Annotated in this window: 55 protein-coding genes and 1 pseudogene (2 of these 56 running past the window's edge); 31 read left to right on the forward strand and 25 right to left on the reverse strand. The window is 69.5% G+C overall.

Annotated elements, in window-relative coordinates:
* On the forward strand, positions 1-1673 hold the 3' portion of the coding sequence (locus tag ACZ7M2_RS34065) for a molybdopterin-dependent oxidoreductase (protein WP_471598578.1). 1060 nt of this gene lie to the left of the window's left edge; only the last 1673 of its 2733 coding nucleotides appear in the window; the start codon falls outside the window, past its left edge; the stop codon is at positions 1671-1673.
* A gap of 17 nt (positions 1674-1690) precedes the next feature.
* On the opposite strand, the gene ACZ7M2_RS34070 is transcribed toward ACZ7M2_RS34065, so the two are convergent.
* Together ACZ7M2_RS34070 and ACZ7M2_RS34075 are read right to left on the reverse strand one after the other, a co-directional pair.
* Entirely contained in the window at positions 1691-2662 is a 972-nt protein-coding gene (locus tag ACZ7M2_RS34070; protein ID WP_471598579.1) for an XdhC family protein, read from the reverse strand.
* Between the two features lie 85 nt (positions 2663-2747).
* Positions 2748-2867: a helix-turn-helix domain-containing protein gene (locus ACZ7M2_RS34075; protein WP_471598580.1), complete on the reverse strand. Its 120-nt coding sequence runs from the start codon at positions 2865-2867 to the stop codon at positions 2748-2750.
* Between the two features lie 111 nt (positions 2868-2978).
* On the opposite strand from ACZ7M2_RS34075, the gene ACZ7M2_RS34080 reads away from it, so the two are divergent.
* A complete protein-coding gene (locus tag ACZ7M2_RS34080) occupies positions 2979-3290 on the forward strand; it encodes a hypothetical protein (protein ID WP_471598581.1) in 312 nt (103 codons plus the stop codon).
* 92 nt (positions 3291-3382) lie between these two features.
* On the opposite strand, the gene ACZ7M2_RS34085 is transcribed toward ACZ7M2_RS34080, so the two are convergent.
* Positions 3383-4639, reverse strand: coding sequence for a serine hydrolase domain-containing protein (locus ACZ7M2_RS34085; RefSeq protein ID WP_471598582.1), 1257 nt, complete (start codon positions 4637-4639; stop codon positions 3383-3385).
* A gap of 231 nt (positions 4640-4870) precedes the next feature.
* On the opposite strand from ACZ7M2_RS34085, the gene ACZ7M2_RS34090 reads away from it, so the two are divergent.
* The 4 genes from ACZ7M2_RS34090 to ACZ7M2_RS34105 all read left to right on the forward strand — a co-directional run bounded on the left by ACZ7M2_RS34090 (position 4871) and on the right by ACZ7M2_RS34105 (position 7916).
* Positions 4871-5449, forward strand: coding sequence for a carboxymuconolactone decarboxylase family protein (locus tag ACZ7M2_RS34090; protein ID WP_471598583.1), 579 nt, complete (start codon positions 4871-4873; stop codon positions 5447-5449).
* Entirely contained in the window at positions 5446-6297 is an 852-nt protein-coding gene (gene sigJ / locus ACZ7M2_RS34095; protein WP_471598584.1) for an RNA polymerase sigma factor SigJ, read from the forward strand. Before ACZ7M2_RS34090 ends, sigJ begins: the two co-directional genes overlap by 4 nt.
* 260 nt (positions 6298-6557) lie before the next feature.
* Complete coding sequence (locus ACZ7M2_RS34100) at positions 6558-7535, forward strand: cytochrome c oxidase assembly protein (RefSeq protein ID WP_471598585.1); 978 nt, start codon at positions 6558-6560, stop codon at positions 7533-7535.
* 51 nt (positions 7536-7586) lie between these two features.
* Positions 7587-7916 carry an antibiotic biosynthesis monooxygenase family protein gene (locus ACZ7M2_RS34105; protein WP_067381387.1) on the forward strand — a complete coding sequence of 110 codons (330 nt, stop codon included), beginning with the start codon at positions 7587-7589 and terminating at the stop codon, positions 7914-7916.
* A gap of 242 nt (positions 7917-8158) precedes the next feature.
* On the opposite strand, the gene ACZ7M2_RS34110 is transcribed toward ACZ7M2_RS34105, so the two are convergent.
* Positions 8159-8719 carry a CGNR zinc finger domain-containing protein gene (locus ACZ7M2_RS34110; protein ID WP_471598586.1) on the reverse strand — a complete coding sequence of 187 codons (561 nt, stop codon included), beginning with the start codon at positions 8717-8719 and terminating at the stop codon, positions 8159-8161.
* Between the two features lie 197 nt (positions 8720-8916).
* On the opposite strand from ACZ7M2_RS34110, the gene ACZ7M2_RS34115 reads away from it, so the two are divergent.
* A complete protein-coding gene (locus ACZ7M2_RS34115) occupies positions 8917-9777 on the forward strand; it encodes a DUF427 domain-containing protein (RefSeq protein WP_471598587.1) in 861 nt (286 codons plus the stop codon).
* Positions 9778-9866: 89 nt separating this feature from the next.
* On the opposite strand, the gene ACZ7M2_RS34120 is transcribed toward ACZ7M2_RS34115, so the two are convergent.
* On the reverse strand, positions 9867-10043 hold the full coding sequence (locus tag ACZ7M2_RS34120; protein ID WP_159064543.1) for a hypothetical protein: 177 nt from the start codon (positions 10041-10043) through the stop codon (positions 9867-9869).
* A gap of 156 nt (positions 10044-10199) precedes the next feature.
* Between ACZ7M2_RS34120 and ACZ7M2_RS34125 the strand changes: the two genes are divergently transcribed.
* The 3 genes from ACZ7M2_RS34125 (at position 10200) to ACZ7M2_RS34135 (ending at position 14449) form a co-directional block, all read left to right on the forward strand.
* Positions 10200-11924: an MOSC domain-containing protein gene (locus ACZ7M2_RS34125; protein WP_471598588.1), complete on the forward strand. Its 1725-nt coding sequence runs from the start codon at positions 10200-10202 to the stop codon at positions 11922-11924.
* Positions 11925-12054: 130 nt separating this feature from the next.
* On the forward strand, positions 12055-12924 hold the full coding sequence (locus ACZ7M2_RS34130; RefSeq protein WP_471598589.1) for an alpha/beta fold hydrolase: 870 nt from the start codon (positions 12055-12057) through the stop codon (positions 12922-12924).
* A gap of 343 nt (positions 12925-13267) precedes the next feature.
* The gene (locus tag ACZ7M2_RS34135; protein ID WP_352050082.1) at positions 13268-14449 is read left to right on the forward strand and encodes an amidase domain-containing protein; all 1182 of its coding nucleotides are present in this window, start codon (positions 13268-13270) and stop codon (positions 14447-14449) included.
* A gap of 96 nt (positions 14450-14545) precedes the next feature.
* Here the strand turns inward: ACZ7M2_RS34135 and ACZ7M2_RS34140 are convergent, their stop codons facing one another.
* The 3 genes from ACZ7M2_RS34140 to ACZ7M2_RS34150 form a co-directional block, all read right to left on the reverse strand.
* A complete protein-coding gene (locus ACZ7M2_RS34140) occupies positions 14546-14779 on the reverse strand; it encodes a hypothetical protein (protein WP_352050081.1) in 234 nt (77 codons plus the stop codon).
* Between the two features lie 343 nt (positions 14780-15122).
* Complete coding sequence (locus tag ACZ7M2_RS34145) at positions 15123-15434, reverse strand: hypothetical protein (protein ID WP_179858423.1); 312 nt, start codon at positions 15432-15434, stop codon at positions 15123-15125.
* Positions 15431-15616 (reverse strand): hypothetical protein, encoded by a 186-nt coding sequence (locus ACZ7M2_RS34150; protein ID WP_060896809.1) that lies wholly within the window; start codon positions 15614-15616, stop codon positions 15431-15433. Before ACZ7M2_RS34150 ends, ACZ7M2_RS34145 begins: the two co-directional genes overlap by 4 nt.
* A gap of 148 nt (positions 15617-15764) precedes the next feature.
* Between ACZ7M2_RS34150 and ACZ7M2_RS34155 the strand changes: the two genes are divergently transcribed.
* On the forward strand, positions 15765-16139 hold the full coding sequence (locus tag ACZ7M2_RS34155) for a GNAT family N-acetyltransferase (RefSeq protein ID WP_471598590.1): 375 nt from the start codon (positions 15765-15767) through the stop codon (positions 16137-16139).
* Positions 16140-16160: 21 nt separating this feature from the next.
* Here ACZ7M2_RS34155 and ACZ7M2_RS34160 read toward each other — a convergent pair whose 3' ends face one another.
* Positions 16161-16550, reverse strand: a complete 390-nt coding sequence (locus ACZ7M2_RS34160; protein WP_471598591.1) for a VOC family protein — start codon at positions 16548-16550, stop codon at positions 16161-16163.
* A 425-nt stretch (positions 16551-16975) separates the two neighbouring features.
* Between ACZ7M2_RS34160 and ACZ7M2_RS34165 the strand changes: the two genes are divergently transcribed.
* Positions 16976-17464, forward strand: coding sequence for a hypothetical protein (locus ACZ7M2_RS34165; protein ID WP_471598592.1), 489 nt, complete (start codon positions 16976-16978; stop codon positions 17462-17464).
* A gap of 286 nt (positions 17465-17750) precedes the next feature.
* On the opposite strand, the gene ACZ7M2_RS34170 is transcribed toward ACZ7M2_RS34165, so the two are convergent.
* The gene (locus ACZ7M2_RS34170) at positions 17751-18425 is read right to left on the reverse strand and encodes an NUDIX hydrolase (protein WP_471598593.1); all 675 of its coding nucleotides are present in this window, start codon (positions 18423-18425) and stop codon (positions 17751-17753) included.
* Positions 18394-18951, reverse strand: coding sequence for a DinB family protein (locus tag ACZ7M2_RS34175; protein WP_471598594.1), 558 nt, complete (start codon positions 18949-18951; stop codon positions 18394-18396). The genes ACZ7M2_RS34170 and ACZ7M2_RS34175 overlap by 32 nt, the downstream gene beginning before the upstream one ends.
* A 213-nt stretch (positions 18952-19164) precedes the next feature.
* Here ACZ7M2_RS34175 and ACZ7M2_RS34180 point away from each other — a divergent pair, with 213 nt between their 5' ends.
* On the forward strand, positions 19165-19587 hold the full coding sequence (locus ACZ7M2_RS34180; RefSeq protein ID WP_471598595.1) for a hypothetical protein: 423 nt from the start codon (positions 19165-19167) through the stop codon (positions 19585-19587).
* Positions 19588-19627: 40 nt separating this feature from the next.
* Here the strand turns inward: ACZ7M2_RS34180 and ACZ7M2_RS34185 are convergent, their stop codons facing one another.
* The 4 genes from ACZ7M2_RS34185 to kstD form a co-directional block, all read right to left on the reverse strand.
* The gene (locus tag ACZ7M2_RS34185; RefSeq protein ID WP_471598596.1) at positions 19628-20221 is read right to left on the reverse strand and encodes a DinB family protein; all 594 of its coding nucleotides are present in this window, start codon (positions 20219-20221) and stop codon (positions 19628-19630) included.
* Positions 20222-20324: 103 nt separating this feature from the next.
* Complete coding sequence (locus tag ACZ7M2_RS34190; protein ID WP_471598597.1) at positions 20325-22010, reverse strand: alkaline phosphatase family protein; 1686 nt, start codon at positions 22008-22010, stop codon at positions 20325-20327.
* A 176-nt stretch (positions 22011-22186) separates the two neighbouring features.
* Positions 22187-22705: a GNAT family N-acetyltransferase gene (locus ACZ7M2_RS34195; RefSeq protein WP_471598598.1), complete on the reverse strand. Its 519-nt coding sequence runs from the start codon at positions 22703-22705 to the stop codon at positions 22187-22189.
* Positions 22706-22767: 62 nt separating this feature from the next.
* Positions 22768-24591, reverse strand: a complete 1824-nt coding sequence (kstD, locus tag ACZ7M2_RS34200; protein WP_471598599.1) for a 3-oxosteroid 1-dehydrogenase — start codon at positions 24589-24591, stop codon at positions 22768-22770.
* Between the two features lie 168 nt (positions 24592-24759).
* On the opposite strand from kstD, the gene ACZ7M2_RS34205 reads away from it, so the two are divergent.
* Both ACZ7M2_RS34205 and ACZ7M2_RS34210 read left to right on the forward strand, forming a co-directional pair.
* Positions 24760-25395 carry a choice-of-anchor P family protein gene (locus ACZ7M2_RS34205; protein ID WP_471598600.1) on the forward strand — a complete coding sequence of 212 codons (636 nt, stop codon included), beginning with the start codon at positions 24760-24762 and terminating at the stop codon, positions 25393-25395.
* Positions 25388-25723: a hypothetical protein gene (locus ACZ7M2_RS34210; RefSeq protein ID WP_471598601.1), complete on the forward strand. Its 336-nt coding sequence runs from the start codon at positions 25388-25390 to the stop codon at positions 25721-25723. Before ACZ7M2_RS34205 ends, ACZ7M2_RS34210 begins: the two co-directional genes overlap by 8 nt.
* Before the next feature lie 10 nt (positions 25724-25733).
* Here ACZ7M2_RS34210 and ACZ7M2_RS34215 read toward each other — a convergent pair.
* Positions 25734-26156, reverse strand: a pseudogene (locus tag ACZ7M2_RS34215) (LacI family transcriptional regulator); the annotation flags it as partial.
* A gap of 298 nt (positions 26157-26454) precedes the next feature.
* Between ACZ7M2_RS34215 and ACZ7M2_RS34220 the strand changes: the two are divergent.
* The 3 genes from ACZ7M2_RS34220 to ACZ7M2_RS34230 all read left to right on the forward strand — a co-directional run bounded on the left by ACZ7M2_RS34220 (position 26455) and on the right by ACZ7M2_RS34230 (position 29975).
* Positions 26455-27330: a carbohydrate kinase family protein gene (locus tag ACZ7M2_RS34220; protein WP_471598651.1), complete on the forward strand. Its 876-nt coding sequence runs from the start codon at positions 26455-26457 to the stop codon at positions 27328-27330.
* Between the two features lie 453 nt (positions 27331-27783).
* Positions 27784-29685 (forward strand): AMP-dependent synthetase/ligase, encoded by a 1902-nt coding sequence (locus ACZ7M2_RS34225; RefSeq protein WP_471598602.1) that lies wholly within the window; start codon positions 27784-27786, stop codon positions 29683-29685.
* 113 nt (positions 29686-29798) lie between these two features.
* On the forward strand, positions 29799-29975 hold the full coding sequence (locus ACZ7M2_RS34230; RefSeq protein ID WP_471598603.1) for a hypothetical protein: 177 nt from the start codon (positions 29799-29801) through the stop codon (positions 29973-29975).
* A 204-nt stretch (positions 29976-30179) separates the two neighbouring features.
* On the opposite strand, the gene ACZ7M2_RS34235 is transcribed toward ACZ7M2_RS34230, so the two are convergent.
* Both ACZ7M2_RS34235 and ACZ7M2_RS34240 read right to left on the reverse strand, forming a co-directional pair.
* On the reverse strand, positions 30180-32048 hold the full coding sequence (locus ACZ7M2_RS34235; protein ID WP_471598604.1) for a sensor histidine kinase: 1869 nt from the start codon (positions 32046-32048) through the stop codon (positions 30180-30182).
* Positions 32045-32737, reverse strand: a complete 693-nt coding sequence (locus ACZ7M2_RS34240) for a response regulator transcription factor (RefSeq protein WP_471598605.1) — start codon at positions 32735-32737, stop codon at positions 32045-32047. Before ACZ7M2_RS34240 ends, ACZ7M2_RS34235 begins: the two co-directional genes overlap by 4 nt.
* Before the next feature lie 250 nt (positions 32738-32987).
* On the opposite strand from ACZ7M2_RS34240, the gene ACZ7M2_RS34245 reads away from it, so the two are divergent.
* Positions 32988-35981, forward strand: a complete 2994-nt coding sequence (locus ACZ7M2_RS34245) for a glycosyl hydrolase (RefSeq protein WP_471598606.1) — start codon at positions 32988-32990, stop codon at positions 35979-35981.
* A gap of 16 nt (positions 35982-35997) precedes the next feature.
* On the opposite strand, the gene ACZ7M2_RS34250 is transcribed toward ACZ7M2_RS34245, so the two are convergent.
* Positions 35998-36768, reverse strand: a complete 771-nt coding sequence (locus ACZ7M2_RS34250; RefSeq protein ID WP_471598607.1) for a leucine-rich repeat domain-containing protein — start codon at positions 36766-36768, stop codon at positions 35998-36000.
* A 197-nt stretch (positions 36769-36965) separates the two neighbouring features.
* Between ACZ7M2_RS34250 and ACZ7M2_RS34255 the strand changes: the two genes are divergently transcribed.
* From ACZ7M2_RS34255 to ACZ7M2_RS34285, 7 genes are all read left to right on the forward strand, one after another.
* Positions 36966-37502, forward strand: coding sequence for a CbrC family protein (locus ACZ7M2_RS34255; protein WP_471598608.1), 537 nt, complete (start codon positions 36966-36968; stop codon positions 37500-37502).
* A gap of 163 nt (positions 37503-37665) precedes the next feature.
* Positions 37666-38322 (forward strand): RNA polymerase sigma factor, encoded by a 657-nt coding sequence (locus tag ACZ7M2_RS34260; RefSeq protein ID WP_471598609.1) that lies wholly within the window; start codon positions 37666-37668, stop codon positions 38320-38322.
* A complete protein-coding gene (locus ACZ7M2_RS34265) occupies positions 38315-39256 on the forward strand; it encodes a CU044_5270 family protein (RefSeq protein WP_471598610.1) in 942 nt (313 codons plus the stop codon). Before ACZ7M2_RS34260 ends, ACZ7M2_RS34265 begins: the two co-directional genes overlap by 8 nt.
* Before the next feature lie 215 nt (positions 39257-39471).
* Entirely contained in the window at positions 39472-40320 is an 849-nt protein-coding gene (locus ACZ7M2_RS34270) for a class I SAM-dependent methyltransferase (RefSeq protein ID WP_471598652.1), read from the forward strand.
* A 64-nt stretch (positions 40321-40384) separates the two neighbouring features.
* The gene (locus ACZ7M2_RS34275; protein ID WP_471598657.1) at positions 40385-40603 is read left to right on the forward strand and encodes a hypothetical protein; all 219 of its coding nucleotides are present in this window, start codon (positions 40385-40387) and stop codon (positions 40601-40603) included.
* Entirely contained in the window at positions 40581-40877 is a 297-nt protein-coding gene (locus ACZ7M2_RS34280) for a hypothetical protein (protein ID WP_471598653.1), read from the forward strand. The genes ACZ7M2_RS34275 and ACZ7M2_RS34280 overlap by 23 nt, the downstream gene beginning before the upstream one ends.
* A 16-nt stretch (positions 40878-40893) precedes the next feature.
* Positions 40894-41457 carry a cysteine hydrolase family protein gene (locus ACZ7M2_RS34285; protein ID WP_471598611.1) on the forward strand — a complete coding sequence of 188 codons (564 nt, stop codon included), beginning with the start codon at positions 40894-40896 and terminating at the stop codon, positions 41455-41457.
* A 75-nt stretch (positions 41458-41532) separates the two neighbouring features.
* Here ACZ7M2_RS34285 and ACZ7M2_RS34290 read toward each other — a convergent pair whose 3' ends face one another.
* A complete protein-coding gene (locus ACZ7M2_RS34290) occupies positions 41533-42525 on the reverse strand; it encodes a LacI family DNA-binding transcriptional regulator (protein ID WP_060896767.1) in 993 nt (330 codons plus the stop codon).
* A gap of 283 nt (positions 42526-42808) precedes the next feature.
* On the opposite strand from ACZ7M2_RS34290, the gene ACZ7M2_RS34295 reads away from it, so the two are divergent.
* The 5 genes from ACZ7M2_RS34295 to ACZ7M2_RS34315 all read left to right on the forward strand — a co-directional run bounded on the left by ACZ7M2_RS34295 (position 42809) and on the right by ACZ7M2_RS34315 (position 50475).
* Positions 42809-43732, forward strand: coding sequence for a carbohydrate ABC transporter permease (locus ACZ7M2_RS34295; protein ID WP_067381317.1), 924 nt, complete (start codon positions 42809-42811; stop codon positions 43730-43732).
* A gap of 4 nt (positions 43733-43736) precedes the next feature.
* Entirely contained in the window at positions 43737-44690 is a 954-nt protein-coding gene (locus tag ACZ7M2_RS34300) for a carbohydrate ABC transporter permease (protein WP_471598612.1), read from the forward strand.
* A 100-nt stretch (positions 44691-44790) separates the two neighbouring features.
* Entirely contained in the window at positions 44791-46131 is a 1341-nt protein-coding gene (locus tag ACZ7M2_RS34305) for an ABC transporter substrate-binding protein (RefSeq protein WP_471598613.1), read from the forward strand.
* A gap of 108 nt (positions 46132-46239) precedes the next feature.
* Positions 46240-48300 carry a beta-galactosidase gene (locus ACZ7M2_RS34310; RefSeq protein ID WP_471598614.1) on the forward strand — a complete coding sequence of 687 codons (2061 nt, stop codon included), beginning with the start codon at positions 46240-46242 and terminating at the stop codon, positions 48298-48300.
* 108 nt (positions 48301-48408) lie between these two features.
* A complete protein-coding gene (locus ACZ7M2_RS34315) occupies positions 48409-50475 on the forward strand; it encodes an RICIN domain-containing protein (RefSeq protein ID WP_471598615.1) in 2067 nt (688 codons plus the stop codon).
* An 89-nt stretch (positions 50476-50564) separates the two neighbouring features.
* Here ACZ7M2_RS34315 and ACZ7M2_RS34320 read toward each other — a convergent pair whose 3' ends face one another.
* From ACZ7M2_RS34320 to ACZ7M2_RS34340, 5 genes are all read right to left on the reverse strand, one after another.
* The gene (locus ACZ7M2_RS34320) at positions 50565-51212 is read right to left on the reverse strand and encodes a response regulator transcription factor (RefSeq protein ID WP_352050057.1); all 648 of its coding nucleotides are present in this window, start codon (positions 51210-51212) and stop codon (positions 50565-50567) included.
* Positions 51209-52474: a sensor histidine kinase gene (locus ACZ7M2_RS34325; RefSeq protein WP_471598616.1), complete on the reverse strand. Its 1266-nt coding sequence runs from the start codon at positions 52472-52474 to the stop codon at positions 51209-51211. Before ACZ7M2_RS34325 ends, ACZ7M2_RS34320 begins: the two co-directional genes overlap by 4 nt.
* Before the next feature lie 138 nt (positions 52475-52612).
* On the reverse strand, positions 52613-53764 hold the full coding sequence (locus ACZ7M2_RS34330) for an ABC transporter substrate-binding protein (protein WP_471598617.1): 1152 nt from the start codon (positions 53762-53764) through the stop codon (positions 52613-52615).
* A gap of 196 nt (positions 53765-53960) precedes the next feature.
* Positions 53961-54590, reverse strand: coding sequence for a DUF6629 family protein (locus ACZ7M2_RS34335; RefSeq protein ID WP_471598618.1), 630 nt, complete (start codon positions 54588-54590; stop codon positions 53961-53963).
* 291 nt (positions 54591-54881) lie between these two features.
* Positions 54882-56451, reverse strand: partial view of an ATP-binding cassette domain-containing protein gene (locus tag ACZ7M2_RS34340; RefSeq protein WP_471598619.1) — the 3' portion only. 821 nt of this gene lie beyond the right edge of the window; the window shows 1570 of its 2391 coding nt (coding positions 822-2391); its start codon lies beyond the right edge, outside the window; it ends in the stop codon at positions 54882-54884.

A 56451-nucleotide genomic window follows, 5' to 3' on the forward strand; every position in this document is an offset into this window, starting at 1 on the left:
ACGGAGCCGTCGCCTGGTTCGACGAGGACGGCCGGCTGAACGTACGCACCAGTTCGCAGACCCCGTTCCTGACGCGGCGCGCCCTGTGCGCGTTGTACGACCTCCCTGCGGAGCAGGTGCGGGTGGTCGCGGGCCGGGTCGGCGGTGGTTTCGGCGGCAAGCAGGAGATGCTCGTCGAGGACATCGTGGCCCTCGCGGTGCTGCGGCTGCGCCGCCCGGTGAAGCTGGAGTACACGCGGGCCGAGCAGTTCTACGGGGCGACCACCCGGCACCCGTTCACGATCCGTGTGAAGGCGGGAGCCCGCCGCGACGGCACCCTGACCGCGCTGCAACTACGAGTCGTCTCCAACACGGGCGCGTACGGAAATCACGGTCCCGCGGTGATGTTCCACAGCGTCGGCGAGTCGATGGCGGTCTATCGCGCCCCGCACAAGAAGGTCGACGCCTTCTCGGTCTACACCCACACCGTCCCGGCCGGCGCCTTCCGCGGCTACGGACTCGGGCAGGTCATGTTCGCGGTCGAGTCGGCCCTCGACGAACTCGCCCGCCGAGTGGGCCTGGACCCGCTGGAGTTCAAGGCGAAGAACATCATCAGACCCGGGGAGCCGATGATCACCGCCGGCGGCGAGGAGGAGGACCTGCACATCGCCAGCTACGGTCTCGACCAGTGCATCGGCATCGTCCGCCGTGCCCAGGAAGAGCCTGTGTCCGAGCCCGTCCCGGACGGCTGGCTGCTCGGCGAGGGCGCCGCGCTCGCGATGATCGCGACGGGTCCGCCGGGTGGCCACATCGCCGATGCCAGGGCCGCGCTGCTGCCCGACGGCACCTTCGACCTGGCCGTCGGCACGGCCGAGTTCGGCAATGGCACCACCACGGTGCACCGCCAGATCGCGGCCGGTGAACTCGCCACCACCGTCGAGCGCATCACCGTCCGCCAGTCCGACACGGACGTCGTCAAGCACGACACCGGCGCCTTCGCCTCCACCGGCGTGGTGGTCGCGGGCAAGGCCACCCTGCGCGCCTCCCGTGCCCTCGCGGACATGCTGCTGGACTTCGCCGCCGCCACCCTGCGCGTCCCGCGCGCGGACTGCCGGCTCGTGGAGGAGGCGGTGGCGCATCCGGGCGGCCGCCTGGCCTTGAAGGAGCTGTACGAGGCGGCCAAGGCGGTCGGTGTCACCTGTGCCGCCGACGGGCACTTCGGTGGCACCCCGCGCTCGGTCGCCTTCAACGCGCAGTGGTTCCGGCTCGCGGTCGATCCCGGCACCGGCGAGATCCGCATCCTGCGCAGTGTGCATGCCGCCGACGCGGGCAAGGTGATGAATCCCATGCAGTGCCGCGGCCAGGTGGAGGGCGGTGTGGCCCAGGCGCTGGGCGCCACGCTCTTCGAGAACGTGCGCGTCGACGCCCGCGGCGAGGTCGAGACGGCCGCCTTCCGCCGCTACCGCCTCCCTCAGTACGCCGACATCCCGCGCACGGAGGTCCACTTCATGGAGACCGCCGACGCCATCGGTCCCCTCGGCGCCAAGTCGATGAGCGAGAGCCCCTTCAACCCGGTCGCCCCGGCCTTCGCCAACGCCCTGCGCGACGCGACGAGCCTGCGCTTCACCGAACTCCCGCTCACTCGCGACCGGGTGTGGCTGGCCCTCGACGCGGCGGGGGTGACCAGCCCATGAGCCCGCGGACCTGGCCCCTACGGTCGGTCCAGTGCGGCGAGAACCTCGGCGCAGATGGCCAAGGCCGTCTCCGCCGGGGTGCGGGCGCCGATGTCGAGTCCGATCGGGCCGTGGATGCGGCGCAGTTGCTCCTCGGTGAGCCCCGCCTCGGTGAGGGCTTCGGCGCGGCGGGCCTGGGTACGACGTGAGCCGAGCGCGCCGACGTAGGGGATGCCGGCCGTCAACGCGGTGTGCAGGGCGGGGATGTCGAGGTCAGGCTCGTGACTGAGCACGATCAGGCAGGCCGCGGCCGGACGGTCGGCCAGCAGTGTGCGGGCATCACCGGCGGCGTACGCGACCGTGGCCTGCCAGCCCAGCACCTGTGCCTGGGTGGTGAGGAGTTCGGCGAGTTCGCCGCCGCCGACGATGACCAGGTGAGGGACGGCCGGGCAGGCCTCGATGAGGACGAGTCCGGTGTCGGCGAGGCGGGTCTCGCGGCCGGCACGGTGGCGGGCGAGCAGCTGCCTGGCCTGCTCGGCGGCCTGAGCGACGGCCGCCGGATCATCACTCTGCAACCCCGGAGTGACGGCGCCCGGAGTGACGACGTCGCTGACGGCCTGGGTCCGCTCCTCGTCGATCCGGGTGATCAGCGCGGCGTCGGCGCCCTCGCTCAGCAGGTCCCACCAGCGCGCGGGAACGGTATGCAGCGGCTGCAGCAGGATCTCGGCCTGTCCGCCGCAGGTCAGCCGCGCCTCTTTGACCTCGTCGTCGTGTACGGCCACCTCGCACACCCGCGCGGTGTGCCCGGGCGGGAGGGCCGCGGCCTCTGCGGCCAGGTGGTCGTCGAACGCACCGCGGTACAAGGTGCCCTGACGGTTTCCGTCCTCGTCGATGAGGAGCGCGTCGGCTGGGTGCCGGGGCCCGAAGCCCTGCTCGGTGATCGGCCGGGCCAGTACCGCCGGGCGCCCCTGAGCCGCCCATCGCCGTGCCGTGTCCGCCAGCTCACGCATGATCGCGGCCCTCCTCGTTCCTGGCTGTCGGCACCGGGAAACCATCGAGTCACCGGGAGACGACCTGGTCGGCGCGGCGCTGTCATCACCATTCTAATGAGCCCTGCCACGGCTCGGTGATCAGTTCTCGCTCGGTGACCACCCGTCCCGCCCGGGCGGCGAGGTGGTGCAGGAGATCGAACTCGCGGGGTGTGAGATCCAGCATGACACCGGCCAGGCTCGCCTCGCGTGCGCCCGGGTCGATGCGCAGATCACCGGCGACGGTCGTGGCCGCGCTCGCTCAGGGCACGGATCAGCGGTGTACGGAGTCGTCCGCATGCCTTCCCGCACTGTTCTTGCCGTGGCCGGCTGGGCGACCGCCGCCGTGGCCGCCACGCTCACGGGCCTGGCCGCCGTACAGGTCATCGGCGATGGGATCACCTCCTCCACCGACGGCGGGGTGCTCACCCCGGAGCAGGTCGAGCGGCAACTCGCCGCGGCGACGGCTTCACCATTCGGCGTCGAACGCGCCGACGCGGGGCCCGACGAACACGCCGAAGTGAGGTTCGAGGGCACCGCAGGCAAGGTCGAACTCCGCGTGCGCTGCGTGAGCGGCCGACCCAGCGGGTCGTGGAAACAGGACGACTGATCTGACGACCAGCGCCGACGGCCGTCGAGCTGACGGTGCATCACTTCGATGGGGTCGGTCGGCGTGGTGCCGTTGCGCGGCGCCCGCCGTGCCTACCGTCCGGCGGCGCACAGCGCGTGGTCGATCAGGGTGCCGGTGGCCCGGTTGAGCGTAGGCAGGTCCGGCATCCCGGAGGTGGTGGTGACGGAGATGGTGACCGCACGCCGCCCGTCCGAGCTGACTGCGGGGCGGGTGTAGGTGCCGAACCCGTCGCCCTCATGCATGTAGTAGTGGCCGCCGCAGGACAGCGGAATCTCGCGCAGGCCCAGGCCGTAGGTGCCCTGGGGCAGCTCCGCGACATCGTCCGGGTCGTCGGTGCGCTGTACGGTCTGCCGCATCTCCCGCCACTGTTCGGCCGGCAGCAGGCGGCCGTCGGCCAGCGCACGGAAGAAGGTGTTGAGGTCCGCGGTGGTACTCACCACTCCGGAGTCGGCGGTGTGCAGGTAGCTGTTCGTGGTGACGTCGAGCCTTTTGCCGTCGGTGCCGGTCAGATAGGTGCTCACGTACGGCGTGGGCAGGAACGGGTCGAGACCGGGCACCGAGGTCTGACGCAGGCCCAGTCCGGCGATGATGCGGTGCTCGACCAACTCCCTCCAACCGGTGCCGCTTGCCTTCTCGGCGATCATCCCGGCCAGCAGGTAGTTGGTGTTGGAGTAGGCCCAGCGGGTGCGGCCGGCCTCCGGCACGAACAGCGGCTTGTGGGCCACGGCCGACACCACCAGGTCGTGAGCGGAGGTGTCGTTGTAACGGTTCTCGTCGAAGTGCTCGCGGAGCTTCTGCTGCATGGCCGGGTCGTCCATGTAGTCGAACAGCCCGCTGGTCTGGCGGAGCATGTCGCGCACGGTGATCCGGGACCCGTCGTTGCCGTTGCCGGAGACCACGCCGGGCAGCCAGTGCTCGACGGTGTCGTCCAGCGAGAGCTGCTTCTCGGCGGCGAGTTGCAGCACCACGGTGGCCACGAACGCCTTGGTGGTGGAGGCCGTCCGGAAGTGCGAGCCCCACGGCACGGGGACACGGGAACCGGCCGACACGGTGCCGAGACGGGCCTGCACCCGTCCTCCGGGCAGGCCGTCGACCCTGGCCAGCACATTCACGTCCCCGCCACCCGCTTCCCGTACGGCGGCCACGTCGCGGTCGAGCTCGGCCCGGGTGTATTCGGCGCGTGCGTCGCGGTGCCCGGGGGCCGCGGAGGCCGCCTCCGGCAGCAGCACGGCGGCGACCAGCGCGGCTGCCGCGAGGGCGGCGGCTGACGTCTTTTTCTTACCGGCCTTGGTTGTTGTGCGCTTCGTACCGGCCTCAAGAGAACGCATGGTTCGAACCTCCGGTTCGGGCTGGTGGACCACCGTCTGCTGACGCCTACCAGCCAACCGGATCCCGAACCCAGGCCCCATGGCCCTACCACCCGGCCCAAGGGTGGTGCCCAGCCCCGCCCGTGGTGGGGAAAACCCGAAGCCGGGCCTTCAGCCCCGTTGTCACATGCCTGGGTCCGGCGGTGTCTTCATGACGAACGGCCCGACAGGCACACGTACAAGGAGAACACCATGACGCTGCGCATCCCGAAGGCCGAGCTCCCCGCCGAGCTCCGCGAAATCATGATCAAGCAACTCGGTACCGTGCCCGAGCCCGTCGAGGTGCTGTGGAACAACCCCGAACTCGCCCGAGACAACCAGGAGTTCTCGGCCAAGGTGGGCACGTGGGACGCGGCCGACGCGAGCCTCAAGACGTTCGCGCACATGGCCGTCGCGGCACAGGTCGGCTGCAGTTGGTGCCTCGACATCAACTACTTCCACGCGCTGAACCAGCACCTGGACCTGGCGAAGGCGAGCCAGGTGCCGCGCTGGCGGCAGTCGGAGGTGTTCACGCCGCTGGAGCGGGACGTGATGGAGTACGCCGAGGCCATGACGAACACACCGACGACCGTCACCGACGAGTTGTCCGCGGGGCTGCTCGACCGGCTCGGCCCGGCGGCGATGGTCGAACTCACCGTGTTCATCGGCTTCGCCAACCTGGCCACCAGGTGCAACACGGCGCACGGGATCACGTCGCAGGGCTACTCCGACGCCTGCGAGATTCCGCTGGCCGCGCGTCCGCAGAACCTCGGCGTAGCGTCGACGGCATGACCGAAGACCCGTTCGTCGTCCATCGCAGCCTCCTGTTCACGGTCGCCTACGAGATGCTCGGCTCGTCGGCCGACGCCGAGGACGTGCTCCAGGAGTCCTGGCTCCGGTGGGCCGACGTCGACCGCACACAGGTGCGTGACCCGCGTGCCTACCTCGTACGAACCGTCACACGGCAGGCGCTCAACCGTCTGCGGACCTTGTCGCGCAGCCGCGAGGAGTACGTCGGCGAGTGGCTGCCCGAGCCGCTGCTGACCAGCCCCGACGTCGCCGAGGACATCGAGCTCGCGGAGAACGTGTCGATCGCGATGCTGACCGTGCTCGAAACGCTCGGGCCGACGGAGCGCGCGGTGTTCGTGCTCCGCGAGGTCTTCGAGGTGCCGTACGGCGAGATCGCCGAGGCCGTCGGGAAGTCCGCGGCAACGGTGCGCCAGATCGCGCGGCGAGCACGCGAGCATGTGGCGGCCCGGCGGCCGCGGGTACCGGTGAGCCGGTCGGAGCAGCAGGCCGTGGTGGAGCGGTTCCTCGCCGCGCTGCGCACCGGCCGGTTGCAGGAACTGCTGGACGTCATGGCACCGGACGTGGTTCTGATCGCCGACGGCGGCGGGCTTGCGGGCGCCGCTCCGGCTCCGGTCCACGGGGCCGCGGTGGTGGCGAGCATGCTCGCTCTCCCGGGCCGGGTGGTGTCGGCGGTGTGGCTCAACGGCGCGCCTGCGGGCCGGATCGAGATCGACGGCCGAGTGGCCGCGGTGAGCCTCGTGGTGGAAGACGGGAAAGTCACCCGGATCCACGCGATCGCGAACCCGCGGAAACTGACACGACTCGATGAACCGGCCGAACTCGCCAGGTAGGCCCGCCCGCCGCTGCCTCTGGCGACGTGTGTGTTCCGGACGGTCCGGACCGTCCGGAACACACACGAGCGCACAGTGGTCGGACGACGAGGCACGTCGACGTGCGTCGACGCAGGTCGAAACATGTCCGTCGCGCTAGGTATGAGCCGGGTATGAGCTCGGTGTGACCGCGGGCGAGTCCGGTGCGTGCGCGAAGGAGGCCGGTCGTGCGCGGCATAGAGTGCCTCGGCAGATCTGGCATGCCGTGGAGGTAGAACGCGATGGGGAATCCACCACAGCTCACCGTGGGGCGACTCCTCACCTCATGGCAACTGGACGTGCCCGCGCTGCTGGTGGTCGTCATCCTGGGCGCGCTGTACGGCTGGGGTGTGCTGTGTCTGAAGCGCCGGTGCGAGCACTGGCCCCTGCCGCGCGTCGGCGCCTTCGCGCTGCTCGGCCTGGGCACCCTCATCGTGGCCACAATGTCCGCGCTGGCGGTGTACGACCACGTGCTGTTCTGGCCGGCCGCCGTCCAGAACGTCCTCCTCGACCTGATCGCACCGCTCGGGCTGGCCCTGGGCGATCCGCTGCGGCTGGCCCTCGGTTCCCTGCCCGAGCGTGCCGCCGGGCGTCTGCAGCGGGCGCTGACCGGACGGCTGGTACGCCTGCTCACCTTCCCGCTGGTCAGCACGGCTCTGGTGCTCGCGACGGAACTGACGGTGTACTTCACGCCGTACTTCGAGACAGCCCTGCGCGACGGCTGGCTGCACGAGGTGATGTATCTGCACCTGCTGCTCGCCGGCAGCCTGTTCGTCATGCCGATGCTCACCCGCGAGGCGGCGCTGCCGAGGTGGTGTACCCATCCGGTCCGGGCGGCACTGGTGTTCCTCGACGGGATCATCGACGCCGTACCGGGCATCGTCGTGATGACCCACGGCACGCTCATCGCCGGGGCCTGGTACCTGCGTCACGCGCCGTCCTGGGCGCCGGATGTGCTCCATGACCAGCAGCTGGGCGGTGGCGCGATGATCAGCATCGCCGAGTTGGTGGCGCTGCCCTTCCTCCTCGCGATCCTGGTGCAGTGGGCCCGTACCGAACGCGCCGAGACCGTCGTACTGGACCGCCGTCTGGAGGCGGAGTTGGTCCCGGCGACGCCCGCGCCGGGAGCGGCACAGACATCGGAACTCGTACGTCCCTGGTGGGAGACCGAGAACAGCGAGGTCGCCCAGCGCATCCGCCATCAACGGCCGGGACGTTGACACACGCGATGCCGGTCGGCTCCCAGGAGCGCCGTGCGGCAGGATGGGGCCATGAGCGTAGTCAAGATCAACGTACTGACCGTCCCGGCCGAGCAGCGGGAGACGCTGGAGAAGCGCTTCGCCTCGCGTGCCCATGCCGTGGAGAACTCCGACGGATTCGAATGGTTCGAACTCCTCCGGCCCGTCGAAGGCACCGACAGCTACCTCGTGTACACGCGGTGGCGTGACGAGGAGTCCTTCCAGGCCTGGATGGAGGGCCCCATGAAGGCGGCCCACCAGGGCGGTGACGCGGCGAGCGGGGAGCGGCCCAAGCCGGCGGCCAGCGGGTCCACGCTGTGGTCCTTCGAGGTCGTGCAGCAGGCGGCGCCGACCAGCGCATAAGCCGACCAGCGCACAACTGGACGCCGGGGGCAGGCCGTCGGCGGGCCGGTCGTGGCCGGAAGGCCGTGGCCCGGCGTCGCCCCCGCCGTGCGGCGGGTTCGGGGTTACGGGGCGAGAAGTTCACGGCGTGGGCACGCGGCGGCATCCGGCCGGTGCGTGTCCGCTGGGCTCGTCGTCCCTCCTGTCGGGTCTTGTACGTCCGTGCCGGCCGTGCCCGCCCCTCGCGGCGGCCGCTCCGCGTGTCAGATGCCGCCGACTCCGTCGGTGTGGGTCCGTTCGTAGTGGCGGGCGACCCGTGCGCGGTTGCCGCAGATGTTGCTGGTGCACCACTTGCGCCGCTTGTTCTCGGCCAGGAAGAGCATCGAGCAGGCCGGGTTGGCGCAGCGGCGCAGGAGCCCGAGCCGCTCGTTGTCGGCGAGGAGCCCGATGGCCTCCGCGGCGATGGCGGCCAGCGCAGCGTTCCCGCCGTGTTCGGTGTGCCAGCGTTCCTCGCCCCTGACGCCGTCGGCCGTCACGACCAGACGAGGACTCACGGGAGCCGCCGCCGCGGCGGCGTTGATGTCGTCCACCGACGTGGGCCGCGCCGCGCGGCCCTCCAGGTGACTGTCCAGGACGTCGCGAACCGCCGCACGCAGCCGGCGCACGGCCGCGGCGTCGGGCACAGGCCCGGGCGGCAGGCTTCCGGACTGCAGTGCCCACCAGGCCGCCGAGGCCTCCGGGGTCCCGATGAGGTCCGCGGCCGGTTCGGTCACAGTCATCAGCGTGTCGGCCAGGTCCAGTGCGACAAGCGGTTCACCACCCATGGGGAACCCCGCCGCCTGAAACCCATCTATACCCACTCGAATGCCCACAGCTCCATGTTACCCATTAGCCACATCAATGGAAGCCGCGAGCCAGTCGGGATAAGTCGAAGCTTGACACCGGCCAGCACGTCCCCTTGCAGCAGTCGCGTAATGGTTTTACGGTGCTTGTACTCATTAGTCGCAGAAGGGAACCGGTCATGGGACTGTCATGGCAGCAAGGGCCGCTCTCCTCCACAGCGCTCGGCAGGTTCCTCACCCCTGAGCCGTTGCCGGAGCGGCTGCTCTTCGCGGAGCGGCTCCGCCGCCGGATGAGGGTGAGGTTCGGCGGGGAATGGATCGCGGACAGCGAGGACGTCGTACTGCTGCACGAGCCGGGGCGCTACCCCGTCGCCTACTTCCCGCTCTCATCGCTTCGTTCCGGTGTTCTCGAGGCGAGCGGCCGCACCACCCAGCACCGCGAGCTCGGCGAGACGTCCTGGTTCACCGTGGGCGTCGGTGACCGCCGCACCGAGCGTGCGGCGTGGCAGTTCACGGGGCTCCCCTCGTACGCCGACGAGCTGGAGGGACGTGTCGCCTTCGCCTGGAGGGCCATGGACGCCTTCTACGAGGAGGACGAACGGATCCTCGGGCACGCGGCGGACGCCTATCACCGCATCGACATCCGCGACACCTCCCGCACCCTTGAGGTGCGCTCGGGGGACACGGTGATCGCGCGGACCAGCCGTCCGGTGGTGCTCTACGAGTCCGGGTTCGCACCGCGGTGGTACGTGCCGCGCGAGGACATCCAGGAGAAGGAACTGACGCCGGTGGAGGGCCGGACGTTCTGCCCCTACAAGGGGCTGGCCGACTACTACGACATCGGCGAGGCCAAGAAGGCGGCGTGGTCGTACCGCGAGGCCTACCGCGAGGTCGGGCGCGTCGACGACCTGATCTCGTTCGAGCCCGACAAGGTCGAGGTCTACCTGGACGGTGAGCGACTGCACCTCGAACCGGGCCAGCAGGTGGTGCCTCACGGGGTGGACCGCAGCCTGGGGACCGACGAGGTCCTCTCCCACTGACAGGCCGCGTCTACGGGCCCCGAGCGTCGCCTCACGGCGAAGGTCGCCCCCTCACCGTGAGGCGTGATGTGCCGACGGGACGGACAGGCTCATTCCTCGCGTTCGTACTCCGCCCGGGCACGTTCGGCGTCGAGATCTTCCTGTGCGGCACGGTAGATGTCACCGGCCAGCTTGCGGGCGGCCTGAGGATCGGAAGTCGAGGAGACCGTCCGGATCCGGTCAGCCCATTTGTCCATGTCTTGCGGGGTTTCAGGATTCTTGCTCACACTACTTTTGTACCTTTTTATAGGCTTCTTCGCCTCCCGCGCCGGAGGAAAACGTGCGCATGACCCACGAAGCCGGGTTCCGATCGGCCGAATCACTGAGCGGCATGCCGAGGCGACCGACTTCGCCGTGCGGCGGCGCCGCACCGGGAGGACGAGATGGCGACTCTGCTCTCCGTCAACGTGGGACAGCCGAAGGACGTGCGCTGGCGCGACAGGATGGTACACACGGGAGCGTGGAAGCATCCCGTCGACGGCCCCCGGATGGTGCGCCGCCTCAATATCGACGGTGACGGCCAGGGTGATCTCCAGGGCCACGGCGGGGAGCAGCGGGCCGTCCTCGTCTATCAGACGCAGTCCTACGCGTACTGGCGCAAGGTCCTCGAGCGCGACGATCTGGAGTTCGGCCAGTTCGGGGAGAACTTCACCGTCGATGGTCTGGCGGACGACGAGGTATGCATCGGCGACCGGTACCGCATCGGCGAAGCCGAGTTCGAGGTCACCCAGCCGCGCGTGACCTGCTATCGCGTCGGTATGCGCCTCAACGAACCGCGCATGGCCTCCCTGCTCGTCGCCCACCACCGCCCCGGCTTCTACCTCCGCGTCATCGCCGAGGGCCGGGTCCGGGCCGGAGACCCGATCACCCGGACCCGCACCGGCCGGGGCGCCCTCAGCGTCGCCGACACCGATGCCCTGCTCTATCTTCGGGACCCCGACCCGGCCAAACTGCGTGCCGCCTTGACCATCGAGGCGCTCAGCCCCGGATGGCAGCAGTCCTTCCAGGAGATGAATGACCGACTCGACCAGCCGCCCGCACCCGCCGCGCCGGGCTGGAGGGGCTTCAAGCGGCTGCGCGTGACCCAGGTCGTACCGGAGACCCCCAGGGTGTCCTCGTTCGTCCTGCGCCCCACCGACTCGCAGGCGCTGCCCCCGGCCGCGCCCGGCCAGTACCTGACCGTGCGGATCCCCGAAGAGGGCCGGCCCGGCCTGGTGCGCTCCTATTCACTGTCCTCCGCCCCCGGTGCCGCCGAGTACCGGATCAGCGTCAAACGCGAAGACCGCGGCAAGGTCAGCACCTACCTCCACACCCATCTGCACGCGGGCGACGTCATCGAAGCGGCAGCCCCTCGCGGGACGTTCGTACTGGCCGATGACCACACGCCCGTGGCACTGTTCTCGGCGGGCATCGGCGTCACGCCTGTTCTGGCGATGCTGCACCAACTGGCCCTCGAACACAGCTCCCGCGCCGTGTGGTGGGTGCACACCGCGCGCGATCCGGGACAGCAACCCTTCGCGGAAGAGGCCCGGCGGCTCCTGGCCCGCCTGCCGCACGCCCGCGCCTTCATCTACTACACCGCTCCGGATCTCGAGATCGCCGTGGGGCCGGGCATCACTCACGGGCGCATGACCAGCGACGGAATCCGGGAGCTCGGCATCCCTGCGGATGCGCACGCCTATCTGTGCGGCCCCGAGGGCTTCATGTCGACGGTGACATCCGCGCTCCAGCGGGCGGGGCTGAGCAGTTCGAACATCCACACCGAAGTCTTCGGGGCACTCGCGGCCATCAACCCCGGCATCACCCAGACGGGTTCCGGACCCCCTCACCAGCCACCCGGCCCCCGGGGCACAGGGCCCTTGGTGACCTTCGCCCGCAGCGGTCTGTCCACCGGCTGGTCGGAACGGTACGCGACGCTGCTGGAGCTGGCGGAGGCATGCGAGGTCCCCACGCGCTGGTCCTGCCGTACAGGGGTGTGCCATACCTGCGCCACTCCCCTGCTCACCGGTCAGGTCGAGTACACGACGCAGCCTCTGGAGGATCCCGCCTCGGGTGAAGTGCTGCCGTGTTGCAGCATCCCGACCGCTGACGTCCTGCTGGATCTGTGAGCCCCACGGCGGGGACTCCAGGATTTCGGGGCTGCCGCCTCAACATATCTAACCATCAAAGATGACTTGACAGGTTAGGTCCTCCATGCTGGACTGCGACTAACCGTTCAAAGCGACCTTGGAGGTTGACATGAGCAGCGTCGTGCATCACCGCACCGCCACCGTCAACGGCATGGATGTCTTCTACCGAGAGGCCGGAGACCCGCGGTCACCGGCACTCGTGCTGCTGCACGGCTTCCCGACGAGCTCGCACATGTTCCGGAACCTCATCCCGGCACTCGCCGACACCTACCGCGTCATCGCGCCCGACATGATCGGATTCGGACAGTCGGCCATGCCGACGGTCGACGAGTTCGACTACACCTTCGACACTCTGACCGACGTGACCGACGGTCTGCTGGAACAGCTCGGCGTCGACCAGTTCGCGGTCTACGCGCAGGACTACGGAGCGCCCCTCGCCTGGCGGCTCGCCACGCGGTCTCCGCAGCGCATCACCGCGATCATCACGCAGAACGGCAACGGCTACACCGACGGATTCGTCAAGGCCTTCTGGGACGGGCTGTTCGCCTACGCCGAGAACCCGACGCCCGAGAACGAAGCCCCCCTCCGCGGGGCCCTGACCCTCGAACTGACCCGATGGCAATACTTGAACGGGGTCGCGGATCCGAGCCTCGTCAGCCCGGACAGCTGGACCATCGACCAGGCGCTGCTCGACCGCCCCGGCAACGACGCCATCCAGCTCGCACTGTTCCGGAACTATCCGACCAACGTCGCGCTCTACCCCCAGTTGCAGCAGTACTTCCGCGACAGCCAGGTGCCGCTACTGGCCGTATGGGGGGCCAACGACGAAATCTTCGGCCCGGACGGAGCCCGCGCCTTCCAACGCGACCTGCCCGACGCCGAGATCCATCTCCTTGAATCCGGGCACTTCGCCCTGGAGAGTCACCTGGAGGAAATCGCCGGGTACGTCCGCGACTTCCTCGCACGCGTCACCTCCTGAGACGCACAGCCCGCGCGTCCCCGCCGTCGCTAACAGCCCTTCGCCGTACGGCACATCGCGGAGGTCGGCGAACGGAACGCGGAGCCGGAGACCACCGGGTCGAAGTGGCGACGGGGCGCTGCCCTCACGGCGCAGCGATTTAGCCGACTTCGCCCCGGTGTGGATGAGCGGTATCAGGACGAAAACGCGCGGCGCGACGTCGGGGCAGGCAGGGGGGCGACGGCCCCCTCGACGGATCGCGTGTTGCGGTTGGGCCACTTCGGCAACCCCCTTCACAGGAGCCACACATGCCGTGCGAGGATGCGGCTCCCGGTATCGAGTACCGGCGTAGAGGGGAACATCATTGAGATCAAGGAAACTGAGCCGTAAGCGGCGACGGGCGACCATAGTCACGGCAGCGGCCGCCTCGGTCGTCGCCGGCGCCGCGCTGCTGCCCAACTGGACCGCGGGCGCGTCGACTGTCGCCGACCCTGCCGTGGATCCGTCGACCAAAGCCACCTTCCAACGACTGGCGGACGCGGTCTTCACCGACCGTACGGACGCCCTGGTGGACAGCGGCAAGACCAGTCGGAACACGTCACTGTCGTCGCGGTTCTCCGGCGACGTGCGGGTGTCCTCCACGCTTTCGAGCGAGGAGAAGTCCGCACTGTCGCAACTGCGGGGCCGCAAATCGCGTCTGGAGTCGCTCGGCGAGAAGTACAGCTCGGCCAACACGAGCGTCTCGCTGGACCGTACGCGCCTGAAGGGCCGTCACGCCACGGTCAACGTCACCGAGACGACGACGCTGACCTACGAGAAGGTCAAGGGCAACGAGCCGAAGACCACCGGCTTCCAGGCGCACCACGAGCTGACGTTCAAGGCCGATCGCAAGGGCGACTGGCAGTTGACCGGCATCCGTGACACCGACGACGGCGTCGCGGTCAACCAGGTCGCCGCCACCACGTTCGTCGCCGCGCCGAAGACGGCTGCCGACGACGCTCCGCCCACGGCGACCCGCTCCGTCACCACGTTGCCCGCGCCGGCCAAGCCGAAGAACTTCTCGGCCTCCGGCTACGACTACAAGGCGATGGCGGCGTACGCGGCCAAGTACTGGAACAACTACAACTCGGCCTACCCGAACTTCAACGGGCAGGGTGCCGGCGGCGACTGCACCAACTTCGTCAGCCAGTCCCTGAAAGCAGGCGGCTGGAAGCACGTCCCCGGCTACACGGACGACTTCCACAAGTGGTTCGGCAACTCCGACATCCAGTCGGACTCGTTCGTCGGCGTCAACGAGTTCTCGTGGTTCGCCCTGTCCTCCAAGCGGGTCACCAGCCTCGCCAACGTCTACCAGCTGGACGTGGGTGACGTCCTGCAGATGGACTTCAACAAGGACGGGTCCAAGGACCACAGCATGATCGTCACCTACCGCAGCCCGCAGGGCGTGCCGTACGTGACGTACCACTCCACCAACACCTACAACAGGTCGGTGGCGAGCATCATCGCGTCGTACCCGAACGCGGCGTACTACGCCTACCGCACCTGAGCGGTCCCCTTCCGGGGCGGGAGCCGGTCCGAGTGTCCAGCTCCCGCCCCTTCCGGGTCTCCCTTGCGACGGTGACTTTCGGCCGCTCCCGATCACTCACGGGAACAGTGCGATCCCGACGAGGATCAGCAGGATGATGCCGGCGACGAGCGCAACGGTCGCCCACGTCCCCCGCCGCTTCAGCGGCGTCGAGGGCGATCCTCCACGGGGCCGGTCCTCCGGCAGTGCGGCGTCGGCCGGGCGCCCGCTCCTGTAGAACTCTTCGTCGGTCGGATAGACGTTGCGCGGATCATCGAGAGCGCGCGGATCGATCTCGTGTGGACTGGTCATGAGCACTCCTTGCGCGGCGCTCATCAGGGCCGGGGTTCCCGGCGGACGCCAGGGCCTGCGCCAGAGGCGATGGCTCCCATTTCCCAGGCGCGCAGTCCTTCAGGAAGACGCCGCACAGGCAATCCGCCCTGCTCACCGCGCACCATCTGATCGTATACCCGAGCAGGGCCGTCCATGAGGTCCAGCGGAAGCACGGGGGGCTGGGGCCGCCGCGTGTTCCAGGAGAGGGGTGAGGTTGGTGCCGGTGCCATTGATCGCTGGCGAGCCGACATGGAGGCCTGGACCGCGCACCTGGACGCGCGGGGCGTGACTGGCCAGGTCCGCTACCCCGGAAGGGTTTCGGTCACAGGTCGAGGACCGCCCGGAGTGCGTTGTCGATGAGCGCTTGCTGCTCGGGCCCGATGTTGCCGAGCAGGGTGGCCGTCTCGAAACGCGCCGCGGAAAGCTGGAGGAGATTGACGGCGACGACCGAGGCGTCGACCGGGGTGGTCAGGCGCACGCTCATCGCCGTGTCGGGGTGCACTGCCGGGGCGTGCAGCACGAGGGCGACCACGGCGCCGTACGCATCGGCCAGCCCGTCAAGGCTGACGACGAGGACCGTGCGGTTTCCCTTGCCGGTGTCGACGTCCCAGACATCGCCCTTCTGGATCGTCACAGGGCGTCGCCCTCGCCGCCCAGATCGAGGGGCTCGATCCGGGCGAGCCGACGGGCGGCGTCCAGCGTCATCTGCCGACGCACGGCTCGCAGGATGTAGTCGTTCAGGGAGGGGGCGCCGGCTGCGGCATCGCGCAGCGCCTTGTCCATGGCGTCGGGAATCCGCAGAGTGATGGCAGTCATGACACCAAATGTAGTGGCATCACTGCCGTCATGCGACGGCGAGTCGGGACTGCGTGCTTTCGCGCTGGAGGTATCGGCCGTACCGCAGCTCAGTGCGGGCCCACGGAATCCGATGGTGCGAAGCGGCTCCGGGGTCAAGAATCGCCGGATGCATGAAGTGACACTGTCCGACGGGGTCATCACTCTGTCCCCGCTTCGCCCAGACGATGTGGAGGCGCACCTCGCGGGGACGATCGACCTGCGTTTCGAAGGGGAGGGTTTGACTCCCGGCCAGGTGAATGTCGCGTACGGCCTCTATCCGTCCTGGAGGGGGTGCGGCCCGGCGACCCGCGCCGTCCTGTTGGTGTCCCAGTACGCGGCCATCGAGGGCGGGGAGGAGGCGCTGATCCAGGTGGAGGCGGAGAATCCCGGATCCGCCACGGTGGCGCGGCGGGCAGGGTTCATCCCCGACCAGCAGATACGCACGAAGGACGGCACACGGTACGACCGGTACACCCGAGAGTTGCGGGTCGATACCCGGTGACGAGTCGCTGACCGGTTGGGCTCACGGAGCAGCGGCGACCACTTCTATGGCGTTGCCATCGGGATCCCGGAGGACGGCGATGCGCACTCCGGGACCCACGTCCATGGGACCGTGCTGCACATGTCCGCCGTGGGCCACACCGCGTTCGATGATCCCGTCGAGATCATCGACGTACATGGTCAGATAGCGCACGCCGGTCAAGTGAAAGAAAGCCTCGGCCGGTTCGGCGGAGGCAGGCCGCCGCGAAGGAACCATCACCTTGATCTGCGTGCCGGGTGCCTCGAGCCGGTGTACGACTCCAGAGCCAGATCTGACCGCCGGGAGCCGTTCCAGTTCGAAAACGGCGGCGAAGAACTCCACCAAGGCTTCATCGGCGCTGACCAGCCCGACTTCGACCCGCTGCAAGGTCACGGCACCCCCGGGTAGCTGCCCACATCGGTCGTTCTGCATCTGACCGTACAGGTGAGAGAATTACACTCCACTATACGAGAACCGCATTACCCGCGCGAGTGCGGTGACGTCGCCTAGTCTCGTCACTGAAGACCGCCCCGGCCTTGTCCTGACTGCCGTTGCCCGACGTACTCGAGGTACTGCCGCGCGACCTTGTCAAGAGTGGGTCGGTCGGTGCGGCGATGCCGCCCGCGGTCTCCTGACTCCACCGACCGACCGGCCCCACCAGTCCTGAACCCGCTGCGTGCGTACTGCGGGTTTTCGTCGACGTTGCCTCCGTCGAAGGAACGTGCGGTCGACTTCTGCCGGAGAATCGTGGTTCCCCGCCCGAGAAATCCGGCCCGCCGTTCCGCGGATCCAGCACCCTGTGGGGGCGTCTACAGGGTGTGCTGACCTTCGAGTTGGCGGGACGCCGCACGCTGGTGGGCAACGTCCACCTCACCGCGAACAAGGACGGCGACTGGTCGGTGGGCAACCGCCACCACCGCTTCCAGCGGAGGCAGTTGGCCGTGTTCCATCAGGCCCTGCAGAAAGCTCGCCGGGGCGATACGGAACCGGTGACCGTCGACAGTGATCTGAACATGTCGAACAGCAGCCCCCTTTACCCACGGGTGGTGGACGCAGGAGCGTGGCGGGACCCTTTCCGCGCGGTCGGTCGCCCCACGTTCCATACCGAGCTGCTGCCGCCGGGCGCCTCGGCGCACCGCGTCGACTATCTACTGGTCGCGGGCGATGCCGAACGGTACCCGGTGACCGAACCCCACCTGCTGTTCACAGACCCGGTACAGCTCGGCCGTGGGACAAGGTCGTTCCTCTCCGACCATGCGGCGCTGTCCGCGCGCATCGCCCTCCCGACCGCACCGACGGCGTCGTAGTGCCGCGTACGGGGACCTGTGCGGTCGAGCTGCGGCCCCGAATACGTGACGGCTGATGAGCGACAGCGACTACTACACCGCATACGCGCCACGACATCCGCTCGCGGTGCCCGTACTGCCCGTGTGCCTCGCGGTAGTGCTGTACTCGGTGTGGCTCGCGACGGTCGCCGTAGTCGTCATGGCAACCCTGTCACCACAACCGCACGCCGCTCAGACCTGCGGTCCCTGCCACGGGCTGTTGGCGGATCAGAGGAGCCGACGCCGGCACAGGCCGAGTTGGGAGCGGTCAGCGTGAGCGTTCCATGCGCCGTGGGAGCGTAGGGCGCCGTGCCAAGGAGCCGCGTGGACCCGCCTCTTCCGCCAGGTACCGATCGAACGCCTCGCGGGCGTCGGGGACGAACGTCGTGTCGTACATCGCAGCGCGCAGCTCTACCGGGGTGAGCCAGTCGTGCCAGGCGACTTCCGAGGCATCCGGTATAACCGGCTGGTTGAGGACCGCCTCGTGCAGGCCGAGCCAGTACGAACTGATGACACCCCGGCAAAGGTACTTGAAGAGGAACCGCGTCGGGGTGTGCACCCCTAGTTCTTCGGCGAGTTCGCGAGAGGCTGCTGCCGGATAGGTCTCGCCCACGCCCACGGCACCGCCGACCAGCCAGTTGTACTGGCCTGGGAAGCGGGAAACGTGATCCGGGCGCCGGTGGACGAGGATCCGACCGTCAGGGTCGCGGCAGACGGTGGTGGCAACCCGGTGCAGCCACCGTCGACGGATGGCCTCGCCTCGGTCCACCACTCCCACGGTGTGGTCCTGCTCGTCCACGCGCTCCACCATCTCCCCCACGGCGGACACGCTGCCACACACCCACTGGGCTGACGACACGCTCGGCGCAACGGCCGACTCGGTGTGTGGATCAAGCCCCGAAATCACCTCCTCAGACGCCGATCGCCCCATCGATGCGTTCACGGAGGAGATCGGCGTGTCCGTTGTGACGGGCGTATTCCTCGATCATGTGGATGAGCACCCAGCGCAGCGACACCGTCCCACGCCATGCGTCCTCGCCCGCGATGTCGAGGTGGGGCGCTTCCCCGGTGAAGGCGTCAGCGAACGCGACCTCGGCGCGCCATGCCTGCCACGCTACGGTCACAAGGTCAGGATCGGGAACCGCGCCGTCGAAGTCACCGTCCGGTTCCACCGGCGACGAGAAGCGTGGTGGCGCGTCCTGACCGGCGAGAACCTGGCGGAACCATCGGCGCTCCACGTCGGCGAGATGGCGTACGAGTCCGAGCAGCGAGAGCGTGGAGGGCTCGACGGAACGTCGGGCCAACTCCCCCTCCAGACCAGCGCACTTCAGCTCCAGTGTCGTCCGCTGAGCCCGGAGAAATCCGATGAGCATGGCTCGCTCCTCACCGGTCGAGGGAGCTTCGAGCCGGGGATCGTCGTCGTCTCCGACGAACATGGCGGCCCGCCTCCGTGGATTGGTCGTACTCATGCGGTCTCTCCTTCGGGGTCCGTCGCTGGGAGGGAGCACGCGTGACTCCGTGCAAGTGGTGCATCCTCCGACAGCGTCGTAGCGTCGATAGAGGAGCCGACCGCCGCAAGAAGGGGCGGACCGGGCGCCGGGCCTGCTGGTCGAAAGAGATTGCGACTGGGAGCGAACATGCCAAGACGCACAGTGAGGGCAGCGGTGACGTTCTGTGCCGCTGTGTCGCTCGCAGCAATCACGGGAACAGCTTCCTCCGACCCGTCTCCGTCACCGGCGTCCACGCCCACCGTGCAGTCGGCGGCGGGACGGCCCGTGATGGTCGACTGCTTCTGGCACGCGCAGGTGCGCCCCACCAATTTCATTCTCGCGTGCGGTGACGGCAACAGCCGCCTCACCTCGCTCCGCTGGTCTCAGTGGCACCAGGACTCCGCGGTGGCCGAGGGCTTCAACGTGGTGAACGACTGCAGGCCGGACTGCGCCGGGGGCAAATTCCACTCGTACCCGGTGATCGTGCGGCTCAACGCCCCGCAGCCTTGGAAGAAGCACCCTGATCTGTCGCACTACACCCAGCTGAGCCTCGTCTACACCAAGGGGAAGCCGGACGGATTCGGGCAATGGCTCGACCTTCCCCTGTGGAACTGACTTCCGAGATCAAGGCGCGTTCCGGCTCAGCGGGGCGGCGTCAGTCGCGGCCGGCTTCCCGCGCCACGCGCTCCAGTCGGCTGCGATGGCTGTCCCACCATGACCGATCGCCCGAGGGCATGGCGTCGTTCCCTTCCCACATCCCGGCAGCCCCGTCGATGGACTCCCGGAGAATGTCGGCATGGCCCGCGTGCCGGTGGGTGTCGGCGATCACGCGCACCAGGACCTGGTGCAGCGTCACCTCTCTGCGGTCCTCGGGCCACCACGCCACACGACCCATCGCGTCAAGCGCGAAGGTCTCGATCGTGGTGTCCGAGTGCTTCCATGCCTGTCGGTAGAGTCCGACGATGTGTTCGCGCGACTCATCGGCGTCGGCCCACATGTCCGCGTTGGGTTCGGCGTCGGCCGTGAACCAGAGCGGCGGCTCTTCGAAGAACGGCCGCTCGAAGGTGTCGCCGAAGTACCCCAGCTCCACTCCGGTGACGTGCTTGACCAGCCCCAACAGATTCGTTCCGGTCGGCGTCAGCGGACGGCGGACGTCGTACTCCGACAGCCCGTCGAGCTTCCACAGCAGGGCGTCGCGGGCGGCTTGCAGGGAGCGGAGAAGATCCGCCTTCGCATTCGACTCGATCATGTCCACAGTCTCGCAGCCACCACTGACAGTCCCATGGGCCCGGAGCCCGGTGACGGGACCGTCGTCATGGCGGCGGTCCCGTCGGTGGAGCGTCGGGGTGGCGTCAGCGCACCGGCAGGGTCGCGGTGTGCTCGACGCGTACGGCGTCCAGGGCCCGGGGGTCGAGGCCGAGCAGTCGCAGGATCGTCGGGGCGATCTGCGTGGTCTCCACCGGGCCGCTGACGCGCACGCCGTGCGGAGTGGCGGCGCCCGAGACGACGAGCGGGACGTCGAGGTCGTCGGCGTGGGCGCCGCCGTGCTCGGCGATCTTGCTCTTGCCGCCGGTGTAGACGACGCCGTACTGGGCGATGCCGAACAGGTCCGGCACGCGCGAGTCGCCCGCCTCGACGTGGAAGTACCGCGCGGCCTCCGCACCGGCGTACAAGTCCTTCAGGCCGCTCGCGGTGAAGGGCTTGGCCTTGCCGGCGATGTCGTTGCCGGTGCCGGACTGGGCGAGCAGGTACGCCTTGGCGAAGGCGGTGGCGGCCTGCGAGCGGTCGTTGAGCCAGATGAGCATGGCGTCGTCGTCGACGGAGTGGGCGACCAGGTCACCGGCGCCCGGGTGGGCCTTCTTCCATGCGGCGTTGAGGCCGTCGAGCAGGGGGCCGTCGTCGATACGGGTCAGGGCCTTGGGGTCGGTCGGTGACTGGCCGTGCTTGGAGGAGAGGATGACGGTCGTGTTGCCGTCCAGGTGCTGCTTGCGCAGTTCGGTGAGGAACGCTCCCACCTCCTGGTCCACGAAGACCAGGTTCTTGGCCAGCAGCGGACCGGGGACACCCTTCGCCGCGTAGCCGCCCGTCAGCCCCTCGGAGGCGGGCAGCTTCTGGGCGGTCGAGACGGACTGGAAGTTCATGCCGAAGACCGCCGGGGTGCCGGTCCTGTGGGTGCGGCCGTGGTCGTAGCCGTCGATCTCGTTGAGGACGGCCTTCACCTTGTATCCGTCGTACTGCTCCGTCGCCGCGTTGTCCTTCGTCCAGTCCGTGCCTGCCGGGTAGCCGATCGCCTGGCTGTTGATCTCGGGGGCGAAAAGGTCTTGGACGCCGTTGCCGGAGGGGCCGTTGAGGATCTCGTAGGCGACATGCTTGTCGGACCAGGCGGTCCGCAGCCCGGCCTTTCTGACCACGTTGAAGACCGTGTTCACCTTCAGATACGAGTGCGGGTACACCGGCTTGCAGGTCTTGGGGTCGACCGGCAGCTTCGACGGGTCGATGAGGCCGCGGGCGGCACCCGTCATCTTGAGGATGCTGTCGGGCAGGCCTGCGAGCCCCTGGCCGGCGTCGATGGAGTCCTTGTTGCGGTCGAGGTCCTCGGTGAAGTCGACCTCGGCGCCGGGCTTGGCGCCCGCGCAGTGGGTCGTTCCGGCCGGGAGGAGTGCGGAGCTGTAGCCGTCGTCGTAGTAGATGCCCGTGGTGCCCGGGTTCCCGCCGGTGAGCTGGCCGACCAGGCCGGGGAACGAGTCGGAGGGGTCGGTGGTCCTCGCGTGCGTGTACTCGACCCCACCGGTGGCGAGCCGCGCGAGCGCGGACCTCGGGTGACGTGCGACGTACCACGCCAGGTCGGCCTGGTGCAGGCCGTCGATCGACAACAGCAGGACATGGCGCGCGACATGCGCGGGCGAGTGCGCGGAGGTGGATGTGGCGTCGGGTGTGGCGGTGGTGGATGTGGCGGCGGTCGCGGTGGCGGTGAGGCCGCCGACGGCTGCGAGCGCGGCGACGGCCGCGGTGACGGGACGGGCAGGACGTCGGAACACGGGTCGTTCTCCTCTGGCAGTGCGGAGCATGTGAAACCTGCGAACCATGCACCGACATAGGAGACGCACAACATGTACGGAAGCGGACTCGCGTGTCCCGTCATGCCCAAGAAACGCCACTGCGCACGCAAAGGCTGCCTGGCACCCGAGTGCCCGTGGGATCCCGCGAGTTCCGCTCAGGCGGCGGCGTCGGCTCCCAGGGCGCGTTCCATGCAGACCAACTGCTCCCGCTCGTCCCATGACTCGGCCACGGTGAAACCGAGCCTTTCGTAGAGGGCGATGGCTCCCGACCGCCACTTCCACACCGACAGCCGCACCGTGCTGACTCCGCTTTCCCTGGCGTGTGCCAGAGCCGCTCCGACCAGATCGGACGCGATGCCGCGGCCCCGGAAGGCCGGGTCCGTCCAGAGCCTCTTGGCCTCCGACCGCCCGGCGACAGGGGCGGTCACCACCAGGCAGCCCACCGCGGTCTCCCCGCTCAGCGCCACCAGCACGACATCGTCGACGAACGCGGCCCGCGAGCCCAGGACTTCCGCGCGGTAGCGGTCCGGCAGCCCGTTGACATCGGTAACGGCCTCGCCCTTCTCGGCCTGGGTCTGCAGATGGTAGGCCGCCAACAACGCGGCCAACCCCTCGTCGACGGGACCGCCATGACCTGGCCGACGGACGACGACCGTCTCGCTTTGATCAGTCATGACCCCAGCATCACACGACCACGGTCGGGCACTCCGCGCTCTGTTGGAGCCCTGCACATCCGTCAGGCGCCCGCGCCGGCCGCGATGTCCAACGCCGCGATGTAGCCGAAGGTCATCGCCGGGCCGATCGTCGAACCCGCTCCCGCGTAGCTGTGGCCCATCACGGCCGCGCTGGCGTTTCCGGCGGCGTACAGGCCCGGGATGACGGATCCGTCCGGCCGCAGTACCCGCGCCCGGGCGTCCGTTCGCAGGCCGCCCTTCGTGCCCAGATCACCCGGAACGATCTTGAAGGCGTAGAAGGGGGCGAGCCACAGAGGCGCCAGGCAGGAGTTGGGGAGGATCGCGGGGTCGGTGTAGTAGTGGTCGTAGGCGCTGTCGCCGCGGTGGAAGTCGGTGTCGTTGCCGTTCAGGGCAAGGCTGTTGAAGCGGTTGACGCTGCTGCGGAGCGCGGCGGCGGGCATGCCGATCTGTGCCGCGAGGGCGTCGAGGGTCCACGCCTTGTGGGCGGCGCCGGACGTGTACCACGTATCGGGGAACGTGAAGGTGGGCAGCACGTCCTTGAAGAGGTAGCGGTTGCGGTAGTTCTGGTCGACGATCAGCCATGCCGGGATGTCGGGCGCGCCGCTGTCACGGTCGTACATGATGTGCACGACGTCGCTGTAGGGGGCCGCTTCGTTGACGAAGCGCGCGCCGGCTGCGTTGACGAGGAGCCCGCCGGGCAGGGTGCGTTCGGCGAGGCAGAAGTACGGCTGGTCGGGCAGCGGGATCGCCGGGCCCCACCATGCGTCGTCCATCAGGTCGAGCGCCGCGCCGGCCCGCTGCCCCGCCTGGATGCCGTCGCCGGTGTTCTCCTTGGCGCCGACCGTCCACTCGGTGCCGATGGGCTGTCGCTGGTACTGGTCGCGCATGGCCGCGTTGTGCTCGAAGCCGCCGGATCCGACGATCACCCCGTGCCGGGCTCTGATGAGGCCCGGGGTGCCGTTCCTGGTGACCACGGCTCCCGTGGCGGTTCCGTTCTCCAGGTACAGGTCGGAGAGCGGGGTGTTCAGCCACACCGGAACCTGGGCCGCGAGCAGTCCGGCACGCAGACCGGCCGCCAGCGACTGGCCCATGGTGAGGGGCTTCTGGCCGAGGAGGGCCGCCTGGGTGCCGCGGGCCAGGCAGGTGGCGGCGACGGCGGCACCCTTCGCGCTGACCGCGGCGAGCGTGAGCCACTTGTAGTCGGAGCTGAAGACGACCATGCCGGTCGGCACGGTCATGTACGACGGGTTCAGATGGGCGAGTTCGGCACCGAGGATGTTGCCGTCGAGCTGGTCGGGTTCGATGGAGCGGCCACCGGGCAGTCCGCCGGGGAGTTCGGGGTAGTAGTCGCTGTACCCCTCCATCCAGCGGAAGCGGAGCGGGCTGTTCGCCATGACGAAGGAGATCATGGCGGGGCCGCTGCCGAGGAAGGCCTGCCGGCGTGCGGCGGAGACGTCGGGGCCGACCACCGCCGCGAGGTAGGTGGCGGCCTTCGCCGGGGTGTCCGGTACCCCCGCGGCGAGGATGACCGGGTTGTTCGGGATCCAGACGCCCGCGCCGGAACGCGCCGCCGAACCCCCGAACGTGGGCGCCTTCTCGACGACGACGCAGCTCAGCCCCTGTTTCGCAGCCGTCAGCGCGGCGGTCATCCCCGCCGCTCCGGAGCCGATCACCACCACGTCGTACGTGCCGAGGAGAGGCAGGTCGGCCGCGTCCGCGGCACCTGGCAGACCGGCCGCGAGCGCGAGCCCGGCTCCCGTCGCCGCACCGAGCACCCGGCGACGCGACGGGCCTGGACCGGAGGATGCGGTGGAGTCCGCAGAAGAGGCTTCGGTACGTCTCACGGGGTCCGCGTTCGTGGACATGGCAGGGCGCTCCAGCCGGGCGAAGGAATGGGCGAGCGTGCTGTGCCCCGGGAAGCAACAGGTCTTCTGCATCCCGGTTCTGATGCGGACTCAGGAATGTCGCGCGGTGGTCTTGTGAAGTCAAGGGCTACGCAGGGCGGTCGGCGGCCGTTCCGTCGGTCACGGCACGTGGGCGAGCGCGACCCCTTGTCCGCCGTCCGGCCCATACGTGGGGGCGGCTCCGAGACCTCCGCGCAGTTGAAGCTCCAGTACGCGACGGGCCACGCCTACGGCCTCTCGGCGCACGTCGCTCTCATCGGCGTACCGCTCCTGGAGATCGAGCCCCAGCCCGACACCGGAACCGTCCGTACGGCGAACGCGAGCGCAACCGACACCCCATGCTCGGCCGAGTACAGTTCGCTCCTGCTGTCGGTGCGGAAGCTGTGCCCCAAGGTCACCACGACGCTCGCCCCCGGCACGGTCACGGCGACCTCGACGGTGACGCAGGCCCGCATCGGACTACCCGGTGTGCCGGTCATCGAGGCGTCCGGGCTCACCGCGACCTCCACCAGCGAATGCGGCAAGGCCACGGGCAGCACCACGCTCACCCTGAAGATCGCGGGAGTTCCGGTTACGCTGTCGGGTGATCCGAACACGGAGATCCCGCTCGTCGGAGGTGGCCGGCTCATCGTGAACGAACAGCTGCTCTCGACCGGCGCCGACTCCGGTCTCAAGGTCAACGGCGTCCACCTCGTCCTTCCCGCCGGCGGCGGTGAGGTCGTCCTGGCCTCCACCGACAGCGCGATGCACAACTGCGGTGACTGACCACCACGCCGACTGGGGCGGGCCGCAGGAATACACGGACATGTTCCTGCGGTCCGCCCGCCAGGCTGTACTGGATCTCTGCGACCGACGGGGCGGCGAGTTCGAGTCACTCACCGGCGAAGCCGTGTCCGATGCCGCAGGCAACGTGGTCGTCGCCACCGCGGTCGTGCTCTTCCGTGGCCGTCGCTGCGTCTTCCGCCGCGGGATCTGGCCGCCGAACCACCCCGCCACCACGCAAGCCGCCATCTACGCGACCGTCCTGGAGGAGCGGCTGCTGACCCGGGTCCAACCCCGCCTCGGCGACGACGCGTCGCCGGTCGACCTCTGAGAGCACGCACTCACGAGTGTCGGCTCGACGCGCAGCTCCTCCGCTCGGACTGGCCATCGTGGCGCACGCGCAGCAGCCGATCGCGTACGGCGACCGGCGAACGCGGGTGCAGGCTCCGGCGGACGTCGAGCGCTGCCTCCCAGTGCACGGTCAGGCCGGCCTTGAGCCGCTCACGCATGCCTGGGGTCACGTGGGCGTAGCCGGCCGGGACCGAGCCGTCGATGGGGTCCACGCGCACGTCCAGGAACACCTTCTCGGTGCCGAGGCCGCCCCTGCGCGTGCGGTGGGAGTGGCGCAGGCCATGCGGGGTGAGCCCTCTGACGATGGGCGGCCGGCCGGCGTCGGCCCGGCCTTAGGCGTTGCCGGCGCGGACCGGGATGCCGGGCCAGGACTCGCCGAGCAGCGGGACCGGGCGGGCCACCTGAGGTGACCGTCCGCGGTGGCCCGAGCGGAAGCGCGACTGGCACTGATCGCCTCGTCCAGGTCGGCCATATGACCGATCTCCTCTGCGCGAGCGATGCGGAGGCGGCGGTCCACCACGCGCCATGCGGCCGCCGACACCGCATCGCATCGTGCTTCCACACGTTGTGGGATGGCCCGCCATACTGGGGGCGGCGGGGAAGGAGAGGGCAGATGGATCTGTGATCCCACAGCACGCGGAAGACAACCAGACCGGCGACCACGACCACGACCCGTACAGCGCATACGACCAGTACGGGAAGTACGACGTCCTGGTGATCGGCGGCACCGGCGTGGACACCATCGTCCGCGTCGACTCCCTGCCGGTCCCGCTCGCCGACTCCGTCCATGTCGGCCCGATCGAGGAGTGGCCCGGTCACACCGGAGGGAACGTCGCCCTCGGCACACGGGCGCTGGGCCTCAAGGTCGGGTTGCTCGACTGCATCGGTGACGACTGGATCGGCGCACAGGTGCGCGAGCGGATGTCCAAGGGTGGTGTCGAATTCCTCCCGCTGATCTCCCCCGCCGGAACGCGACGCGCGGTCAACCTGGTGGACGCGTCCGGCCGTCGGATGTCCTTCTACGACGGCCGTGACCCGGCGGATCTGCGGATGCCCCGGGACTTCTACCTGCCGCGGCTGCGGCGCACCCGCCACGTCCACCTCTCCATCATGAACTTCGGGCGCTTCCTCTACGACGACATCGAGGACCTCGGCGTCCCCGTCTCCACCGATCTGCACGACTGGGACGGACTCACGGACCACCATCGGGAGTTCGCCCTCCGCTCCGATCTCGTCTTCTTCAGCGCGGCGGGCGTGGGCGGCGAAGCCCCCGCGCTGATGCGGGAGATCCTCCGCGCCGGGCGGGCACACACGGTGGTCGCCACGGCGGGCGCGGACGGCTCCTACGTCCTCACCAGAGACGGCGGCCCCGATCCACGGCACATTCCGGCAACCGTCCCGTCCGCTCCGGTGGTGGACTCCAACGGCGCGGGCGACGCGTACGTGTGCGGCTTCCTGTACGGCAGGCTCGCCGGCCGGGACGTACGGGAGTGCGCCCGGTTCGGGGCGATCGCGGGTGCCCACGCGTGTACGGCACCGGGCTCAACGGCCCTCATCTCCCGGGAGACACTCCTGAGCCACGCATGATCGGAAGCCGTCCCTGCTCGGTGGCTCGCGGACCAGTAGTGGGCGCGGATGTGAAGGCGGCGGATCCGTTCGGGTGGCACCGGGTGATCCGGTGCAAGCACCGTCGCCACGGGGAGCGCTCGGCTGCTCGTCTCCTGGGCGGCCGGATCGCAGCCGCTGTCGGGGCTGTTGCGGGCGTTGCCGCCGCCGCGAGCGACCCGTCCACGCCGTCCTGACCCTCCCGACCGGGGGTGGTCGCGCGCCACCGCACGACCACCCCCTGCCCGGCCGCGCACCGAGTGCGTCCATGACCGACTCACGAGCGTGGGAGGTCCCTGATGCGACCGTAACCTCATCGGTAGACGAACTGCTGCCTGAATCCGACACAGTCGTGGCCGGTCTGGGCTAGATTCGTGAATCCTCGGCACCGGAGCCTCTCGGTGGGGTCGCGCCGGGGAGAATTCTGGAGCGGCGATGCACGCGTTCGAAAATCCTTCACCGGCTGCGACAGTGATGCAGGGTGGACTCGCCGACAGTCTCTTCGAAACGGCTCGCCGCGAGCCGGATCTGCCGCAGATCGCACGCCGTCTCGACGACGATCCCGGCATCTGGACGACGGTGACCGCGGCCGAGCTGTGGGACGAAGTGGTCGATCTGGCCCGGGGGTTGGTCGTGTCCGGCCTGCGTCCGGGGAACCGGGTCGCCGTCATGGCACGTACACGCTACGAGTGGACCGTCCTCAGCTACGCGCTGTGGGCGGTCGGCGCCGAGGTCGTGCCGATCTACCCGACCTCGTCGCACGAGCAGGTCGCGTGGATCCTCCAGGACGCGGGCTGTGTCGCCGTGGTCGTCGAGGACGAGCAGGGGATCATGACGGTCGGCTCGGCATGCGCGTCGCTCCCGTCGCTGCGCCACGTCTGGCAGTTGGACACCGGGGCCCTGGCACAGCTGGTCGAGCGGGGCCGGGCGATCCCGACGACCACGGTGGACTCGCTGCGCCGCATCGTGCTGCCCGACTCGACCGCGGTCATCGCCTACACCTCCGGTACGACGGGGCACCCCAAGGGCTGTGCCCTCACCCACCGTAACCTCGCCAGCCCCTGCGACACCCTCCTCGCGGGCTGGGGACACACGGCTGCTCCCCCTGGTGAGCAGCCCGCCATCCTCGCCTTCCTGCCCTTCTCGCACGTGTACGGCCTCATGGTCCAAGGGCTCTGTCTGCGGGGCGGCATCCTGTTGGGGCACGAGCCCGACCTCAGTGCGGAGACACTCTCCGCGGCGCTTCTCTCCTTCCGCCCGACCTATCTCTACGCCGTCCCGTTCGTCTTCGAGAAGATCTACAAGAACTTCCTGCGTACCGCACAACGGACGGGCCGCGGAGTCCTGTTCGAGCGTGCCGTCCAGACGGCGAAGGACTTCGCCGCGGCCACCGAACGCCAACGACTGGGCACGGGCTCGGGCCCCGGCTTCGATCTGCGCCTGCAGCACACCCTCTACGAGAAGACCGTCTACCGGAAGCTGCGGGCCTCCCTGGGGGGACGAGTGTGCGGCGCGGTGTCGGGCGGCTCCCCGCTCAACCGTGAACTCGCCCTCTTCTACGCGGGCATCGGGATCTTCGTCCATGACGGGTACGGGCTCACCGAGACGAGCGGTGGCATCACGGCCAACCCTGTGGGGCGCGAGAAGTTCGGAACGGTCGGCCGCGCCCTGCCCGGTACGGACATCCGGGTGGCCGAGGACGGGGAGATTCTGGTGTGGGGGCCCTCGGTGTTCCAGGGCTACGTCAACGATCCCCCGTCCACGTACGCCGCGTTCCAGGACGGCTGGCTGGCGACGGGCGACCTCGGGCACCTCGACGCCGAGGGGTACCTGGCCATCACCGGCCGCAAGAAGGACGTCATCATCACGAGCGGCGGCAAGAGCGTGGCTCCCGCGGCCCTCGAAGAGCGGCTGCGCGTCCACCCGTTGATCCATCAGGCGGTCGTCGTGGGCGACAACCGGCCGTGTGTGGGTGCCCTCATCACCCTTGATCCCGACTTCCTCGCGCACTGGCGCGGAGCCTGGTCCAAGGGAGGCGCGTCGGCACGGGACGCACGGGAGGAGAACGAGCTGCGGGAGGAGGTCAGACGCGCCGTGGCCGCGGCCAACAGCACCGTGTCCCGCTCCGAGTCGATCCGGGTGTTCCGTGTTCTCCCCGAACCCTTCGACCAGACCAACGGCCTGCTGACCCCGTCGATGAAGCTGCGCCGGGACGCCATCTCACGGCGTTTCGCCGCCGAGATCGACGCGATGTACCAGACCTCGTCGAGGGTCCCGCGGGAGTACACGCCGAGCGAGCCCTCGATCTGGGACGATTCCGACAACGTATTCCGGTGAGGAACTCCGCACGGGCCGCTTCCCACGGTCGGAAAGCGGCCCATTTCGCGTCGACCTCGTCGACGACTTCATCGGCGCCCAGGCCACCAGCCTGATCCGCCGGAGGGGCCCTAGTGAAGGACTCCGCCTGGGACATCGGCGCGGAGCCGCGCGCGACCTGCACCATCGACGCCTCGGCACCCCCCGCCGACGGCTCTTGGAGGCTCCGCGTCATGGACAACGCCCCCGGCATCTTCACCGTCGACCCCGGCCACCTGGACGGCTGCAACCTGACTTTCCGACCCTCGTGACCTCTCTGCGCCTCTGCCACTTCCTCCGCGGCGCGGGACATAGGTGCGTCCCGCGAGCGACCGCAGGGGCGTGACACGAATTCTGGCCCCCGGCATCCTGGTGGTGTTCATGTGACCACAGTGCTCCCAGGACGCCGGGGCAACCAGATCCCTCCTGTACGGGGGAACGCGGATCCTGGTACCGCCAGCACCACCCTGCGCAGGTCACCGGACCTCGTCCGCGTCGACCGGAGGGTCAGTGGCGGGCAGCCTCAGGGTGAAGACCGAACCGGCGCCGAGTTCACTCGCCACCGCGACGCTACCTCCGTGGGCGGCAACAAGCTGGCGGACGATGGACAGGCCGAGCCCACTGCCGCCGGTGCGCCGGCTGCGGGACTTCTCGGCCCGCCAGAACCGGTCGAAGACGCTGGGCAGATCCTCCGCGGCGATACCACTGCCGGTGTCGGCCACCTCAAGGACGACCTGGCCTTCCTCCTCCCGGGCGGAGAGAGTGATCGTGCCGCCGTCCGGTGTGTGCCGGATCGCGTTGGACACCAGATTGCCGAGTGCCTGCCGCATCCGGACCGGATCCGCGTCGATCCACGCAGACCCGCTCCCCGTCGGCGCGGACGTCCCGTCCGTCCCCGTCCGCAGCCGGATGCCCGCGGCCTCCGCTCCCACCCGGTGCGCCGCGGCGACCTGTGCGAGCAGCTCGTCGGCACGGACGGCCTCGCGGTGCAGCGCGAGTGTGCCCGCATCGGCCGCCGCGAGGTCCTGGAGATCGTCGATGACCCGCTGGAGCAGTACCGCCTCCTCGTGCAGGGAGGCGAGCAGTTCCGGGTCGGGGTCGACGATGCCGTCGCGGGTCACCTCCAGCCAGCCGCGGATGTTGGTGAGCGGGGAACGCAGTTCGTGCGCGATGTCGCTGACCATCGCCTTGCGCTGGGCCTCCATCCGCTCCCGGCGCTCGGTCAGCTCGTTGAAGGCGACCGCCAGGATGCCCGTCTCGTCGCGGGTGGTGACGGGCACCCGTACATGCTGCTCCAACGGCTGCTGGGCGGCCTGCGTGAGCGCGCGCAGCGGGCGTACGAGACGGGTGGCGACCAGCGCGGTCACGGCCACGGTGAGGGCCAGGACGAGACCGGTGACTCCGACGATCTTGGCCTTGTTGGCGTTCGACATGTCGAAGTGCGGGAGGGTGCTGTCCCCTGTGCCCAGGAACAGCTCGGCGACGGGCGCGACATCGGGGTCGAGCTGCTCGCGACGCGCTTCGGCGACGCACTCGCTCCCCTTCGCCCCGATCGCCGTGGGATGCCCTACCGGGCTCTCCTTCTCCAGGGCGAACTGCGGCTGCGGGGCCTGGCTGGAGAACTGCAGCGAGATGAACCCCTTCGCGGGCACAGCGACGTCCTTGCGCCGCAGGCACGCCTCGGCGAGGGTCGTCAGCCTGGCCAGCGCCGTCTCCTCGGTTTGGGTCAGGGTATTGAGCTGTCCGTCCGCGCACACGTCGGGCACGGTCGAGTTCGGGAGGATGCCGTTCTCGTCCGAGAGGACGGGCCTACCGCTCGGCATCCAGGTGATCGTGGTGTCGACGCCGTTGCGCGCGGCGCACTTCTGCCGCACAGTCGCCAGCTTGCCCAACCGTGCGCGCTCCAGGGGCGTCAGCCGGTAGGGCCCCACGGCGCGCGGGTCGACACCGCTGAGCTGGGCCCCTGGCTCCGAGTAGGTGTCGGTGCGCAGGGGGTCGACGGTGGCGGCGGCCCCGGGCGGCAGGGCGGTGCGGGACTTGGCGGAGTCGGCGATCGGCGTACGGTCCGCCGTCGTCAGCGCGATCCGTCGCCCCTTGGCGGCCGACAGCCGGCGCAGGGTGTCCTGGACGCCCGCCCAGCTCGGGTGGGTGGCGGCGTATCCGCTGAGCTGCCGGAGGATGTCCGTGTCGTCGGCGAGGACCTGTCCCTGCTCCTCCTGGATGGCGCGGGTCGTCGTCTGCACCGCCAGCCACGCCGTCGCCGCCACCGAGCAGAGGGCGATGAGCACCGAGGTGATCATCAGCCGTACGAGCAGCCTCTTGCGCAGCGGTATGCCGGAGCTCACCCGCGCCCACCGCTGAGCTTGTAGCCGACGCCGAACACGGTCAGCAGCCGCACCGGTCGGCGAGGGTCGGGCTCGATCTTCTTGCGCAGGTTCATGATGTGCACGTCGATGGCCCGTTCGGTGGAGGCCCGGTCGATACCGCGGGTGCACTGGAGCAACTGCCGCCGGGAGAAGACGCGTTCCGGTTCCGCGGTCATGGCGCGCAGGATCTCGTACTCGCCGGGGGTGCACTCCACGCGCGCGCCGTCGCAGTGCACCTCGTGCCGGACCGGGTCGACGGTGATTCCGGCGGCCCGTACGGCCCGGTCCTGCTCATCGGCCGGGCGCCCGCTGCGCCGCAGGACCGTGCGGATACGGGCCATCAGCTCGCGCGGGCTGTACGGCTTGGTCATGTAGTCGTCGGCGCCGAGTTCCAGGCCGAGCAGGATGTCTTCCTCGGCGGAGCGGGCGGTGAGCATGAGGACGGGGATGTCGTCGTCCCGGCGCAGTACCCGGCATACGCCGAAGCCGTCGATCACGGGCAGCATCAGGTCGAGGACGACGAGGTCGGGCTTGTGCCTGCGTACTTCGTCGAGCGCGGCCCCGCCGTCGTGGACCACGGTCGCGGTGTGTCCCTCCTGAAGCAGTGAGCGGCGTATCAGCTCCGCCTGTTTCTCGTCGTCCTCCGCGACCAGCACATGTGCGCACACGTGGCCGATGGTAAGCGCCTGCGCCCGGGAAAAAGGGAGGAGGGAGGGCCTTCCCACACCCTGACAACTTCCTGATCTCCGCCTGCGAAGCTCACGCACGCCACCTGACGCGACTGTGGTCGAAGGTGTGCACGGATCTTGACGCTCTCCGATCCGGGGCCGTAGCTTCCCGGAGGATTTAAACGATTCAAAAGCGTGGGCCCCGAAGGGGTCCTGTTTGTGCTGCCCTCCGAGAGAGTGGACGAGATCCATGAGCAACCTCACCCCGGCCCACCGCTCGGGGCTTCCCCGCCGCGCTCTCCTCGGAGCCGCCGTCGCCACGGCCGCGGCCGGTGCGTTCGACTGGAGCCTGCCCGCGGTGGCGAGGGCCTCGACCGCCGTCGGGCCGCCCTTCGCGACGCCCGGGCGCGCCGTGCGGCCGAAGTTCCGCTGGTGGTGGCCCGACGGCCTTGTGCAGCCCGATGAGATCAGACGCGAGATCGACCAGATCGCCGACGCCGGTTTCGGCGGGGCCGAGATAGCCGCGGTCCATCACAGCGTCACGGACTCCTCGGTCCTGGACACCGCGCGGCACGGCTGGGGCAGCGCCGCATGGGTGGCGGGAGTGGAGGCGGCACTCGGCCAGGCGGCCCGGCGCGGCCTCACCGTCGACCTGACCATCGGCCCCAGCTGGCCGGCAGCGGTCCCCGGCATCACACCGGACAGCGAGGCGGCGGTCAAGGAACTCTCCTACGGAACGGCCACGTTGACGGCGGGATCCGCCTACTCCGGTCCGGTGCCGCCCCCGGTCTACGCCGCCGCCTCGGGCGTGACCCGGCAGCAGTTGCTCGTGGTCCAGGCGGCCCGGGTGAACACTGCGAACTCCACCCGCAAGGAGACGGGGCTCGACCTGGACTCGGTCCGGGACCTCACCGGCGCCGTCACCGACGGCACGCTCACCTGGACCGCGCCCGACGACGGCAGCTGGGTGATCGTGTCCTACTGGGTCCGCGGTTCCGGGCAGACGCCGGAAGGCGGCCCGCACACCGCCCCGGCCGCGTACGTGGTCGACCACTTCAGCGCGGCCGGCACACGCGCGGTGACCGACTTCTGGGAGGCCCACCTCCTCTCCCCCACCGTCCGGCGCCTGCTCAAAGTCTCCGGCGGGGCGCTCTTCGAGGACTCCATCGAGCTGGAGACCGACGGCCTCCAGTGGACGCCGGGCCTCCCGGACGCGTTCCTGGCCCACACCGGCGACTCCCTGCTACCGCTGCTGCCCGCCGTGATCCTCAACCACGGCAGCCAGGTCTTCGCGTTCGAAGCCGCCATCACCCGGCAGATCCGGCACGACTTCTGGGAAACGGTGTCCGTCCTCTTCAACCGGCACCATGTGACGGCCCTGCGCACCTGGGCCCATTCCCTCGGCCTCGAACTGCGTTCCCAGCCCTATGGGCTGCAGACCGACGCGATCGCCTCGGCCGCGCTCCTGGACATCCCCGAGGGCGAGTCCCTCGGTTTCAAGAACCTCGACGACTACCGCTGCCTGGCGGGCGGCCGGGACATGGCGGGGCACACCGTGTTGTCCTGCGAGGCGGGCGCCTACGCCGGCGGGGCGTACAACACCACCTGGCAGAAGTTCCTGCGCACCATGGGCGGCGCCTATGCGGCCGGGGTCAACCAGACGGTCGTCCACGGCTTCTCCTACGCCGAGCTGCCGGGCGTGAACTGGCCCGGATACGCCGCCTTCACCCCGTACAAGGGGACGGTCGGCTATGGAGAGTCCTGGGGCCCGCGGCATCCGACCTGGCGGCACGTCGCGGACGTGTCGGGGTACCTGGGCCGGGTTCATCAGGTGTTGCAGACCGGCCGCCCGCGCGTCGACGTCGCGGTGTTCCGGCAGACCGGGTACACCGCCACCGGCATCGGCGCCTCCTGGTTCACCGCGACGGGCATCCCCCTGGGCTGGACGCACCAGTTCCTCAGCGGGCCGCTGCTCGACCTGCCCGCCGCCACCGTGCGCCGCGGGCGCCTCGCACCCGAAGGCCCGGCGTACAAGGCCCTGTTCGTCGAGGGCGACTTCTTCTACGGCTCCACGGTCACCCTTGCGCTGTCCGACGCCCGCGCCCTGCTGCGCCTCGCCCGCGCCGGACTGCCGGTCGTGCTGCTCGGCGCCTGGGACGCCGTGGTGCCATCCGGAATCCCGGACAGCGGCGAGAGCGACGAACTGCGTTCCGTGGTAGCCGAGTTGCTGGCCCAGCCGCTGGTCCGCCAGGTCACCGACAAGTCGGCCGTGCCGACCGCTCTCGCCGACCTCGGGGTGGCACCCGACGTCCGGTACGCGACCTCCTCCACCCTGCTCAACGCCCACCGCGTGGCCGACGGCGTCGACTACTACTACCTCTGCAACGGCAAGCACGCCGAGACCGTCAAACCGCCGGTGGCCGCGATCGACCACGAGGTCACCCTGCGCCGCACGACCGCGGGCGCCGTGCCCTACCTCCTCGACCCGTGGACCGGAAAGGCCGAGCGCCTCGCCCGCTACACCGAGGACGGCGACACCGTCACCGCTCGCGTCACCCTCCAGCCCGCCGAGACCCTGATCCTGGCCCTCGGCCGCCCCGGTCTCTTCGGCGACCGCGCCGGCAGCCGTCCGCACGCGGTCGGCAGCGAGGCGGACGAGGTGCGCTTCACCGACGCCGGACTCACCGTCAGGGCGGCAACAGCAGGCACGTACAGCACCGTCCTGTCCTCAGGTCGCACCGTGCGGACGACAGTCAAGACCGTCCCCGCGCCGAGGGATCTCGCCTCCTGGCAGCTGCACGTCCAGGACTGGCGGCCCGGCGACACGCCCTACCGCACCACCCTCGTCGAGCACGACCTCACCCTCGACGCGCTGCTGCCCTGGTCGCAGATCACCGAGCTCGCGGACGTCGCCGGAATCGGCCGCTACCGCACCACGGTCACCCTCGACGACGGGTGGACCGGCGGCCACGGTGCCCGCCTGGAACTGGGCACCGTGACCGACACCTGCCGGGTCACCGTGAACGGCCACCGCCTCGACCCCGTGGACCAGATCCATCCGGTGGTGGACCTGGGCGACGTGCTCGGACGGGGGGTCAATGTCATCGAGGTCGAGGTCGCCACCCCGCTCTCCAACCGGCTGCGGGTCAGCGACTCCGCGGTCTACGGCGGGACGGCGCGTCAGGCGTACGGGCTGCTCGGGCCGGTGCGGCTGGTGCCGTACGGCGAGGCACGGATCGACTGACCGGGCCCTGTGCCGGTCAGTCCCAGTCAGCCGAGGGTCGGCCGACCGGACCGCCCGTGTGCGCGGACCGGACGTAACCCTCGGGTGGCGGGGGAAGTGCGGCCACGCACTGCGCCGAACACGCGTTGACCAGCAGGGGCAGCACGTCCGTGGCCACCCGCAAGGAGATCCAGACCGGGTGGAGCCCGCCGAGCTCGACGGCTCGGTCGCAGACGCTGCATGAGGAGATGGCTGTCGTGCCCCAGCTGCGTGGGTCCAGGTCGTCGGTATCGAGTCCGGCGACCGAACTCCCGGCGGGCTGAAGCCGCGGAAAGGGGGGCCGCAGCTTGTAGTTGCCGAACAGAGTGCGCGTACTCACCGTGCTCCTGGTGAGCCTCGCGCATCTGGTGATCTCGTACGGGAACCAGTGCAGTCGGTAGGAGGTGTACGGGGTGAACTCCTCCAGGCTGGTCATCGCCCCGATCTCGGGTGGGATGCGGACGAGGTTGCTGCCGTAGAGCATGAGGTGCTTGACCGCCGTCAGCTTGGCGATGGTCGGCGGCAGAGTGACGATCTGCCGCCGTTCCTGGGGGTTGAGCTCGATGAGCGGACGGAACTCCTCCCGGCCGTCGGCGGCCGCCTCGTCGATGAGCGCGAGCAGATGCTGCCAGCCGGGGGCCGAGGTGTCCTGCCGTTCGGTGTGGAAGCCGACGTGAGCGCGCGCCTGGGAGTGGACCGGGTCGAAGCAGCGGCAGATGTCCCGGTCGGACTCACGTCCCACCGGGTTCGGGTTCGGATTCGGCTCCATATTCGGCTCCGGGCTCGATGCGTCGCTCCGACGGTTCACGAAGACCTCCCGCTCTGCCTCATTCGTGATGGCGCCAACATACGGGCGCGTCCCTGGACTTACCCAGCGAATTCGGCGGTCGACCGCTCGAACCCCCGGCTGAGCTTGGGCTTTGCCTTCTGCCCGGGTGGCCGCGGCAGCTGTTACCGTCCCCGGTTGTGACAGAGCCGCTGCCGGAATTCCCCTACCATCCCGATCCCATCACCACGGGCGCGGTCGTATCGTCCGACACGACGTGCGCGTGTTGCGGGCAGGCACGCGGATACATCTACGCAGGCCCCGCCTACTCCGTCGACGACCTCGCCGATCGGCTCTGCCCATGGTGCATCGCCGACGGAACGGCTGCCGGTCGCTACGAGGCCACCTTTACGGGAGGCGCTGTCGGCGACGACGTACCGATCGAGGTCTTCGTGGCGGTGGCCGGCCGTACGCCGGGCTTTCCCGGATGGCAGGAACCTCGGTGGTATTTCCACTGCGGTGACGGCGCGGCGTTCCTCGGCGCGGTCGGAGCCGCCGAACTCGCCGCCCGTCCCGACGCGATCGAGACGCTCCGACAGGAGGCCGGCGGCTGGGGATGGCCTCCGGACGAAGTGGAGCAACACCTCAGCGCTCTGGACAAGGACGGCCAGCCCACGGCCTACCTCTTCCGATGCCGCGTCTGCGCAACTCACCTCGCGTACTCGGACTTTACGTAGGCCTGTGGACGACGGTCGGAGCGAGGACGAACCAGGCGGACGGCGTCAGTCACATGTGGTTCACGTCACATCGTGGATGTGGAACTCGTACGACGTCATCGGCGAACCACTGTTGTCCACGCGAACGACTGCAAGGGATGCACATGAACCGAAGAGACAACCGGTGACGCTCTCGCCGGGCATCGGTGTCCGGCGCGGCGCCCGGGATGACAACGAGCCTGCCTCCGATGCCTCGGTCGTCAAGGAGTCCTGGGAGACGCCGGACGTCTTCGCCGTACTGTTCGACCGCCACGCCGGCGACATCCACCGCTACGTGGCCAGACGGCTGGGTGTCGATGCGGCCGATGATCTGATGGCCGAGACGTTTGTGATCGCGTTCCAGCAGCGCCGTCGCTACGACCTCTCGCAGGCCCAAGCCCGTCCATGGCTGTACGGCATAGCGACCAACCTCGTCGGACGTCACCGGCGAGCCGAGGCCCGGCGCTTGCGTGCGATGTCACGTGCGGCCTCCCTGGCATCCAGCGGGCAGAGCGGCGAAGGCGAGCCCATGGAGGACCGAGTCGCCGAGAGAGTCAGCGCCGAGCGCTTCTCGGGAGTGCTGGCGGGCGCGCTCGCCAAGTTGCCCGCCCGTCACCGTGACGTGCTGCTCCTCGTCGCCTGGGGTGACCTCGACTACGCGGAGACAGCGGAGTCCTTGGGCATTCCCATCGGCACCGTGCGCTCACGTCTGCACCGGGCGCGTGCCCAACTACGCAAAACAGTGGGCGCCCAGGATGTCCCCTCCGCGGTTGCATTCCCAAAGGAGCACGATCATGGATGACTTCACTGAGCTACGGGAATGGGCAGCCGACAACCTCCAGCTCACCCCACAGGCCCGCACCGCGGCTCGGGCCCGCCTCTTCCGCGCCATCGAGCACGAAACGCGCCGGAGCACGAGAGGCCGACTGTCCCGGCGCCTCGTTCTGCGCGGCGCCTTCGTCGGCGCCGCCACCGCAGCCGCGGCAGGTATCGCCGTCGCCCTCACGCGAGACGGCGACAACGCGAGCACGCCGAACCTCACCACGCTCAGCGCGGCCCAGATCCTCCAGAAGGCCGCGGACGCCTCGAGAGCCGACCACAGCCGGCTGCCCATCCCACGCGACGACCAGTACTTCTACACCAAGACCTACATCGAACGGACACCTCAGAAGGGCGGCAGGACGCGTACCTGGACGGACGAGAGCTGGATGTCGGTCGACGGCTCCAAGCCCTCTCTCCGGCATGAGTACGGGAAAGTCCACCACGACCCGCCGCTCGGTAAGCATGAAGTGCAGTGGCCGCCCACCATCTACGCCAAGCTCAAGAAGCTGCCCACAGAACCTGCCGCACTCCTCGAAGTGCTCCGCCTCGGACAGAAGAGCAGTCCACAGACGGACCAGTCCGCGTTTTTCGACGCGTGTCTGCTCATGCAGGGACCGCGGGTGATGCCGCCAGGGCTTCAGACTGCCGCGTTCGAGGCACTCGCCGACATCCCGCGGGTGCGCGTCGACCGAGATGAGGTGGACATCCTCGGCCGACCCGGAGTCGGGGTGTCCTACCCGGGCATCGACTTCACTTTCCTCTTCGACCGCAACACCTATGTCTATCTGGGTATGCGGTTGAAAGGCAGCACAACCAAGCTGGTGCACGGTCAGTGGCGGGACACCAACCCGTATTTCGAAACGAGGTGCCTCCAGCGGATCGCTGTGGTCGACAGCATTGGCCGACGCCCGTAGAGGGTGTCCGCGGCCGAGCAGGTCAGGGCGTGTCGCGTGTCCACGGGGTCGAGTACGTCCAGGAGTCGGCCATCCCCGGCGACGTCCCCCTTCGCCGCCGATCTGACGCCTGCGCACGAAATTGGTGATCCGCCAATCCGTGCGTTCGCTATCTTGACCAGTGCGGCGACCGCCGTCGGGCCATGCTGTGCTTGTGTGAAGGGTGGCGGGTGGCGGTGGTCGTCGGCTGGGAGTGGGACGACACGTTGTTCTCGGGGACGGCCCCCTACTACCAGCGCGGAAGGCTCCCGTACGCACCCGGTGTCGCGGATGTGCTCGCCGAGGTTCTGCGACTCGACGGTCGGGGGCGCCTGATCGACGTGGGATGCGGGCCGGGCACCCTGGCACTGAGTCTGGCGCACCTGTTCGGTGAGATCGTCGGTGTGGACCCGGACAGCGGGATGCTCTCCGAAGCTGCGCGCGGAGCCGCCGAGGCGGGGGTGAGCGGCAAGTCGCGGTGGGTGCGGGTCCGGGCCGAGGACCTGCCCGCGGATCTCGGGACGTTCACCGTGGCGGCCTTCGCCCAGTCCTTCCACTGGATGGATCGGGATCTGGTGGCGGCGACCATCATGGACATGCTCGTGCCCGGCGGGGTGTTCGTGCACCTCTCGGATCTGAAGACTGAGCGTCGATCCGTCGACGGTCTTCCGTATCCGGCGGTGCCCTACGCGGCGATGGACGAGTTGGTCAGGCGCTACCTCGGACCGGTACGACGCGCCGGGCGCGGGGTGCTGCCGCAGGGCACGCCCGGCGGCGAGGCCGCGGTGCTCTCGCGTGCGGGATTCTCCGGTCCTCGGCGTCATGTCGTCCCCGGTGGGCAGGCGCTTGAGCGCACGTGCGATGACGTCGTCGCGGGGGTGTTCTCGATGTCGTTCTCGGCTCCGCACCTGTTCGGCACGCGCCGCGCCGCCTTCGAGTCGGACGTGCGTCTCCTGCTGCGGGAGGTGTCCCCGTCGGGCCGATTCTCCGCACGTCTCCCGAGCACCGAGATCTTCGTCTGGGGAAAGAACCCCGCCGAGCCGTGATCCGGCCGGCCTGGAGGCAGTCGCCGCCGGCCACGAGACGACCGTCCACCTCGTCACCAACGGCATGCTCACCCTCCTGCGTCACCCCGAGGTACTCGACCGGCCACGTCACGGCGACGAAACCGATCTGGCAGCCCGGGCGGTCGAGGAACTCCTGCGCTACGAGCCTCCGGTGCGGTTTCTGTCCAGTGGCCGGAACACCCTCGACGACCTCGCGATCGCCGGCACCACCCCTTCCCAAGGGCTCACCGGTCGCCCTCGTGCTCGCCTCCGGCAGCCGTGACCCCCATTTCGTCCCGGACCCCGACCGCTTCGATCCCGATCGTGAGCACAACGAGCACCTCGGCTTCGGCGGCGGCATCCACTCCTGCTTCGGACGAGTCGGGGGTTCTGCAGCCGGGGTGCCAGCCGACCCACCGCCCTACCGCGCGAGCCCCGGTCTGCGCGGCCCCCTCACCTTCTGGTCGAGGTCGACGGCGTCAGCCCCGCGTGAGGATGTCCGCGATTTCCCCACGCGACGCGGTCGATCCTCCAGACTTGCTCTTGTTCCCCCGTGACGAAGGGACGGCAAGTATGGCGAACAGCGCGCTCCTCGTGATGGACGTCCAACGGGACATCGTGGGCATCGCCGACGACGGCTCCGGATATCTGCCGCGCCTGCGCCATGCGATCGACGGTGCCCGCGCGGCGGGCATCCCCGTGATCTACGTGGTCATCGAGTTACGGCCGGGCCATCCGGAAGTCAGCCCCCGCAACAGGGTGCTCACCGCCGCCGTGCGGGCCGGCCTGTTCACCGAGGGTGACCCCGGCACCGAGATCCACCACGACGTCGCGCCCCAGCAGGGCGACATCGTGGTCACCAAGAGGCGAGGGAGCGCGTTCTCGGGCAGCGACTTCGACCTGGTGCTCAGGGCTCGTGACATCGACAGCCTGGTTCTCACCGGCATCGCCACCAGCGGTGTGGTGCTGTCCACCCTGTGCCGCGCCATCGACCTGGACTTCGACCTCACCGTCCTGGCGGATGCCTGCCTCGACACCGACCCCGAGGTGCACCGGATCCTCACCGAGAAGCTGTTCCCGCAATGGGCGGATGTCGTCACCGTCGAAGACTGGGTCAAAGCCCTCACACCGCGCTAGCGCACGGCTGAAGCGGCCGCGGCATTCCTGCCGCTCAGTGCCGCTCCTTCCCGCTCGGCTCTCGGCACGGGAACCTCACGCATCCCCGGCCGGCGGAGCCGTGCTCCCCCGCACCACCAGCTTCGTGGGAACGAGTGTGGTGCCGTGTTCCGGCCCGCCGTGGCGCATCCGCCGCAGGACACCCTCGACGCACAGGCGTCCCACCTCGGCGAAGTCCTGGTGGACCGTGGTCAGCGGCGGCAGGAAGGAGCCCGCCTCGGGGATGTCGTCGAAGCCGATGACGCTGACGTCGTCGGGGATCTTCCGGCCGCGTTCGTGCAGGGCCCGCAGAAGGCCCAGTGCCATCTGGTCGTTGGCGGCGAACACCGCCGTACAGTCGCGCTCGTCGGCGAGCCGCAGGCCCGCGCGGTAGCCGGACTCCGCCGACCAGTCGCCACGTACGAGGGGCGGCGGGACGCGGCCCGCCTCGGTCAGGGCGGCGTGCCAGGCATCGGTGCGGCGCTGTGCCGCGAAGGACTCCTCGGGGCCGGCCAGATGCCAGACCGTGCTGTGGCCGAGGTCCAGAAGGTGGCGTACGGCGGCCCGGGCTCCCCCGGCCTGGTCGGTGTCGACCACCGCGTAGCGGTCGCCCGCGTCCGAGTCCGCGACGACGACCTGCACATGCGGGGGCAGGGAGATGGTCGCCGCGTCGAGCAGATGCACCTCCATGATGGCGATGACGGCGTCGACGGCGAGTTCCCCGAGCCGGGAGAAGGCGCCGCGCACCTCGTCCTGGGTGGGCACGGCGACCGGGAGCAGGGTGACGGCGTAGCCCTCCTGCGCCGCGGAGGTGGCGATCGCCTCCAGGGTGCGCATGTTGCCCGTGGTGGAGAGGTTGAAGGTGATGACGCCGATGGTGCGGAACTCACCGCGCTTGAGAGCCCGGGCGGCGCTGTTGGGCCGGTAGCCCAGTTCCTTCATTGCCGCCAGCACCTGTTCACGGGTCTCCTCGTTCACACCCGCGTAACCGTTGGACACGCGGGAAACCGTCTGCGAGGAGACCCCGGCCAGGCGTGCGACATCCGCCATGGACGCGGTCTGCGTGCGACCCACCGCCCGTTTTCCCTTGCGCCCGCGGGACCGTTCCGTCCCCGTCGAGGCACTGTCCGCAGTGTCCACCCGTCTCCTTTGTTACCCGGGTCGCCGTTTCGTCAGACGACCCTTGACCACCGACATTGGCGCAGTGTAGACATGCCGCCATCAGATGTTTACGTAAACATAACAGCCCTCGACGCGAAGGGGGACGGCATGTTTACGTAAACATCGCGACGGCGTGAGACGCCGGTTCCGAGAAGGACGAGCGAGGAACGACATGACGACGCTTCAACCCCCTGCGGGCGTGGCACGGCGCCCGGACCGGCCCCCGAAAAGGGACCGCCGCTCCTGGACAGGATGGGGGTTCATCGGCCCCTTCGCGGTGGTCTTCGCCTTCGTCTTCCTGGCTCCGATCGCCTATTCGATCTACCTCAGCCTCTTCCGTGACAAGCTCATCGGGGGCACGTCCTTCGTCGGCCTGGACAACTACAAGCAGGCTCTCCAGGACGACCAGTTCTGGTCCTCCCTGGAGCGGGTCTCGCTGTTCCTGCTGATCCAGGTGCCGATCATGCTGGGGATCGCCCTGCTCGTCGCGCTCGCGCTGGACAGCGGCCGTCTGTACGGCAGGAACTTCTTCCGGATCTCGATCTTCCTGCCGTACGCGGTGCCCGCCGTGGTCGCCACCCTGATGTGGGGCTTCATGTACGGCACCCGGTTCGGTCTGGTGGGTGACATCAACAGCGCCTTCGACGTCACGCTGCCCGACCCGCTCTCCGCGGACCTGGTCCTGGCGTCGATCGGCAACATCGTCACCTGGGAGTTCGTGGGCTACAACATGCTGATCTTCTACTCCGCGCTGCGGGTCATCCCGAACTCGCTGTACGAGGCCGCGGAGATCGACGGCGCCGGGCAGATCCGCATCATCTCGGCCATCAAGCTCCCCGCCATCCGAGGTGCCCTGGTCATCGCGACGATCTTCTCGATCATCGGCAGCTTCCAGCTCTTCAACGAGCCGAGCATCCTGCGGCCGCTGGCGCGCAACGCCATCACGACGGACTACACCCCGAACTACTACACGTACTCACTGTCCTTCAACGGACAGCAGCACAACTACTCCGCGGCGGTCGCCATCATCATGGGGCTGATCACCATGGTCATCGCCTATGTCGTGCAGCTCCGCGGCATGCGCAAGGGAGCGTGACCCGATGAGCAGCACGAGCAGCCCCGTGACCACCGCCTCGCCGCCCCCGTCCGCCGAGTCCGGCGGTTCCAAGAACACGCCCCGGCTGCGCACACGGCGCAAGCACTCTCCCGGACGCCCCAAGCGCAGCGTCCTGCTGACCGTGCTCACCGGCCTGATCATGCTCTACACCGTGGTGCCCCTGGTGTGGCTGGTCATCAGCGCCACCAAGACCCAGGACGGGCTCGCCACCTCGTCCGGCCTGTGGTTCAGCCACAAGTTCGCCCTCTGGGAAAACATCCACGACACGTTCACGTACCACGACGGCATCTTCGTCCGCTGGCTGCTGAACACCCTGCTGTACGTCGTGGTCGGCGCCGGTGGAGCGACCCTCCTGGCGATCCTGGGCGGCTACGCGCTGGCGAAGTTCAACTTCCCCGGGAAGCGCGCCGTCTTCGCCGTGGTCATCGGTGCCGTCGCCGTACCGGGCACCGCCCTGGCGGTGCCCACCTTCCTGATGTTCAGCAAGATGGGGCTGACGGACACACCGTGGGCGGTGATCATCCCCTCACTCGTGTCGCCCTTCGGCCTGTATCTGATGTGGGTCTTCGCCAGCGAGGCCATCCCCACAGAGCTGATGGAGGCCGCCCGGATCGACGGAGCGGGCGAGATCCGCACCTTCTTCCAGGTCGCCATGCCGCTGCTCGCGCCTGGCACCGTGACTGTCCTGCTGTTCACCACGGTCGCGACCTGGAACAACTACTTCCTGCCGCTGATCATGCTCAAGGACCCGAACTGGTACCCCCTGACCCTGGGTCTGGACGCCTGGAACTCCCAGGCCCAGACGATCGGTGGCGACGTGATCTTCAACCTGGTGATCACCGGTTCGCTGCTCACCATCGTGCCGCTGATCGCCGCGTTCCTGCTGCTGCAGAAGTACTGGCAGTCCGGGCTCGCCGCCGGAAGCGTCAAGGAATAGCCCGCCCTCAGGCCCCCACCCCCCGCAGCCTCACCTCTTTCACCCTCACCCTGTCCCACCCATGAAGAAGTCCCACCCACGAAGAAGTGGAAGCACCTCCATGCGCAGAACCACCGGCCGCCTGCTGCGCGGCTTCGCTCTCCTCTCCGTCCTCTCCCTGGGGGCTACCGCCTGCGGCGGCTCCGACGACAGCAGCTCGGGCACGAAGGCGGTCTCCGCCGCGGACATCCAGGCGGCCCTCAAGAAGGGCGGCACGGTCAACGTCTGGGCCTGGGAGCCCACACTGAAGACGGTCGCCGCCGACTTCCAGAAGAAGTACCCCAAGGTCAAGATCAACCTCGTCAGCGAGCGGTCCGGCGACAAGCACTACACCGCCCTGTCGAACGCCATCTCGGCCGGGAAGGGCGTCCCCGACGTCGCGCAGGTCGAGTACTTCGCGCTGAGTCAGTACGCCCTCACCAAGGGCCTGAGCGACCTGGCCCCCTACGGTGCCGACAAGCTCGCCGCCAAGTACACCCCGGGTCCGTGGAACGCCGTGAGCGAGGGTGACAAGGTCTACGGCCTGCCGATGGACTCCGGCCCCATGGCGATGTTCTACAACAAGAAGGTCTTCGACAAGTACAAGATCGCCGTCCCGACCACCTGGGACGAGTACGTCGACGCGGCCCGCAAGCTGCACAAGGCCGACCCCAAGGTCTACATCGCCAACGACGCCGGTGACGCGGGCTTCACCACCAGCATGCTGTGGCAGGCCGGTTCGCGCCCCTACAAGGTCGACGGCACCAAGGTGACGGTCAACTTCGGGGACGCGGGCGCCAAGAAGTACACCGACACCTGGCAGAAGCTCATCGACGAGAAGCTCGTCGCGCCCATCAACGGCTGGACCGACGACTGGTACAAGGGCCTCGGTGACGGCACCATCGCCACCCTGACCACCGGCGCGTGGATGCCCGCCAACTTCGTCTCCGGCGTGCCGAAGGCCGCCGGTGACTGGCGCGCGGCCCCGATGCCGCAGTGGACCAAGGGCGACAAGGCCAGCGCGGAGAACGGCGGCAGCTCCCTCGCCCTGCCCGCGCTGGGCAAGAACAAGGAACTCGCCTACGCGTTCGTCGAGTACGCCAACTCCGGCGACGGCGTGCAGACCCGCATCAAGCAGGGCGCCTTCCCGGCGACCAAGGCCGAGCTCCAGTCCACCGAGTTCCAGAACACCAAGTTCGACTACTTCGGCGGCCAGGAAGCCAACAAGATCTTCGCCGACTCCGCAGCCAACGTCGCCAGCGACTGGTCTTACCTGCCCTTCCAGCAGTACGCCAACTCGATCTTCAACGACACCGTCGGCAAGGCCTACATCTCCGGCACCAAGCTGGCCGACGGCCTGAAGAGCTGGCAGGACGCCTCCATCAAGTACGGCAACGAGCAGGGCTTCACCGTCTCGAAGTAGCCGGCATTCCCCTCGGGAGCCGCCGCTGAGCAGCAGGCGCTCAGCGGCGGCCGCCGGGAAGCAACCACGCACCTCGCGCCACCTCGTGCAGTAACCGGAAGGACCACCATGATCTCCACCCTCCTGTCCCAGTTGCGGCACGGGCCGGACGGTGATCCCACCCCCCGCCTCGCCTACGGCGCCGACTACAACCCGGAGCAGTGGCCTCGCGAGGTGTGGGAGGAGGACATCCGGCTCATGCAGGAGGCGGGCGTCAACATCGTCTCCGTGGCGATCTTCTCCTGGGCCCGCATCCAGCCCGCCGAGAACGAGTGGGACTTCGGCTGGCTCGACGAGGTCATGGACCTGCTGCACGCGGGAGGCATCGGGGTCGACCTGGCCACCGCCACCGCCTCCCCGCCGCCCTGGCTCAGCACGGCGCACCCGGAGATCCTTCCGGTCACCGCCTCTGGCGAGACACTGTGGCCCGGGGCGCGCCAGCACTGGCGTCCCACCTCCCCCGTCTTCCGCGAGCACGCGCTGCGCCTGGTGCGCAAGATGGCCGAGCGGTACGCGAACCATCCCGTGCTGGTCGCCTGGCACGTCTCCAACGAGCTGGGCTGCCACAACGTCTACGACTACTCCGACGACGCCGCGCGCGCATTCCGCGACTGGCTCCGCGCCCGCTACACGACGCTCGACGCCCTCAACCACGCCTGGGGCACGGCGTTCTGGTCCCAGCGCTACAGCGACTGGGAGCAGATCCTGCCGCCCCGGCTGGCCGCCTCCCACCCGAACCCCACCCAGCAGCTGGACTTCAAGCGTTTCTCCTCCGACGTGCTGAAGGACTATCTGCGCGCGGAGCGGGACGTCCTGCGCGAGCTCACGCCCGATGTTCCGGTCACCACCAACTTCATGGTGATGGGCAACACCAAGGGCATGAACTACGCGGACTGGGCCGCCGAGATCGACTTCGTCTCCAACGACCACTACGTGGTGCCCGGCCCGCAGGACCGCGACGAGCTGTCCTTCTCCGCCAACCTCGTCAGCGGCATCGCCGGCGGCCGCCCGTGGTTCCTCATGGAGCACTCCACCAGCGCCGTCAACTGGCAGCCGATCAACGTGGCCAAGCGGCCGGGCGACCTCGCCCGTGACTCGCTGGTGCACGTCGCCCACGGCGCCGACGCGGTGTGCTTCTTCCAGTGGCGGCAGTCGGCGGCCGGCGCCGAGAAGTACCACTCGGCGATGGTCCCGCACGCCGGAGCCGACAGCGAGCTGTTCCGTGCGGTGGCCGGCCTCGGACAGACCCTCAAGACCCTCGCTCCGGTCGCCGGGACCGAGCGTGAGCCGGCCCGGGTCGGCATCGTCTTCGACTGGGACTCGTGGTGGGCGAGCGAGCAGGACTCCCACCCCACCGCCGAGCTCAGCTACCGGCAAGAGGCGCTGGACTGGTACTCCGCGCTCCTCGCCCTCGGCATCCGGGCCGACGTCGTCACCACGCAGACCGAACTCGACCGCTACCAGGTCCTGATCACACCGGTGCTGCACGTCATGCCGGCCCCGCTCGCCAAGGAGCTCACCCGGTACGCCGAGAACGGCGGCCACCTGATCACCACGTACTTCTCCGGTGTCGTCGACGAGAACGACCACATCTGGCTCGGCGGCTACCCGGGCGCCCTGCGCGAGCTGCTCGGCATCCGCATCGAGGAGTTCGGCCCGCTGCTCGACGGCGAGAGCGCCGACGTCGACCTGGACGGCGTGGACAACACCGCCACGGGCACCTTGTGGACCGACCGGATCAGCGTCACCGACCCGGCGGTGGAGGTGCTGGCGCACTACCGCGGCGGCACGTACGCCGACCGCCCCGCCGTCACCCGGCGCCCGACGGGCCAGGGCTCGGCCGCGTACGTCTCCACCCGGCTCGGCACGGACGGTCTCACCACGCTGCTGCCGAAGCTGCTCGCCCCGGCCGGTGTGCACAGTGAACTGCCGGACGGCGCGCGGGGAAGCGTCGAACTGATCGTGCGCCGGAGCGCGGACAGCCGCTATCTGTTCCTGGTCAACCGGACCGACGAGACGGTGCCGCTGACCGGAGTCTCCGGAGACCTGCTGGTCGGCCGGACGGACGACGACGGCACCGTCGTCCTCGCCCCCCGGGACGTCGCCGTACTGCGGCAGCCCGCCCTCTGACAGCCCTCGAACAGCGAGCACGGCCCCCGTTCGAGGGTTAGCCGGCGTGCCCCCGCGCGGGGGCACGCCGGTCCATCGCAGCGACCACACACGAGTTGGGAGCACACGTTGGCACGGCGTACCCGCACAAGACGGCTTCTGGGAACCATCGCAGGCACCGCACTGGCCACCGGGGCAGCCCTGGTCACCGCCCCGCCCACGAGCGCGGAGACCGCGCCGGCGGCGGCCGCGTCCGTGACCGTCCGGCCGGATCCCTCGTACAAGGAGCAGAGCTTCGAGGGCTGGGGCACCAGCCTGGTCTGGTTCGCCAACGCCACCGGCAACTACCCGGCACCGATCCGCGAGAAGCTCGCCAAGCTCCTGTTCGGCGACGACGGCCTCAATCTGAACATCGCCCGCTACAACATCGGCGGCGGCAACGCGCCCGACGTCAAGAACTACCTGCGGGCCGGCGGAGCGGTCGAGGGCTGGTGGAAGGCCCCGGACGGCACCACCCGTACGGACACCGACTGGTGGAACGCCGACGACGCGGCCGACTGGAACCCGAACGCCGACGCCACCCAGCGCTGGTGGGTGGACAGGATCAAGAAGGACGTCACCCACTGGGAGACGTTCAGCAACTCGCCGCCCTGGTTCATGACCAACAGCGGCTATGTCTCCGGCGGCTTCAACTCCTCCGCCGACCAGCTCAAGTCCGACTCCGTCGACGACTTCGCCGCCTATCTGGCGGGCGCGACCAAGCGGCTGGAGAAGGCACACGGCATCAAGGTCGACACCCTCGACCCGTTCAACGAGCCGAACACGAGCTACTGGGGTACGCGCCTGGGCGCGGACGGGCAGCCGGTCGGCGGCCGCCAGGAGGGGGCGCACATCGGCCCCGAGCTCCAGCAGCAGGTGATCCGCGCGCTGGCCCCCGCCCTCGAGAAGGCGAAGACCGGCACGAAGATCTCCGCGATGGACGAGACCAACCCCGGCATCTTCACGCAGAACTGGAACTCCTACCCCCAGGACGTCCGGGACCTCGTCGGCCAGATGAACGTCCACACCTACGGCACCGGTGGCCGTACCAGCGTGCGCGACCTGGCCAAGGCGGCGGACAAGCCGCTGTGGATGAGCGAGGTCGAGGGCGACTGGGGCGACGGCCAGAGCTTCACGGACATGCGGCCGGGACTGGGCCTGGCCCAGCAGATGGTCGACGACCTGCGCGAACTCGAGCCCAAGGCCTGGGTGTTCTGGCAGCCGGTCGAGGACTACGACAACATGAAGCCGGGCGGTGAGTCCGCCAAGGGCGGCAACTGGGGCAGCATCCAGCTCCCGTTCAGCTGCACCTCCGCGGACACCCTCGCGACCTGCCCCATCTACACGAACACGAAGTTCGACACCGCCCGCAACTTCACCCACTACATCAAGCCGGGCGACCGGCTGATCAAGACCGACGACACATCCAGCGCCGCCGCGGTCTCCAAGAGCGGCAACGGGGCGACCGTCGTCCACGTCAACAGCACCACCAGCGCGCGTACGGTCACCATCGACCTGTCCAAGTTCGGCCACATCGCGCGGGGCGCGACGGTGACTCCCGTGGTGACCAGCGCCGACGGCAAGCTGGCACGCCAGACCCCCGTCACGGTCACCGACCGCCGGGCCACCTTCACCGTGCCTGCCCAGTCCGTGACCTCCTTCGTCGTCAAGGGTGTGTCGGGCGTGGCCAAGGACGCCGCTCTGCTGCAAAAGGGCCACACCTACTCCCTGACCGGCGTGCAGAGCGGCAAGGCGCTCACCGTCGCGGACGACGGCGGCAAGCTCGTCATCAAGACGGCGAGCACGGACGCGGCCACGATCACCGGCCAGCGGTGGCAGCTGCGACAGGTCAGCGGCCAGACCGGCAACCGGCAGCGGTACGTGTTCACCAACCCGGTGGAGGGCAAGCGGCTGGCCGTGCGCGACGGCGCCCCGGTCCTGGAGGCGGACACGGGACCCCGTGACACGGCCACACAGTGGATCATGTCAACGACCGGTGACGGCACCTGGACCCTCGTCAACGCCGCCACCGGAAGGGTCCTGGAGGTGGGCGGCCAGGCCACCGCCGACGGATCCGCCGTCACGATCTGGACGCCGAACTCCGGCTCCAACCAACGGTGGACGGTGTCCGACGTGACCACCGGGACCGGCTCCTAGCCCTACCGCGCCATCCCTCTCCGCGCCCGCCCATGACGGTCCGCGCGGGCGCGGAGAGGATGCCTCGGCCGCGTCGAACGCCTTGTGTGTCAGGTGAGTTCGAGCAGTCCCCTGCGCACCGCCTCCGAGACGGCCGCCGCCCGGTTGTCGACCCTGAGTTTGCGATAGACGCGCACGAGGTGGGTCTTGACCGTGGCCTCGCTGAGGTACAGCGCCTCGGCGATGGCCCGGTTGCTGCGCCCCTCGGCCAGCAGCCGGACGACCTCGATCTCGCGGTGGCTCAAGTCCTGCTCCGGATCGACCACTTGGCCGACGAGTTCGCCGACGATCGCCGCGGCGAGTCCCATGGAGCCCGCAGCCGCGGTGCGGACCGCCTGGAACAGTTCCTCCGGCGGCCCCGCCTTGAGTACGTAGCCGCGCGCGCCCGCTTCCAACGCGCGGACGACATCGGCCCGTCCGGCGTAGCTGGTCAGCATCACCACCGCCACGCCGGGCGCCCGGGCGCCGAGCCGACGGGCCGCCTCGACGCCGTCGATCCCCTGACCCGGTCCGGCGAACCGCAGATCCATCAGCACGACGTCCGGCGTCAACCCGGCCCCCAGCCGAACTGCCTCCTCGCCGCTGCCCGCCTCGGCGATCACGTCGAGATCGGGTTCACCTTCCAGCAGGGCCCGCAGTCCGGCGCGTACGACCGTGTGGTCGTCGGCGATCAGCACGCGCAGCGGTGCGGCGGTCATCGGGCGGTCGCCGGTGTGAACGACGGCTCGACCGGCCGCGGCCTGGACCGCGCGGACACCGAGGCGCGGATCCTGGTCCCTCGGCCGGGTGCGCTGCTGACGTCGAGGTCGCCCCCGCATTCACGCAGGCGTGCCCGAGCGGCCGGGAGGCCGAATCCACGGTCCGTCCGGACGGCGCCCGGCGAGCGCTCGCCCGCGAACGTGGCGGCCGGGTCGAAACCGACTCCGTCGTCGCTCACTTCGAGTTCGACGCGATCGGGGTGCCGGTGGAAGGTGACCAGCACGTTCACCGCGTGGGCGTGTTCGCGTACGTTCGCCAGGGCGTTCTGGGCGATGCGGAACAGGGTGGTGGCGGCCTGGTCGTCGAGGGCGGGCTGATGCGTTCCGAGCGAGCGGAACCGTACCCGGGCGGCGGCACCTTCCTGACGGGAACGGGCGCACAGCAGCCGCAGCGCGCCTTCGAGGCCGGCCTCGGCGACGGTGGACGGGGTCAGGTCCCGGATCATCCGGCGGGTCTCGGCGAGGTTGCTGCCCAGATCGTCGGCCACTGCACGGACACGGGTCCGTGTCACCTCCGGCCGCGCGTCCCAGTCGCGCTCGGCCGCCTGGAGCAGCATCAGGCTGCCGGCGAGTTCCTGGGCCAGGGTGTCGTGCAGATCGCGGGCGATGCGGGTGCGTTCCGCCAGTACGCCCGCCTGGCGTTGCTGCCGCGCGAGCGTGTCGCGGGTGTCCCGCAGTTCCTCGACGAGGCGCTGGCGGATCGCGGCGTCCCGCTGCTGGCCGCGATAGAGGGCGACGGTTCCCCAGACGGCCGCCACCGGAACGAGGACGACCTCCGGGTCGAACCGGCCCGTGGACTGGACGAGTGCGTCGACGAGCACGAAGGTGATCACGCCGACCGTGGCCATCGCGGAGCGGCGGCCGAGCGCGCGCAGGGCCGCACAGGCGAGTGGGACGGCACACCAGACGTAGGCCGTCGTCAGCGGTGCCGGCGCGAGGAAGACGAGGGCGGTCCACAGCAGGAGCAGCAGGGGGATCCAGAGGTGCCGGCCGAGCGGGCCGAGCCGGTCCCAGTGAGCGAGCCCGCCCGCGTACGTCACGGCCAGCAGCCCGCTGACGGTCACGATGTACCAGCACAGGGGGATCTCGAGCTGGGCGAGGCGCACGAGTCCGGCGCCGACGACGAGGAAGAAGGCGAGGTGCGAAACGTGTTCCAGGGTGGGCCGGTTGCCGCGGGCGGTCGATGGAGCGCGGTCGGGCACGGCAGATCCCCTTGGGGCGGACTGATCCAGTCGGACAGGGCGTCCGAGTCTATCCGCCGCCTGTAGGGCCCATGTGAAGAGCGGAGCCGCCGGTCTCCGTTCGGATCGGCGTACGGAGACCGGCGACCCCACCAGCGGTTACGCCCCCGGGTGCAGGCCGGGCCAGCCCGGCGTGGGGTCGCCCTTCACCTCGCCGAAGTAGAGGGCGAAGGTCTGCTTCCAGCGCTCGACGGCCGTACGGTCGGCCATGAAGCGGGGGAAGCCGTCGATGTGGGCCTCGGGGTACTCCCAGATCCGCTTCAGACCGGCCGCGGGCGTGACGTCGGTCCGTACCGACCAGCCGTTGAAGGACGCCTGCTGCTGAGTGGTGGACAGCTGCCAGTTGAGGTACAGCTTGGCGGCCGTCGTGTTCCTGGCCTGCTTGAGGATGGCGGCGCGCTGGCCCCAGGCCATGAAGGGGTGTCCGTCGGCGACGACCCACTTCGCGGGAGAGGTGGCCGGTGAGGTCAGCGTGCCCGCCGTGCCGATACCGATCGTCTTCTGCTTGCCGAAGACCGCGTCTCCCGGGGAGTTGCTGCCCCGGGCGAACCGCACGTCCTGCCGGGCGAGCGCGGCCACCCAGTCCCATCCGTACTTCTGCGCGTACAGGCTGTAGAGGTAGAGGACCGCGTCGTCGTCGTGGGGGTACGACGAGGCCATCTTCCCCTTCCGCTTCGGATCGATCAGGTCGAGCGGGGTCTTCGGGGCGTCCGCGCCGGCCTCGGCGACGTCGTACAGGAAGCTGAAGCCGATCGCGCCGATGGCGACCCAGGCGCCGTGCGGGTCCTTGAAGCCGTCGTACACCCGGGAGAATCCGGCCGGCTTGTACGACAGCAGGCGGCCCTGCTCCTTCCAGCGGGTGAAGTCCTGGAGCGTCTGCAGTTGTACGACGTCGGGGACCAGGGTGTCGGTGGCGAACTGGTTGTCGACGCGGACGTCGTGGTACTTGCTGTAGTCCACGATGAGCTTCAGGTCGATGTCCGGGAAGCGCTTGAGGAAGGCGGCCTTGGTGCCGTCTTGCTGTGTCGGGGTGTCTCCGCCGGCGTAGATGACGAGCTTGCCGCCGTCCGCCAAGGCGGCTCGGTACAGCTCGTCGAGCGTCCTGGTCTCCTCGGGCCCGCCGCCCCGCCGGGACCCGGTGGACGAGGCAGCGGCAGCGGGGCCGGCCGCGGCGCCGAACGCTCCGAGGCCGAGGGCCGCGGCACCGGCTCCGGTGGCAAGTACACGTCGTCTGCTGAGGAAACTGGACACTCTGTGGGGCCTCTCTGATGGGGGGTGAGGACCTCGGCGGGTTGAACGCGGCGCCATGGTCAGGGGCGATTCTGGCGCCGTGGAGTGAGGCCGCGCGTCATCCGTACGCAGCGGAGGACGCGCGGGCGGTGGAACCCGCGTTCAACCGATCGGTTGAACGACGCCGACCGCCGCATGGCCGCGCACGACGTGCCAGTCAGCGCCCCGCGTCCGGCCCGACCGGGCGCCGACGCACCCAGGCGAACAGCGCCACCGAACCCACCGCCGCGAACGCGCACCAGGTCGACACGAACTCCAGCTCCCACAGCACCCAGCAGATCAGCGCGCCCGTGCCCATCAGCGCCCCGAGCAGCAGAAGTCCACGGTCACCTGAGAGCAGGAGGGAGCCGACGGTGGCCAGGAGATAGCCGGCGACGAGCAGTTCGGGGTGGTTCAGGTGCACGAAGTAGCCGAGGGTGTGGCCGCGGACCTCCGCTCGCACGGGACGGGTCACGAGGGCGTACGCGAGTGCGGCGCCCGTCACGAGGCCGATCGCCAGGGGGACCGTCAGCCTGAGCCGGGCGTGCGGGGGCGCCGCGCACATCACACCGGCCGGGACCCACGCCGCGAGCAGAGGCAGCGCGATGACGGCCCAGGCCACGGTCGCCGGGCCCGTACCCCCGCCGGAGTCCCAGACCACGGACTCCACGATCTGATGCGCCCCGAGGATCAACGGCAGCGCGGCCAGCGGCAGATCACGGACCCGCCGCACCCGCGCCACACAGGCCACCCCGACCGCGCCGATCCCGACACCGGCGACCAGGTCGGCCGTCGCACTCCAACACATCGCGCCACCCGGGGGTCGGCCGTCATGTGATGACACCCTTACACCGCCCACGGTAGTCTCGCCGCCGCGCGGACTCATGCAGGCCACCCAGGCGGGCCGTCAGGGACGGCCTGTAGCGTCGCGGCATGGAGCGCTGCCCCTCACAGGCTGCCACTCTCGACCGCGGCTCGGCGTTGACGTACATCAGGTCGCGGAGTGGGGAGTTGATCCCTACGGTGTGACGCCGGACGAGTCCGGACTCACCGCATGACGGGTGTGACGGAGTCGCCATGCCCCTGCACTCCGCGTGTGTCAGGGGCCGACATAGGTCGCCAGGTGTTCACCGGTGAGGGTGGAGCGGGCTGCGACGAGGTCGGCGGGGGTGCCCTCGAAGACGAGGCGGCCGCCGTCGTGGCCGGCGCCGGGGCCGAGGTCGATGATCCAGTCGGCGTGCGCCATGACCGCCTGGTGGTGCTCGACGACAATGACCGACTTGCCGGCGTCGACGAGCCGGTCCAGCAGGCCGAGCAGCTGCTCGACATCGGCGAGGTGGAGGCCGGCGGTGGGCTCGTCGAGGACGTAGACGCCACCCTTCTCCGCCATGTGCGTGGCCAGCTTGAGGCGCTGGCGCTCGCCGCCGGAGAGGGTGGTGAGGGGCTGGCCGAGGGTCAGGTAGCCGAGGCCGACGTCGGCGAGCCGGGTCAGGATCCTGTGCGCGGCCGGTGTCGCCGCCTCACCGGCGCCGAAGAACTCCTCGGCCTCGGTCACCGACATCGCGAGCACCTCGCTGATGTCGCGGCCGCCCAGGTGGTAGTCGAGCACCGACGCCTGGAACCGCTTCCCCTCGCACTCCTCACAGGTGGTCGCGACGCCGGCCATCATCGCCAGGTCGGTGTAGATGACGCCGGCGCCGTTGCAGGTGGGGCAGGCGCCCTCGGAGTTGGCGCTGAACAGGGCCGGCTTCACACCGTTGGTCTTGGCGAACGCCTTGCGGATCGGGTCGAGCAGACCGGTGTACGTCGCCGGGTTGCTGCGCCTGGAGCCGCGGATCGCGGCCTGGTCGACCGACACCACGCCCTCGCCGGCCGGGATCGAGCCGTGCACGAGCGAACTTTTCCCGGATCCGGCGACGCCGGTGACGACGGCGAGCACCCCGAGCGGGATGTCGACGTCGACGCCCTGCAGGTTGTGCGTCCTCGCGCCGCGGATCTCCAGCGTGCCGGTGGGCTTGCGCACCGTCTCCTTGACGGCGGCCCGGTCGTCGAAGTGGCGGCCGGTGATGGTGCCACCGGTCCGCAGTCCCTCGACGGTGCCTTCGAAGCAGACGGTGCCGCCCGCCGTACCGGCGCCGGGGCCGAGGTCGACGACATGGTCGGCGATCGCGATCGTCTCCGGCTTGTGCTCCACGACGAGCACCGTGTTGCCCTTGTCCCGCAACCGCAGCAGCAGGTCGTTCATCCGCTGGATGTCATGCGGGTGCAGGCCGATGGTGGGCTCGTCGAAGACGTAGGTGACGTCGGTGAGCGAGGAGCCGAGGTGGCGGATCATCTTGACGCGCTGCGCCTCGCCGCCGGACAGCGTGCCCGCCGGCCGGTCGAGCGAAAGATAGCCGAGCCCGATCTCCACGAACGAGTCGAGGGTCTGCTGCAGCGCGGTGAGCAGCGGCGCCACCGACGGCTCGTCGAGACCGCGGACCCATTCGGCCAGGTCGCTGATCTGCATCGCGCAGGCGTCGGCGATGCTGATCCGCTTGATCTTCGACGACCGGGCCCCTTCGTTGAGCCGGGTACCGTCACACTCGGGGCAGGTGGTGAAGGTGACCGCCCGGTCCACGAACTCCCGGATGTGCGGCTGCATGCCCTCCCTGTCCTTGGCGAGCATC

It is taken from the genome of Streptomyces sp. NPDC111507, assembly GCF_055638955.1.

Bases quoted from the DNA above. Each gene is read 5' to 3' on its own strand.
- ACZ7M2_RS34070 (WP_471598579.1), bottom strand. From the start codon at position 2,662: ATGCGTGAGCTGGCGGACACGGCACGGCGATGGGCGGCTCAGGGGCGC.
- ACZ7M2_RS34075 (WP_471598580.1), bottom strand. From the start codon at position 2,867: ATGCTGGATCTCACACCCCGCGAGTTCGATCTCCTGCACCACCTCGCC.
- ACZ7M2_RS34080 (WP_471598581.1), top strand. From the start codon at position 2,979: ATGCCTTCCCGCACTGTTCTTGCCGTGGCCGGCTGGGCGACCGCCGCC.
- ACZ7M2_RS34085 (WP_471598582.1), bottom strand. From the start codon at position 4,639: ATGCGTTCTCTTGAGGCCGGTACGAAGCGCACAACAACCAAGGCCGGT.
- ACZ7M2_RS34090 (WP_471598583.1), top strand. From the start codon at position 4,871: ATGACGCTGCGCATCCCGAAGGCCGAGCTCCCCGCCGAGCTCCGCGAA.
- sigJ (WP_471598584.1), top strand. From the start codon at position 5,446: ATGACCGAAGACCCGTTCGTCGTCCATCGCAGCCTCCTGTTCACGGTC.
- ACZ7M2_RS34100 (WP_471598585.1), top strand. From the start codon at position 6,558: ATGGGGAATCCACCACAGCTCACCGTGGGGCGACTCCTCACCTCATGG.
- ACZ7M2_RS34105 (WP_067381387.1), top strand. From the start codon at position 7,587: ATGAGCGTAGTCAAGATCAACGTACTGACCGTCCCGGCCGAGCAGCGG.
- ACZ7M2_RS34110 (WP_471598586.1), bottom strand. From the start codon at position 8,719: ATGGGTGGTGAACCGCTTGTCGCACTGGACCTGGCCGACACGCTGATG.
- ACZ7M2_RS34115 (WP_471598587.1), top strand. From the start codon at position 8,917: ATGGGACTGTCATGGCAGCAAGGGCCGCTCTCCTCCACAGCGCTCGGC.
- ACZ7M2_RS34125 (WP_471598588.1), top strand. From the start codon at position 10,200: ATGGCGACTCTGCTCTCCGTCAACGTGGGACAGCCGAAGGACGTGCGC.
- ACZ7M2_RS34130 (WP_471598589.1), top strand. From the start codon at position 12,055: ATGAGCAGCGTCGTGCATCACCGCACCGCCACCGTCAACGGCATGGAT.
- ACZ7M2_RS34140 (WP_352050081.1), bottom strand. From the start codon at position 14,779: ATGACCAGTCCACACGAGATCGATCCGCGCGCTCTCGATGATCCGCGC.
- ACZ7M2_RS34150 (WP_060896809.1), bottom strand. From the start codon at position 15,616: ATGACTGCCATCACTCTGCGGATTCCCGACGCCATGGACAAGGCGCTG.
- ACZ7M2_RS34155 (WP_471598590.1), top strand. From the start codon at position 15,765: ATGCATGAAGTGACACTGTCCGACGGGGTCATCACTCTGTCCCCGCTT.
- ACZ7M2_RS34175 (WP_471598594.1), bottom strand. From the start codon at position 18,951: ATGAGTACGACCAATCCACGGAGGCGGGCCGCCATGTTCGTCGGAGAC.
- ACZ7M2_RS34185 (WP_471598596.1), bottom strand. From the start codon at position 20,221: ATGATCGAGTCGAATGCGAAGGCGGATCTTCTCCGCTCCCTGCAAGCC.
- ACZ7M2_RS34195 (WP_471598598.1), bottom strand. From the start codon at position 22,705: ATGACTGATCAAAGCGAGACGGTCGTCGTCCGTCGGCCAGGTCATGGC.
- kstD (WP_471598599.1), bottom strand. From the start codon at position 24,591: ATGTCCACGAACGCGGACCCCGTGAGACGTACCGAAGCCTCTTCTGCG.
- ACZ7M2_RS34225 (WP_471598602.1), top strand. From the start codon at position 27,784: ATGCACGCGTTCGAAAATCCTTCACCGGCTGCGACAGTGATGCAGGGT.
- ACZ7M2_RS34245 (WP_471598606.1), top strand. From the start codon at position 32,988: ATGAGCAACCTCACCCCGGCCCACCGCTCGGGGCTTCCCCGCCGCGCT.
- ACZ7M2_RS34250 (WP_471598607.1), bottom strand. From the start codon at position 36,768: ATGGAGCCGAATCCGAACCCGAACCCGGTGGGACGTGAGTCCGACCGG.
- ACZ7M2_RS34265 (WP_471598610.1), top strand. From the start codon at position 38,315: ATGGATGACTTCACTGAGCTACGGGAATGGGCAGCCGACAACCTCCAG.
- ACZ7M2_RS34275 (WP_471598657.1), top strand. From the start codon at position 40,385: ATGCTCACCCTCCTGCGTCACCCCGAGGTACTCGACCGGCCACGTCAC.
- ACZ7M2_RS34285 (WP_471598611.1), top strand. From the start codon at position 40,894: ATGGCGAACAGCGCGCTCCTCGTGATGGACGTCCAACGGGACATCGTG.
- ACZ7M2_RS34290 (WP_060896767.1), bottom strand. From the start codon at position 42,525: ATGGCGGATGTCGCACGCCTGGCCGGGGTCTCCTCGCAGACGGTTTCC.
- ACZ7M2_RS34295 (WP_067381317.1), top strand. From the start codon at position 42,809: ATGACGACGCTTCAACCCCCTGCGGGCGTGGCACGGCGCCCGGACCGG.
- ACZ7M2_RS34300 (WP_471598612.1), top strand. From the start codon at position 43,737: ATGAGCAGCACGAGCAGCCCCGTGACCACCGCCTCGCCGCCCCCGTCC.
- ACZ7M2_RS34305 (WP_471598613.1), top strand. From the start codon at position 44,791: ATGCGCAGAACCACCGGCCGCCTGCTGCGCGGCTTCGCTCTCCTCTCC.
- ACZ7M2_RS34310 (WP_471598614.1), top strand. From the start codon at position 46,240: ATGATCTCCACCCTCCTGTCCCAGTTGCGGCACGGGCCGGACGGTGAT.
- ACZ7M2_RS34320 (WP_352050057.1), bottom strand. From the start codon at position 51,212: ATGACCGCCGCACCGCTGCGCGTGCTGATCGCCGACGACCACACGGTC.
- ACZ7M2_RS34335 (WP_471598618.1), bottom strand. From the start codon at position 54,590: ATGTGTTGGAGTGCGACGGCCGACCTGGTCGCCGGTGTCGGGATCGGC.